This is a genomic window from Salipiger sp. 1_MG-2023 (assembly GCF_030547555.1).
Taxonomy (GTDB): Bacteria; Pseudomonadota; Alphaproteobacteria; order Rhodobacterales; family Rhodobacteraceae; genus Salipiger.
On the sequence record NZ_JAUOQN010000040.1, the window covers coordinates 1 to 45,698 of the forward strand.

At 65.9% G+C, this 45,698-nt stretch carries 45 protein-coding genes and 1 riboswitch; of the genes, 17 read left to right on the plus strand and 28 right to left on the minus strand.

The features are described from left to right. Nucleotides 1-797 precede the first annotated feature (797 nt). From Q4543_RS16880 to Q4543_RS16895, 4 genes are read left to right on the plus strand one after another with little or no spacing between them, the layout of a single operon-like run. Nucleotides 798-3,575, plus strand: a complete 2,778-nt coding sequence (locus tag Q4543_RS16880; protein WP_303440150.1) for a xanthine dehydrogenase family protein molybdopterin-binding subunit — start codon at nucleotides 798-800, stop codon at nucleotides 3,573-3,575. Next, nucleotides 3,572-4,093 (plus strand): (2Fe-2S)-binding protein, encoded by a 522-nt coding sequence (locus Q4543_RS16885; protein ID WP_303440153.1) that lies wholly within the window; start codon nucleotides 3,572-3,574, stop codon nucleotides 4,091-4,093. Before Q4543_RS16880 ends, Q4543_RS16885 begins: the two co-directional genes overlap by 4 nt. Further along, a complete protein-coding gene (locus Q4543_RS16890) occupies nucleotides 4,090-5,097 on the plus strand; it encodes a hypothetical protein (RefSeq protein ID WP_303440156.1) in 1,008 nt (335 codons plus the stop codon). The genes Q4543_RS16885 and Q4543_RS16890 overlap by 4 nt, the downstream gene beginning before the upstream one ends. After that, nucleotides 5,094-5,768, plus strand: a complete 675-nt coding sequence (locus Q4543_RS16895) for a Crp/Fnr family transcriptional regulator (RefSeq protein ID WP_303440159.1) — start codon at nucleotides 5,094-5,096, stop codon at nucleotides 5,766-5,768. Before Q4543_RS16890 ends, Q4543_RS16895 begins: the two co-directional genes overlap by 4 nt. A gap of 12 nt (nucleotides 5,769-5,780) precedes the next feature. Here the strand turns inward: Q4543_RS16895 and Q4543_RS16900 are convergent, their stop codons facing one another. Beyond that, nucleotides 5,781-6,716, minus strand: a complete 936-nt coding sequence (locus Q4543_RS16900; protein WP_303440162.1) for a LysR family transcriptional regulator — start codon at nucleotides 6,714-6,716, stop codon at nucleotides 5,781-5,783. A gap of 134 nt (nucleotides 6,717-6,850) precedes the next feature. Here Q4543_RS16900 and uraD point away from each other — a divergent pair, with 134 nt between their 5' ends. The 4 genes from uraD to Q4543_RS16920 are packed head-to-tail and all read left to right on the plus strand — an operon-like array spanning nucleotide 6,851 to nucleotide 10,149. Continuing rightward, complete coding sequence (gene uraD / locus Q4543_RS16905; protein ID WP_303440165.1) at nucleotides 6,851-7,399, plus strand: 2-oxo-4-hydroxy-4-carboxy-5-ureidoimidazoline decarboxylase; 549 nt, start codon at nucleotides 6,851-6,853, stop codon at nucleotides 7,397-7,399. Beyond that, a complete protein-coding gene (locus Q4543_RS16910; protein ID WP_303440167.1) occupies nucleotides 7,396-8,385 on the plus strand; it encodes a TRAP transporter substrate-binding protein in 990 nt (329 codons plus the stop codon). Before uraD ends, Q4543_RS16910 begins: the two co-directional genes overlap by 4 nt. Before the next feature lies 1 nt (nucleotide 8,386). Further along, nucleotides 8,387-8,872 (plus strand): TRAP transporter small permease, encoded by a 486-nt coding sequence (locus Q4543_RS16915; RefSeq protein WP_303440170.1) that lies wholly within the window; start codon nucleotides 8,387-8,389, stop codon nucleotides 8,870-8,872. Continuing rightward, nucleotides 8,869-10,149 (plus strand): TRAP transporter large permease, encoded by a 1,281-nt coding sequence (locus tag Q4543_RS16920; RefSeq protein WP_303440174.1) that lies wholly within the window; start codon nucleotides 8,869-8,871, stop codon nucleotides 10,147-10,149. Before Q4543_RS16915 ends, Q4543_RS16920 begins: the two co-directional genes overlap by 4 nt. Before the next feature lie 49 nt (nucleotides 10,150-10,198). Here Q4543_RS16920 and Q4543_RS16925 read toward each other — a convergent pair whose 3' ends face one another. From Q4543_RS16925 to Q4543_RS16980, 12 genes are all read right to left on the minus strand, one after another. After that, nucleotides 10,199-10,930, minus strand: a complete 732-nt coding sequence (locus tag Q4543_RS16925; RefSeq protein WP_303440177.1) for an ABC transporter permease — start codon at nucleotides 10,928-10,930, stop codon at nucleotides 10,199-10,201. After that, nucleotides 10,927-11,649 (minus strand): ABC transporter ATP-binding protein, encoded by a 723-nt coding sequence (locus Q4543_RS16930; RefSeq protein WP_303440180.1) that lies wholly within the window; start codon nucleotides 11,647-11,649, stop codon nucleotides 10,927-10,929. The genes Q4543_RS16925 and Q4543_RS16930 overlap by 4 nt, the downstream gene beginning before the upstream one ends. Further along, on the minus strand, nucleotides 11,646-12,578 hold the full coding sequence (locus tag Q4543_RS16935; RefSeq protein WP_303440267.1) for an ABC transporter substrate-binding protein: 933 nt from the start codon (nucleotides 12,576-12,578) through the stop codon (nucleotides 11,646-11,648). Before Q4543_RS16935 ends, Q4543_RS16930 begins: the two co-directional genes overlap by 4 nt. 8 nt (nucleotides 12,579-12,586) lie before the next feature. Further along, nucleotides 12,587-13,570, minus strand: a complete 984-nt coding sequence (locus Q4543_RS16940) for a HesA/MoeB/ThiF family protein (RefSeq protein ID WP_303440182.1) — start codon at nucleotides 13,568-13,570, stop codon at nucleotides 12,587-12,589. Beyond that, on the minus strand, nucleotides 13,567-14,163 hold the full coding sequence (locus Q4543_RS16945; RefSeq protein ID WP_216002476.1) for a thiamine phosphate synthase: 597 nt from the start codon (nucleotides 14,161-14,163) through the stop codon (nucleotides 13,567-13,569). The genes Q4543_RS16940 and Q4543_RS16945 overlap by 4 nt, the downstream gene beginning before the upstream one ends. Continuing rightward, nucleotides 14,160-14,930, minus strand: coding sequence for a thiazole synthase (locus Q4543_RS16950; protein ID WP_303440188.1), 771 nt, complete (start codon nucleotides 14,928-14,930; stop codon nucleotides 14,160-14,162). Before Q4543_RS16950 ends, Q4543_RS16945 begins: the two co-directional genes overlap by 4 nt. A 2-nt stretch (nucleotides 14,931-14,932) precedes the next feature. After that, nucleotides 14,933-15,130: a sulfur carrier protein ThiS gene (thiS, locus tag Q4543_RS16955; RefSeq protein ID WP_303440190.1), complete on the minus strand. Its 198-nt coding sequence runs from the start codon at nucleotides 15,128-15,130 to the stop codon at nucleotides 14,933-14,935. Beyond that, the gene (locus tag Q4543_RS16960) at nucleotides 15,114-16,094 is read right to left on the minus strand and encodes an FAD-dependent oxidoreductase (RefSeq protein ID WP_303440192.1); all 981 of its coding nucleotides are present in this window, start codon (nucleotides 16,092-16,094) and stop codon (nucleotides 15,114-15,116) included. Before Q4543_RS16960 ends, thiS begins: the two co-directional genes overlap by 17 nt. A 139-nt stretch (nucleotides 16,095-16,233) precedes the next feature. Then, nucleotides 16,234-16,334: riboswitch (TPP riboswitch) on the minus strand. A gap of 96 nt (nucleotides 16,335-16,430) precedes the next feature. Continuing rightward, complete coding sequence (locus Q4543_RS16965) at nucleotides 16,431-17,675, minus strand: FAD-binding oxidoreductase (RefSeq protein ID WP_303440195.1); 1,245 nt, start codon at nucleotides 17,673-17,675, stop codon at nucleotides 16,431-16,433. A 32-nt stretch (nucleotides 17,676-17,707) separates the two neighbouring features. Then, on the minus strand, nucleotides 17,708-18,043 hold the full coding sequence (locus tag Q4543_RS16970; protein WP_303440198.1) for a RidA family protein: 336 nt from the start codon (nucleotides 18,041-18,043) through the stop codon (nucleotides 17,708-17,710). A 157-nt stretch (nucleotides 18,044-18,200) separates the two neighbouring features. Beyond that, nucleotides 18,201-18,425: a hypothetical protein gene (locus Q4543_RS16975; RefSeq protein WP_303440202.1), complete on the minus strand. Its 225-nt coding sequence runs from the start codon at nucleotides 18,423-18,425 to the stop codon at nucleotides 18,201-18,203. A gap of 134 nt (nucleotides 18,426-18,559) precedes the next feature. Continuing rightward, entirely contained in the window at nucleotides 18,560-19,006 is a 447-nt protein-coding gene (locus Q4543_RS16980) for a TetR/AcrR family transcriptional regulator (RefSeq protein WP_303440205.1), read from the minus strand. Nucleotides 19,007-19,300: 294 nt separating this feature from the next. Here Q4543_RS16980 and Q4543_RS16985 point away from each other — a divergent pair, with 294 nt between their 5' ends. Further along, the gene (locus Q4543_RS16985) at nucleotides 19,301-19,528 is read left to right on the plus strand and encodes an AbrB/MazE/SpoVT family DNA-binding domain-containing protein (protein WP_303440208.1); all 228 of its coding nucleotides are present in this window, start codon (nucleotides 19,301-19,303) and stop codon (nucleotides 19,526-19,528) included. Then, on the plus strand, nucleotides 19,518-19,913 hold the full coding sequence (locus tag Q4543_RS16990; RefSeq protein ID WP_303440211.1) for a PIN domain-containing protein: 396 nt from the start codon (nucleotides 19,518-19,520) through the stop codon (nucleotides 19,911-19,913). Before Q4543_RS16985 ends, Q4543_RS16990 begins: the two co-directional genes overlap by 11 nt. On the opposite strand, the gene Q4543_RS16995 is transcribed toward Q4543_RS16990, so the two are convergent. The 3 genes from Q4543_RS16995 to Q4543_RS17005 form a co-directional block, all read right to left on the minus strand. Further along, nucleotides 19,914-22,199, minus strand: coding sequence for an arginine/lysine/ornithine decarboxylase (locus Q4543_RS16995; RefSeq protein ID WP_216002466.1), 2,286 nt, complete (start codon nucleotides 22,197-22,199; stop codon nucleotides 19,914-19,916). Nucleotides 22,200-22,642: 443 nt separating this feature from the next. Continuing rightward, nucleotides 22,643-23,452 (minus strand): SDR family oxidoreductase, encoded by an 810-nt coding sequence (locus Q4543_RS17000; protein ID WP_303440215.1) that lies wholly within the window; start codon nucleotides 23,450-23,452, stop codon nucleotides 22,643-22,645. 12 nt (nucleotides 23,453-23,464) lie between these two features. Next, the gene (locus Q4543_RS17005; protein ID WP_303440218.1) at nucleotides 23,465-24,262 is read right to left on the minus strand and encodes an SDR family NAD(P)-dependent oxidoreductase; all 798 of its coding nucleotides are present in this window, start codon (nucleotides 24,260-24,262) and stop codon (nucleotides 23,465-23,467) included. Between the two features lie 162 nt (nucleotides 24,263-24,424). Between Q4543_RS17005 and Q4543_RS17010 the strand changes: the two genes are divergently transcribed. Both Q4543_RS17010 and Q4543_RS17015 read left to right on the plus strand, forming a co-directional pair. Further along, on the plus strand, nucleotides 24,425-25,279 hold the full coding sequence (locus Q4543_RS17010) for an alpha/beta hydrolase (protein WP_303440221.1): 855 nt from the start codon (nucleotides 24,425-24,427) through the stop codon (nucleotides 25,277-25,279). A 20-nt stretch (nucleotides 25,280-25,299) separates the two neighbouring features. Beyond that, entirely contained in the window at nucleotides 25,300-26,193 is an 894-nt protein-coding gene (locus Q4543_RS17015; RefSeq protein WP_303440223.1) for a YihY/virulence factor BrkB family protein, read from the plus strand. A 301-nt stretch (nucleotides 26,194-26,494) separates the two neighbouring features. Here the strand turns inward: Q4543_RS17015 and Q4543_RS17020 are convergent, their stop codons facing one another. Continuing rightward, nucleotides 26,495-27,571 (minus strand): N-acetylglucosamine-6-phosphate deacetylase, encoded by a 1,077-nt coding sequence (locus Q4543_RS17020; RefSeq protein ID WP_303440226.1) that lies wholly within the window; start codon nucleotides 27,569-27,571, stop codon nucleotides 26,495-26,497. Nucleotides 27,572-27,724: 153 nt separating this feature from the next. On the opposite strand from Q4543_RS17020, the gene Q4543_RS17025 reads away from it, so the two are divergent. Next, nucleotides 27,725-28,906 carry a PQQ-dependent sugar dehydrogenase gene (locus tag Q4543_RS17025; RefSeq protein ID WP_303440229.1) on the plus strand — a complete coding sequence of 394 codons (1,182 nt, stop codon included), beginning with the start codon at nucleotides 27,725-27,727 and terminating at the stop codon, nucleotides 28,904-28,906. Nucleotides 28,907-28,965: 59 nt separating this feature from the next. Here the strand turns inward: Q4543_RS17025 and repC are convergent, their stop codons facing one another. From repC to Q4543_RS17075, 10 genes are all read right to left on the minus strand, one after another. After that, nucleotides 28,966-30,102 (minus strand): plasmid replication protein RepC, encoded by a 1,137-nt coding sequence (repC, locus tag Q4543_RS17030; RefSeq protein ID WP_303440232.1) that lies wholly within the window; start codon nucleotides 30,100-30,102, stop codon nucleotides 28,966-28,968. Nucleotides 30,103-30,315: 213 nt separating this feature from the next. After that, complete coding sequence (locus tag Q4543_RS17035) at nucleotides 30,316-31,218, minus strand: ParB/RepB/Spo0J family partition protein (protein ID WP_303440234.1); 903 nt, start codon at nucleotides 31,216-31,218, stop codon at nucleotides 30,316-30,318. Further along, nucleotides 31,218-32,396, minus strand: a complete 1,179-nt coding sequence (gene repA / locus Q4543_RS17040) for a plasmid partitioning protein RepA (RefSeq protein ID WP_216002457.1) — start codon at nucleotides 32,394-32,396, stop codon at nucleotides 31,218-31,220. Before repA ends, Q4543_RS17035 begins: the two co-directional genes overlap by 1 nt. Before the next feature lie 230 nt (nucleotides 32,397-32,626). Then, nucleotides 32,627-33,991 (minus strand): FGGY-family carbohydrate kinase, encoded by a 1,365-nt coding sequence (locus tag Q4543_RS17045; RefSeq protein ID WP_303440237.1) that lies wholly within the window; start codon nucleotides 33,989-33,991, stop codon nucleotides 32,627-32,629. Next, on the minus strand, nucleotides 33,988-34,302 hold the full coding sequence (gene rhaM / locus Q4543_RS17050) for an L-rhamnose mutarotase (protein ID WP_303440239.1): 315 nt from the start codon (nucleotides 34,300-34,302) through the stop codon (nucleotides 33,988-33,990). The genes Q4543_RS17045 and rhaM overlap by 4 nt, the downstream gene beginning before the upstream one ends. A 4-nt stretch (nucleotides 34,303-34,306) precedes the next feature. Next, nucleotides 34,307-35,293, minus strand: coding sequence for an ABC transporter permease (locus Q4543_RS17055; RefSeq protein WP_303440241.1), 987 nt, complete (start codon nucleotides 35,291-35,293; stop codon nucleotides 34,307-34,309). Then, nucleotides 35,290-36,267 carry an ABC transporter permease gene (locus Q4543_RS17060; RefSeq protein WP_303440243.1) on the minus strand — a complete coding sequence of 326 codons (978 nt, stop codon included), beginning with the start codon at nucleotides 36,265-36,267 and terminating at the stop codon, nucleotides 35,290-35,292. The genes Q4543_RS17055 and Q4543_RS17060 overlap by 4 nt, the downstream gene beginning before the upstream one ends. Further along, complete coding sequence (locus Q4543_RS17065; protein WP_303440269.1) at nucleotides 36,264-37,829, minus strand: sugar ABC transporter ATP-binding protein; 1,566 nt, start codon at nucleotides 37,827-37,829, stop codon at nucleotides 36,264-36,266. Before Q4543_RS17065 ends, Q4543_RS17060 begins: the two co-directional genes overlap by 4 nt. A gap of 60 nt (nucleotides 37,830-37,889) precedes the next feature. Further along, on the minus strand, nucleotides 37,890-38,885 hold the full coding sequence (rhaS, locus tag Q4543_RS17070) for a rhamnose ABC transporter substrate-binding protein (RefSeq protein ID WP_303440245.1): 996 nt from the start codon (nucleotides 38,883-38,885) through the stop codon (nucleotides 37,890-37,892). A 35-nt stretch (nucleotides 38,886-38,920) separates the two neighbouring features. Then, entirely contained in the window at nucleotides 38,921-39,727 is an 807-nt protein-coding gene (locus Q4543_RS17075; RefSeq protein WP_303440248.1) for a DeoR/GlpR family DNA-binding transcription regulator, read from the minus strand. 190 nt (nucleotides 39,728-39,917) lie between these two features. Here Q4543_RS17075 and Q4543_RS17080 point away from each other — a divergent pair, with 190 nt between their 5' ends. Genes Q4543_RS17080 through rhaD form a run of 3 tightly spaced genes read left to right on the plus strand, consistent with a single transcriptional unit; the run spans nucleotide 39,918 to nucleotide 44,123 of the window. Then, complete coding sequence (locus Q4543_RS17080) at nucleotides 39,918-42,020, plus strand: bifunctional rhamnulose-1-phosphate aldolase/short-chain dehydrogenase (RefSeq protein ID WP_303440251.1); 2,103 nt, start codon at nucleotides 39,918-39,920, stop codon at nucleotides 42,018-42,020. Between the two features lie 16 nt (nucleotides 42,021-42,036). Continuing rightward, nucleotides 42,037-43,278, plus strand: a complete 1,242-nt coding sequence (locus Q4543_RS17085) for an L-rhamnose isomerase (protein WP_303440255.1) — start codon at nucleotides 42,037-42,039, stop codon at nucleotides 43,276-43,278. A 5-nt stretch (nucleotides 43,279-43,283) separates the two neighbouring features. Continuing rightward, nucleotides 43,284-44,123, plus strand: a complete 840-nt coding sequence (gene rhaD / locus Q4543_RS17090; RefSeq protein WP_303440258.1) for a rhamnulose-1-phosphate aldolase — start codon at nucleotides 43,284-43,286, stop codon at nucleotides 44,121-44,123. 10 nt (nucleotides 44,124-44,133) lie between these two features. Here rhaD and Q4543_RS17095 read toward each other — a convergent pair whose 3' ends face one another. Continuing rightward, nucleotides 44,134-45,096: a class 1 fructose-bisphosphatase gene (locus Q4543_RS17095; RefSeq protein ID WP_303440261.1), complete on the minus strand. Its 963-nt coding sequence runs from the start codon at nucleotides 45,094-45,096 to the stop codon at nucleotides 44,134-44,136. 330 nt (nucleotides 45,097-45,426) lie between these two features. On the opposite strand from Q4543_RS17095, the gene Q4543_RS17100 reads away from it, so the two are divergent. Beyond that, nucleotides 45,427-45,698, plus strand: a 272-nt coding sequence (locus tag Q4543_RS17100; protein WP_303440264.1) for a transposase, incomplete at its 3' end; no start/stop codon positions are given.

A 45,698-nucleotide genomic window follows, 5' to 3' on the forward strand; every position in this document is an offset into this window, starting at 1 on the left:
CGGTCTGCTCATCCCCTCCAGTTATCGCACTGGATTCGCAAGGTGAATCCCTCACAGGCTTTGTGCAACAGAGCCCTCTGTGCCTTAAAATATGGTCGAATTTTGCTTCGCGTCCTACCCTCGCAGGCAATGGGAGCCGCGTTGAGGTAGGGCAAACAGCGGCAGATGCCAGTCAATGATGTCAGCGGCCTGTGTTGCACAAGGCCGCTCCCTGTCCAGACGCTTGGCTGGCTCGGTGCAAATCGCATGCAAACACCGGCATGTGTCAAACGCGCGACTTCTTCCCGAGATTCGACGTTTGGGAATCGCATGTCGCATGTCACCTTTCCCTACGTAAGTTGTTTCAGTTGGAAGGTTCGATATTTCCTTCACTTGTTTTCAGAAAGCCCTTTGAAGGTGGCGTCGTGGTTATGGGCGCTTTGCCCGCCGCGGTGTCACCTTATTACTAAGCTCGCTCTTCGGTGCCGCAGATTTCTGGCGGCAGCCGGGTGGTTTTTCGCCACTTTACCGGAGGGTCTCGATGTACCGGTCTGACAATTTGGTACAGGTGTTTGGTTGTGTTCAGGGCCGTCGTGGCCCTTGGGTCCGGACGCAGGCTCCCCGTCGGTGTCCGGACCCAGTACCCCCCCCGTGCAACCTGCTGCGCCACAGGGCAATCCAGCTTTTTCGATCCCGCCTGTTCCGACAAGGCTATTGACGGTCAGTCGGCCCACAGCGAGGCTATGGTGAAGCGAACGAAGCAGGATGTTTCCGCCGGTTTCCGAATGTCGCGGCGCGCCAGTTGATAGGGGAAGTACGTGCCAAACCGGCCTGACATCGACAAGACGCGGATGTCGCGCCGCAGCTTCCTGTATACCGCCACCGGCACCGTCGGCCTCAGCATCCTCGGCCTGCCGGGCGCTTCTGGCCAATCCGCAAACCCTGTGCCGCAGCCCAGCCCCCTGCCGGGGGTCGCGACGCAGCGCATCGAAGGGCTCGCCAAGGTCACCGGGCAAAAGATCTTTGCCCGCGACTTTCGTGCCAGAGACATGGACGGCTGGCCCGACCGGGAATGGCACGCAATGTATCTGCGCGCCCGCACTACTCAGCAGGCGTTTCTAGGCGTCGATCTGGCGCCCCTGCCGCCCGAGGCGCAGCCGGCGCGACTGGTGCTGGGCAGCGATCTCGACCCGGCGTTTTTCGACGCCCCGCTGCTGTTCCGGCGCGATCTGCACGTGGATGCGCGGCTGACAGCGCATCAGGCCAAGGCCGACGGCAGTTTCAACCAGCCTGACGGTCTGAACTTCGATCTGCTGGTGATGCCCGGCACGACGCCGAATTTCCTTGGGCAGGCGGTGGCCTTGCTGCTGTTCGACAGCCTTGCGGCCTATCGCGCCGCGCGCCGGTTTCTGGCAGGCGATGATGGCACCGTGCAGCGCTACGGCCCCGGCGATGGCCCGCAGGGCGCGCCCGCACCCGGCGCGCCGTTCCAGAGCCCGACGCTCTACGTCAAGGATGCGCAGTTCGACTACGCCAGCACCGACGCCGACAGCTACGAGCGCGAAGCACCGCAGGTGCAGCGCCGCATTCGCGCCGCGCTGGAGGCGGCCCCCGGCCTGCTCCGCCAGCCGATCCGCACCCGGATGCGCGCCATGGACCCGATGTTCATGGAACCCGAATCCGGGCTGGCCTGGATCGACCCGGCCAGCAACGCCTTGCAACTGGTGCTGGGCACCCAGTCACCCGACGGCGATCTGCACAATATCGCCGCGATGTTCGCCAGCAAAGGCTCTCCGGTGCCAAGGCTCGACGAGGTGACGCTGCACAGCTGCTATCCCGGTGGCGGTTTTGGCGGGCGCGACAGCTCGCCGTTTTCGCTGATGCTGGCGCTGGCGGTGGCCTTTGCCGATGGCAACCCGGTTCGGCTTGCCTATGACCGGTTCGAACAGTTTCGCGTCGGGCTCAAGCGTCACGCCGCCAGCGTCGAGGGCACGCTTTACGCCCACCCCGACATGACACTGGAAGCGATCCGGCTGGACATGGTGTTCGACGGCGGCGGGCGGCGCAACCTGTCGCCCTATGTCGCCTCGCTGGGCGCGCTTTGTGCCGGGGGCAGCTACCGCCTGCCCCTCGCCGACATCAACGCGCAGGCGCTGCACAGCGAAAACGTCTCGGGCGGCTCGCAGCGCGGCTTTGGCGGCCCGCAGGCCTATTTCGCCATCGAAACCGCGCTGGACGATCTGGCCGCCGCGCAGGGCTGGGACCCGGTGGCGCTGCGCCGCGCCAACCTCATCGAATTGGGCGACATCACGGTCACCGGCGGGCCGATCGAACAATCGCTGAGCCTGCCCGAGATGCTGGACATCGCCGAGGCCCATCCGCTCTGGCGCGAGCGCGCCGTGATCAAGGCCGCACATGCGGCGCAGGGGCGCAGCTATGGCACCGGGCTGGCGATGTCGATGCAGGCCTATGGCACCTCGGGCGATGGCATGGTGGCGGCGGTGCATCTGGCGCGCGACGGCAGCTTGCGGGTGGTGTCCGATGCCATCGACATGGGCAATGGCTCGGCCACCACGCTGGGGGTGGTGATCGGGCCGATCCTTGGCGCCAACGCTTCCGAGGTGAAAATGGGCGGGTACAGCCTGTTCGGCCAGACCGGGCTGAGCGATGATGGCGCCAATCCCGCGGGCTGGGACGATCCGATGTGGACGCAAAAGGGCACCGGGTCATCCTCGGCCTGCCTCACGGCGCTGCATCAGGTCGGCACGCTGCAGCAGACGGCGCAGGCGCTGCTGCGCGGTTCGGTGCTGGTGGCCGCCGCCGATCTGTGGGGCGCGCCTGCGGGCGATGCGCAGTGGCAGGGCGGCCGCCTGAGCGCGCCGGGGCGCAGGCCGCTGCCGCTGGCAGCGCTGGCGGCGCGGGTGCACGAGCTGGGCCTGCCGACCGGCGCGCTCGGGCATGGATATTTCCAGAACACATGGGCCGAGGCCGATTACGACACCCCCGGCGGCACAATGCGGCTGCAACTCGACGGGCTGGCCTATTATCATGGCGACAGCGCCACGCCGATCCCGCGCCGGAACGGGCGCTATCCCGCGCCCGAAACCGCCCGCTATGCGCGCTATGTCTGGGCACCCTGCATCAACGTGGTGGGGCTGACCGTCGATCACGGCACCGGCGCGGTGCGGATCGAAAACGTGCTGAGCGTGCTCAACGCCGGGCATATCCACGTGCCGCAGCTGGTGTCCGGGCAAAGCCAGGGCGGCGTGGCCATGGCCATCGGCTATACCCTCCTTGAAGACATGCCTCCCGGCATGGCCGGCCCGGCGGATGGCACATGGAACCTTCACCGCTACCACGTGGCGCGCGCCAACGACGTGCCGCTGGGCGGGCGCTATGCACCCGGCGGCCGGGCGCAAGAGCTGATCACGCTCGATCCGCCGCCGGGCAGCGCGCGCACCGGGCGGGGCATCGCCGAAGCGGTGATGTGCTCTGTGCCGCCGGCGATCTCCAACGCGCTGAGGGATGCGACGGGGGTGCGCTTTGCCGCGCTGCCGATCACGCCCGACAAGATCCTTGCGGGGTTGACGCCATGACCATCCGCCTGCGCGTCAACGGCACGCTGCACGATCTGCCCGATGCCCGCGGCACCGAGACGCTGCTGGATTTCCTGCATGACGATCTGAACCTGACCGGCACCAAACTGTGCTGCGGCATCGGCGTATGCCGGGCCTGCACCGTGCAGGTGGTCAAGCCACCAAGCCCTGCGCCGACGCCAATCATCAGCTGTTCGACCGCGCTGGCAACGCTGGATGGCGCGCAGGTCTCGACCATCGAATCCGTGGCGCGGGATGGCGTGCCGGACCCGGTGCAGCAGGCGTTCCTTGACCATTTCGCCTTTCAATGCGGCTATTGCGCCCCCGGCTTCGTGATGGCGGCGCGGATCTTTCTGCACGGGCTGGAAGCGCAGCCCATCCCGCCGGAGCAGATCGAAGACGCCATGCGCGCCGCCATCGGCACGCATATCTGCCGCTGCACCGGCTATGTGCGCTATTTTGAAGCCCTGCGCGCGCTTGCCATCGCGGCCAACGGCCAAGGGGCACCGCAGCGATGAAACATATCCTGAGCGCGATCATCGCCTTTGCGCTGGGGTTGGCCACGGTGCTGACCCTCGCCAACGAACAGACACCATCGGCAGTTTACGGGCAGGCCTGCAGCGCCGCCATCGGACCGATCCCCAGCTTTGATTGCGCCGAAGGCGTCGCCGTGCCGATCACAGTGAACGGGGTCGAGATCACCGACCACGTGCCGCAGAGCTGCGACCGCCCCGCCTTGCTTGACAATGGTCACGGGCCGGATGGGCAATGCGTGCCCTTCTCGCGCATCCTCAACCTGTCGACCAAGACGGCGCAGGTGTCGGTGATGTGCCGCCAGAAGGTGTTTCGCGGCGCAACCTCGACCGATTATGACGAGATCGATGTCATCGCCCACAACCCCGCCACCGGGGAGACCTGCTGGTTTCAGGCCAAGGGCGAGAGCGCGCCGGTCAGCGGCACCGCCGTGCCCTCGCCAACCGAGGCAAGCAGCGCCGCGTTCTGGGCCGCGCCGGAAACCGTGCTCGCCGATGGCTGCGGCACCTGCCACGACAATGATCCGTTCATGTATTCGCCCTTTGTCGGGCAAGTCTGGGACCACGTGCCGACCAATCCGCTGGGGCCTTATGCCCATGTCGACGCGGGGCTTGGCTTTGCGCGCTGGCCGACGCATCAGATGTCGCCGCGCGACAACACCTGCCTTGGATGCCACCGCATCGGCACCGGCGCGCTGACAGCGATGGATGGCGCCGCGCCGATGGACGATTTCGGCGGCAAGCCCGGAAGCTGCGGGCAGCTCGCGGCATGGATGACCGGCGCGCCCTTTCCCGGTGCCAACGCGGCGGCGCGCTCATGGCCGCTCAGCCATGCCATGCCGCCCGACATCGGCCTGAGCGAAGCAGCGTGGCGCGAGATCTACGGCGAGGCAATTGCGCAGGTTCAGACTTGCTGTGCCGAGCCGTCGCAGGCACAGTGCGTGGTAAGCAAGATATTGTCTTACCAGAAGGTTCCCGCCAGTCCATGAAGAATTCCGTGGCCTTTCCGCATTTGCAGAAAGCCAAGATGCTCACCGATCTGTCGCAGGACGACAAGGCAGATTTTCTCAACCGGTGCACCTCCCGCACCTACGAGTCCCCCGAGATCCTGTTGCATCAGGGCGCGCAATCTCCGGGGATCTTCCTCGTAGCGCATGGCCGGATCGACGTTCTGATGACCGGCCCACAAGGCGAGCAGACCTTGCTGGCCCATCTTGGCACCGGCGATACTGCCGGAGAGATCGAATGCATCTCGGGCGAGACCTGCATCGCGACGTGCCGGGCGCAGGCGCTGGCCACGGTGCTGTTCTGCCCGACTCAGGTGGTGTTCGAATTCCTGCGCGCGCCGCTGTTCATCCGCAACGTCGCCTCGGTGTTTCGCAGCCGCATGGCCGCCGACAACGCGGTCAAGGCGCTTGATCAGCACGGCTCGCTCGACCAGCGGCTGTTCCTGCGGCTGCGCACCCTGTGCGACGGCCGCGACCGGGTGCGGGCCAATCAGGCCCATCTGGCGGCCATTCTCGGCTGTTCGCGCCAGAGCGTGAACAAGGCGTTGGGCCGCCTGCGCGCCGACGGCATCATCGACGTGGCCAAGGGCGAGGTGCGTATCCTCAAGCCCGACTCGCTGCACGACACCCTCGCCGATCTGTCCGGCGACTGAGCCCGGCGTGGATCACCCGGCGGGGCGGCTGCGCAGGCTGTGCAGCAGCGCCTCGGCCTCCTGAATCAAAACCTCCGACAGGACAGAGGCGATGCGCGGCAGGCTGTGGCGCGCGTTGATCGCAAGCGAGATGGTCTGCGCGGCGGTGTTGCTGCCCGCCACCGGGATCGCGCGCATCTGCCCTGACAGCAGCTCTGGCGCCGCATCCATTTCCGAGGTCAGCGCCACATGCGCGCCCCCGATGACCAGTTGCTTGAGCAGTTGCAGCGAATTGGTCACCACCGGCGGCGGGCCGTCCTCGAACATCCACGAATGGCGCGCCTCGAGCATCCGGCGGATCGCCAGCGCCCGGCTTTGCACCGCGATGGGATAGGCGCGCACCTGCGCCAAGGTCACGCTGGGCTGCTGCGCCAGCGGATGCCCCGGCGCGAGCACGCAATACAGCGGCAGCCCCGCGCTCCACAGCACATGGATGTCGCGGCTCGGGCGCAGGTTGAAACACAGCGCCAGATCGCACTGACCGCTGTCCAGCAGTTCGGCCGCGCCGTCCGGGGTCGCGATCTCGACATCGACGCGCACCCTCGGGTACTCCCGCGCCACCGCCTTGAGAAAGCGCGGCACCAGCCCGTTGACCAGACTGTCCATCGCCACCAGCCGGACATGGCCGAAATCCACCCCCTGCATCTGCCGGATGTCCGACAGCAGGCGGGTTTCGTCTTCTTGCCAGCGCCGCGCGAGCAGAACGAACATTTCCCCGGCAGAGGTCAGCGTCATGCCGGTGGTCTGTCGGTCGAATAATTGCGTGCCAAGCCGATCTTCGATCAGCTTGATCTGCCGGTCGATGGCCGAGGCGGAAATCCGGATCGCCCGCGCGGCCGACTGGATCGCGCCATGTTCGGCCACCGCTTCGATATACAGCAACGATTTAGGAACCAGATACAGCGACATGGCGCCCCCCCGTCACCGCCGTGGCGGCCCATTCTAATTTATAGAACGCATGATTGCCCCTTATATCATGGATTGCAACGACAACCGCCCGCTATGGTCAAGCCAGATACCGCGACCAAGCCTATGGAATGTTTATGACACACCCTCTCGACATCCTGAACCACGCGCATCGCGACGACGCACTTGCGTTGCTTGCGCCGCTGGTCGAACGCTCTGCATGGGTCGCGCAGGACAGTCTGAGCGCGCGGCCTTTCGCCGACGACGCGGCAGTGGCGCAGGCGCTGGTCGAAACCATCCTGCTGTCGGGGGCCGAGCGCCGCCTTGCCATGTTCCGCGTTCACCCCGAGCTGGCCGGGCGCGAAGCGCTGGCCGGCGACATGACCCCCGCATCGACCGGCGAGCAGGCCCGCCTTGGCCTGATGTCGCTGGACCGGCGCGATGCACAGCGCCTGACCCGGCTGAATGCCGCCTATGGCGCGCGCTTTGGTCACCCGTTCATCATCGCGCTGCACCGGGTGCCCGATCTGGCCACGCTGTTCGACCTGTTCGAGCGCCGCGTGACTGCCTCGCCTATCGAAGAACACGTCTCAACCCTCGCCGAGATTGCCTCGGTGATCCGCGCCCGCGCCGCAGCGGCGTTTGCGCCCCTCCCCCACCACCGTCCTCAGGAGCACGCCCAATGAGCTTTGCACGCCCCCTTCTTACCGCCTCGGTCATCGCCCTGACCGCCAGTGTCGCCCACGCCGAAAAGATCCGCGTCGCGGGCAATTTCGCCACCGAACATTCCTCGTCGCTTGCCATGGTCAAGTTCGAGGAAGAGCTCGAGCGCCTGTCCGGCGGCGAGATCGAGGTCGATATCTTCCCCGCCCAGCAGCTTGGCGGCGCGGCCGAGAACGTTCAGGCCGTCAAGGTCGGCGCGATCGAACTGATGTGGGTCGGCACCGCCTACCTGACCCGCACCGTGCCCGAGCTCGAGATCATCGGCCTGCCCTTCCAGTTCCCCGACCGCGAGACGGCGTTCGAGATCGTCGATGGCCCGGTCGGCGCGGCGCTTGACGAAAAGATGGCCGAGGCCGGCATGACCTCGATGGGCTACATGGAGCTGGGCTTTCGCCAGCTGACCAACAACGCCCGCGCCATCGAGACGGTCGAGGATATCGAAGGCCTCAAGATCCGCCTTCAGCCCAACGAGACCCATCTTGCCACCTTCCGCGCCCTTGGGGCCAACCCGGTGGCGATGGATGTCAAAGAGCTGTATTCCGCGCTGGAACAGGGCGTGATCGACGGGCAGGAAAACCCGTTTGCGATCATCAACGTGGCCGGGTACGCCGAGGTGCAGAAATACGTCTCGAACACCGGGCATTTCTTTGATTTCATCTCGGTGGTCGGCAACAAGAAATGGGCCGACGGGCTGGATGACGACACCCGCGCGATGGTCTCCGAGGCCATGAATACCGCCATCGCCTATCAGCGCGAGCTTGCCGCCGAGCAGGACGCCGCCGGCCTGGCGATCCTTGAGGAAAAAGGCATGACCTATACGCCGGTCTCGGCCGCGCTGGCCGCCGAGCTTCGCGCAAAGACCGCTGGCGTTGCCGCCGACACCAAAGCCCGTCTCGACCCGGAGCTGGTGCAGCTTCTGGACACCGAGACCGCCAAAAGCGGCATGTAGCATGAGCGCAGATCGCATTCTGACCGCGATCCTCACGCGCGCCGACACCGGCGCGCGTGTTGCCGTCATGGCCGGGGCAGCGGCGATGGTCGCCGTCGTGTCGGCGCAGGTGGTGATGCGCTACGTCTTCAACGGCTCCTTTGACTGGGCCGACGAGGTCAGCCGCATCGCCTTCGTCTGGACCATGTTTCTGGCCATTCCGCTGGGCGTCCGCGACGGCACCCACGTCGGCATCGACCTTGTGGTCAAACTCTTGCCTGTGCCGCAGCGCCGCATGCTGGCCCGCATCATGAGCGCCCTTGCGGCGACGATGATGCTGGTGGTGCTCGTCACGTCGGTCTGGGTTGCGCTGTCCACATGGTCCGAACGGCTGGGATCGATCGACATGACCTCATCGGTGTTCTTCTTTCCGGTGATCCTTGGCGCGCTTCACGGGGCGCTGCACCTTGCCCATCTCACCCTCGTTCCGGCGGAGATCAAACCATGAGCCTGTTCGTCATTGTCAGCTTTCTGGTGCTGGCCTTTCTGGGCATGCCGCTTGCCTTTGCGCTGGGGGTGGCGGCGATCGCGGGGCTGTGGATGGCCGGGATCGACCTGCTGATGCTGCCGCCCCGGCTGATGAACGCGGTGAATTCCTTTCCGCTGATGTCGATTCCCCTGTTCATGATCGCCGGAGAGCTGATGCTCAAGGGCGGCATCATGGACCGTCTGGTCGATTTCGCCAACGCCTTCATCGGGCGGATGCGCGGCGGGCTGGCGCAGGTGGCCATCGTGTCGGGGGCCGGGTTGGCATCGGTGTCGGGGGCGGCGGTTGCCGATGCCTCGGCCCTGTCCTCGACGCTGGTGCCATCGCTGCGCAAGCAATACGGGCTGGGGTTTTCAACCGGCGTGGTGGCGGCGGCGGCCAACCTCGGGCCGATCATCCCGCCATCGGGGGCGATGATCGTCTATGCCTTCATGGCGGGATCGTCGGTCAGCGTTGGCGGCATGTTCATGTCGGGCGTGGTGCCGGGGCTGATCCTGTTCGCGACCTTCATGGTGCTGTGCTGGCTGATCGCGTGGAAACGCAACTACCCGCTGGCGGGCGCGCCGTTTTCGCTGGCCCATGTGGCGCGGGAATTGCGCCGCAGCATCATCGTGTTCCTGATGCCGGTGGTGGTGATCGGCGGCATCGTGGCCGGTGCGTTCACCCCCACCGAAGGCGCCGCCATCGGGGTGTGTTACGCGCTGTTCCTCGGCTTTTTCGTGACGCGCAAGCTGCGCATCGCCGATCTGCCCGAGGTGCTGCTGACCGCCGCCAAGACCTCGGCGCTGGTGGCGGCGATGATCGCCTTTGCCTCGACGGTGACCTTCCTGTTCACCATCGACATGCTGCCGTTCAAGCTGGCGGCGCTGCTTCAGGGCGTGACGGACAGCCCGTTCGTGTTCCTCTGCCTCGTGGCCCTGATGCTGCTGGTGGTCGGCATGTTTCTGGAATCCAACGCCGCCTACATCATGCTGGTGCCGCTGTTCCATCCCATCGCGATCACCTACGGCATCGATCCGCTGCACTTTGGCTTTCTGTTCGTGCTGAACCTCGTCATCGGAATGCTGACGCCCCCGGTCGGCGTGGTGCTGTTCGTGGTGACCGGCATCACCGGGGTAAAGATGGGAGAGCTGGTGCGGGAAAGCTGGCCCTTCATCGCCGCCATGTACGCGGTGCTGCTGCTGTGCATGCTGGTCCCCGGCGTGGTGACATGGCTGCCGGACCGGATGGGGTATTGATGCGGCCTGCGCTGCCGCCAAGGGATGCCGGGCACTAACCTGCCCGGCATCAGATCCGCCAGACCCTCCGGCACAGCGCGTCGATGCCAGCGTGAAGCGCCAGCGTCAGCACCGCCAGAACGATGAGCGCGGCGAACATCAGGTCGATCTTGGCACGCCCGTTGGCGAGCAGCATCAGATAGCCCAGCCCCTGCGACGCCCCGACCCATTCGCCGATGATCGCCCCGATCGGCGCATAGACCGCCGCCAGCCGCAGCCCCGAGCCAAAGCCCGGCAGCGCCGCCGGAACCCGGATGCGCCAAAGCGTGCGCAGCGGCGAGGCGCCCATCACCCGCGCCAGTTCCAGCCAGCCCGGCGGCGTGCGGATCAGCGCGTCGAAGAAGGCCGAGGTCACGGGGAAATAGATGATCAGCAGCGCCATGGCGATCTTTGACACCATGCCATAGCCCAGCCACAGCGTCAGGATCGGCGCCAGCGCGAACACCGGGATTGCCTGACTGAACACCAGCATCGGGCGCAGCACCGCCCGCGCCGCCGCCGAACCGGCCAGAACGATTGCGGTGACAAATCCCGCCGCGGCGCCAAGGCCAAGGCCGATCAGCACTTCGGCCAGCGTGACCAGCGCATGATGGGCAATCAGCGCCCAGCTGTGCCACAGCGTCGAGAACACCAGCAGCGGGCCGGGCAGGATGAACCGTGGCAGATCGCCCAGCTGAACCAGCGCCTGCCAGACAAGGCACCCCAGCACGATCAGCGCCGCAATGCGCAAAACCCGGCTCATGCGGGCATCATCAGCAAGCGCTGCAAATGGCCCTGAAACACCAGCGTTTCGCAGGCATCATGTGGCCGTGGCGCCGGGGCGGCGGGGGGCGCGATGCTGCGCATGCCCTGCTCTGTCATCAGCAATACCTGCTCGCCAAGCCGCGCCGCCTCGAGCGTGTCATGGGTGACATGCAGCACGGTGCGCCCGGCCAGAAGCGCCGCCGCGAGATCCTGCATCTGCGCCCGCGCGCGGGCGTCCAGCGCCGAAAACGGCTCGTCCAAAAGCACCACCGGGCGGTCTTCCATCAGCGTGCGGGCCAGCGCCACGCGCTGGCGTTGCCCGCCCGACAGCGCATCGGGACGCTTGCTGGTATGCGCGGCCAGCCCGACGCGGCGCAACAGCTCTGCCGCGCGCATCTTGTCGGCAGGCGCGCCGCGCAGCCGCGCACCAAGCGTGACATTGCCAACAAGATCGAGCCATGGCAGCAGCAGATCGCCCTGCGCCATCAGCGCGACCCGCCCCGTCAGCGGCTGCCCGTCATCGGCACCAAGCCTGCCGTCGAACACCACGCCCTCGCCCAGCCCCGCCAGCAAGCGCAGGATGCTCGATTTGCCCACCCCCGAGGGGCCAAGCAGACAGGTCCATGCCCCCGCCGGCGCATCAAGCGTTACCGGCCCGAACAGCCTTGCCGCGCCGATATGCGCGCTGCCCGACAGGTGCAGGCCGGTGATGCTCATGGCGCGCCCGGATCAATCGCAAGGCGCGACACCGGGCGGGTGCCCTCGACCAGCCCCGCCTCTGCCAGAAACGCCTCGAACCGCGTATAGCGCCCAGCGTCCAGCGCCTCGGGGCGCAGCGCAAAGCGCGGCACGGTGTCGGCCCAGGCAAGTTCGTTCAGCTGGTCCTGAAGTTCTGCCGAAGTGGCGGCAAAGATCTCCCAGCCTTGCTGCGGGTGGTTGACGATATACTGCGTTGCCTTTTCGGTCGCGGCCAGAAAGCGGCGGATCATGTTTTTGTCCATGTGCTCTGGGTTGGCGACGTAGATCAATTCGTCATAGGTCGGCACGCCCTCTTCCTCGGGGTAGAAACAGCGCCCGGCGATCCCTTCGATCTGCATCTGGTTCAGCTCGAAATTGCGGAAGGCCCCGATGACCGCATCGACCTGCCCCGACATCAGCGCCGGCGACAGCGACCAGTTCACGTTGACCAGCTCGACATCGTCCAGCGTCAGCCCCTCCTGCCCCAGCATCGCCGAAAGCAACGCCTCTTCGACGCCGGCCACCGAAAAGCCGATCTTGCGGTCCCTGAGGTCGGACAGGGCGTCGATCGGGCCATCCTCGAGCACCAGCAGGCAGTTCAGCGGCGTGGCCACCAGCGTGCCGACGCGGATCAACGGCATGCCCTCGGCAACTTGCAGGTGCAGCTGCGGCTGGTAGGAAATCGCAAGATCGGCCTGCCCGGCGGCCACCATCTTGGGCGGGTCGGACGGATCGGCGGGGGCGATCACCTCGACCTCCAGCCCCTGTTCGGCGAAATAGCCGTTTTCCTGCGCGATGATGATCGGGCCATGGTCGGGGTTCACGAACCAGTCGAGCATGACGGTCATGTGGTCCTGCGCGGCGGCGGGCGTGGCAAGCAGCGCCAGCGCCGCAAGCGCCGGTTTCAGTCGGTTGATCATGCGGGGTCTCCATCGGATGTGCCAAGGGCAACAAGGGTGATGTCTCCGTCCCAGATGCGGGACAGGCGGTCGGCGGCCTGCCAAGCGCGCAGGCCAGAGCGGCAGCACAGCACGGCGCGCTGGCCGGGGGCCGGCACCGGGCCATCCGGGCCGAATGCCTCCACCGTCAGGCGCCGGGCAAATGGGCGCAGCAGCGGCGCCTCGCCTTCGGCGCGCAGGTCGATCAGGAAATCCCCCGGGGTGATCTGCGCGGGCGCGATAAAGCGCGGGCCATGCGCTGGCTCCGGCGCACCGGCAAAGCCAAAGCCGCCAAAGCGCAGGCCAAGCGCTTCGAACGTCACCAGTTGCCCCAGCGGCGAGGGCACCAGCCCGGCGATCACCGCCAGCGCCATCTGCGCCTGCAGCGCGCCGATGACGCCGACAGCCGGGCCAAGCACCCCGTCTTCGGCGCAAGATCCGCCGCGCTGTGGCAAATCGGGAAACACCGCCCGCAAGCTGGGCGCGCCGCCGCAAAAGCCGCCGACATGTCCGGTGGTGCCCACCACCGAGGCGCTGATCAGCGGCAGGCCAAGATCGCGGCAGGTGTCGGACAGGATGTAGCTGACCGCAAAGCTGTCGGCGCAATCCAGCACCACCGTCATGCCCGCGCAAAGCGCCACCGCGTTCTGCGGCCCCAAGGCGCCGACAATCGGCTCGGCGGCGCAATCGGGGTTGAGCCCGCGCACCGCCCCTGCGGCGACCTCGGCCTTGGGCTGGCCTATGTCCGCCTCGCGGAACAGGGTCTGGCGGTGCAGGTTGCTTTGCTCGACGCGGTCGGGGTCGATCAGCCGCAGCTGCCCCGCCCCTGCCCCGGCAAGATATTGCAGCACCGGCGCCGCAAGCCCGCCTGCGCCGACCACCAGCACCCGCGCGCCGCGCAGCCGCGCCTGCCCCTGTGGCCCCAGCTCGGGCACCGCGATCTGGCGCGCATAGCGGCTCATCGCGTCACCTCGAGCCATTGGCCGATCCGTGCCTCGGGATCGTCGCACAGCGTGATGTCGGTCACCGCCGAGACGATATCGGCCCCCGCGGCAAACGCCCCCGGCGCGCGCGCCACGCTCATCCCGCCGATGGCGACAAGCGGCACCGCGCCGACAAGACGCTTCCATTCGGTCAAGCGGTCCAGCCCCTGCTGCTGCCATTTCATCTGCTTGAGGATCGTCGGATAGACCGGGCCGAGCGCCACGTAATCCGGGGCCAAGGCAAGCGCCCGGTCAAGTTCGCTGTGGTCATGGGTGCTGATCCCCAGCCGCAGCCCCGCCCGGCGGATCGCCGAAAGATCGGCGGTGTCGAGATCTTCCTGCCCAAGATGTAGCCAGTCGCAGCCAGCCTCGATCGCCGCGCGCCAGTGATCGTTGACCACCAGCACCGCGCCATGCTGTCGGCACAGCGCCTGCGCCTTGCTCACCAGCGGCAAAAGCGCGGCCTCGCTTTGATCCTTGACGCGCAGCTGCACCAGCTTGACCCCAAGCGGCAGCGCCCGTTCCAGCCACTCGAGGCTGTCGAAGATCGGATAGAACCTGTCCAGCGTCATGACAGGAACGCCTTGCCGATCAGCGGAGTCGAGGGGGCAGCCATGTCGCGCGGCTCCATCGGGTCGGCCTCATGGGCCAGCCGTCCGGCCTGCACCGCGCGGGCAAAGGCATCGGCCATGCCCGCCGGGTCGCCCGCACGCGCCACGGCGGTGTTGAGCAGGACAGCGTCAAAGCCCATTTCCATCGCCATCGCCGCCTGACTGGGCAGGCCCAGCCCCGCATCGACCACCATCGGCACATCGGGAAACTGCGCGCGCAGGCAGCGCAGCCCGTAGATATTGGTCAGCCCAAGCCCAGAGCCGATGGGCGCGCCCCATGGCATCAGCACCTCGCATCCCGCGTTCAACAGCCGGTCGGCGAGCACCAGATCCTCGGTGGTGTAGGGGAACACCTTGAAGCCGTCGTCGCACAGGATGCGCGCCGCCTCGAGCAGCGCAAAGGGATCGGGCTGCAAGGTGTCGGCATGGCCGATGACCTCGAGCTTGATCCACGACGTGTCGAACAGCTCGCGCGCCATATGCGCCGTGGTCACCGCCTCGCGTGCCGAATGGCAGCCCGCCGTATTGGGCAGCAAGGCCACGCCCAGATCGCGCACCAGATCCCAGAACGCCGCGCCAGCCCGCTCGCCCCCCGCCTCGCGGCGCACCGAGACCGTGGCGATGCCCGCGCCAGAGCGCCGGAACGCCTCGGCCAGCACGCTGGGCGAGGGATATTGCGCCGTGCCCAGCATCAGGCGCGAGGCGATGTCGGTTCCGTAAAGCTGCATGTTCAGCCTCCCTGCCGGGGGGTGACGATCTCGATCCGGTCGCCCTCGGACAGCGTGGTGCTGGCGCGGGACGCCGCCGGAACGAAGGTCTCGTTCAGCGCGGTGGCGAGCTTTGCCTCGCCATAGCCAAGCTCGTCGAGCGCGGTGGCAAGCGTGGTCGATGCCAGCGTGGTGGCGGTGCCGTTAATCATGACTTTCATCCATGAACTCCGTTTTCTGACCGTCCAGCGCGGCGGCCACCGCCATCCGCGCCAAGGCGGGGGCAAGCAGAAAGCCGTGACGAAACAGCCCGTTAAGATAAAAGGTCTGCCCCCGCCGGCGCAGGCGGGGAAGGTTTCCGGGAAAGGCGGGGCGCGCATCGGCGCCGATTTCGACCAGCTCTGCCTCGCCAAAAGCCGGGTGCAGCGCATAGGCCGCCGACAACAGTTCGAACACCGAGCGCACGCTGCGCCGGTGACGCTCGTCGCTTTCGATCTGCGTGGCGCCCAGCATAAAGATCCCGTCGGCGCGCGGCACCACATACAGCGGATAGCGCGGGTGCAGCAGGCGCACCGGGCGGGCCAGCGCGATGTCGGCGCTGCGCAGGATCACCATCTCGCCTTTGACGCCGCGCAGGTCCGGCAGCGCATCTCGCGCGCTCAGCCCGCGACAATCAAAGGTCAGCCCCTCGGGCGTGGCCTCTCGCGGCTCAAAGCGCACGCCAGAGCGCTCCAGCCGGGCGCGCAGGGTCTGCAGGGCCGCGCGCGGGTCCAGATGCGCCTCGCTGGACATGTGCAGGGCGCGGCCAAAGCGCCCGGCAAGATCGGGCTCTAGCGCCGCAATCCCCGCGTCATCCAGCGCCACATGCCCGCTGGTGCGGCGGGCAAAACGGTCAAGCTCGCGCCGGTCGCGCCCGAGGGTCAGCACCAGCGTGCCCTTGCGGGTGACCGTGGCGCCCTGCCCTTCCCACCAGTCGGCGGATAGCTGGCCCAGCCGCACCACCGGTTCTTCGGCGGTTTCGCCTTCGCAGAACGGCGCCAGCATGCCGCCCGCCCACCACGAACAGCCATGCGGGCCGGGATCGGGCTGCGGATCGCAGAGTGTCACCTCGCAGCCCCGCGCCAGCAGTTCGCTCGCGGTGCAAAGCCCGGCCACGCCGCCGCCGATCACCATGGCGCGGGTCATGGCCGCGCTCCGGCGCATGGCGCGCTGCCCGTTCCGGCAGCGGCAATGCAAGCTGGTTGTGGCCTCATCTTTGGTCCTCCATCGGCGCGGGCGGTCGGCGCGGAAAGGAGGAGGGGGGCGCAGGGGCAATATCGCCGGGGTCTGCGCTCTCTCCGTTCCCTACGCCGGTATTGCCCGGATCAGGTTCGATGGGTTGGCACATGCCTCTCAGCCCCTGACGGGGCACCCCAACGGATTTCGCAAAGGCTAGCCGCTTCGCGCGCGGCCTACAAGGGCCGTCGCGGGGGATCGCGTCTGGATTGATGAACAGCCTCTGCCGCAGAGCGCCAAGACGGGTCAGCGGATGACAGCCGCCCGCCCCGCCGGAGACAGCGCCTCGATCAGATCAGAGCCCATCCCCGCCATCGCGTCGGCCAGCAGGCTCCCCGTCGTCGGCCCCAGCGTGAAGCCCTGATGCCCATGGCCGAAATTGAGCCACAGCCCGGCATGGCGCGGCGCCTTTCCGACAAGCGGCAGCATGTCCGGCAGGCAGGGGCGATGCCCGTACCACGGCTGATCCTCGACCACGCGGCCAAGGTCGATCTCGCGGCGCATCACCCGCTCGCCAAAGATCAGCTGCGCGCGATCGACCGGATCGGTCTGCCCCACCAGCGCCGCGCCGGTGGCCATGCGCAGACCTTGGGTCATCGGCGACAGCACGAGCCCGTGTTCGGAATCGACACAGGGGCGCTGAAGCGGCGCCGAGCCGGTGAAATGCTGGTGATAGCCGCGCTTCCACACCATGTTGACGCGATAGCCAAACGGTTTCAGAACTTCGGGCGACCAAGGGCCAAGGCAGATCACAGCATGTTCGCCGCTCAGCGGCCCAGCCTCGCCCTGCACTGTCCAGCCGCTGCCCTGCTGCGTCAGGCTTGCTGCGTCACCGCGCGCCAGCCTGCCGCCCCGAGCCACGAAGAGATCGGCATAGGCCCCGGTCAGCCGGCCGGGGCTGGCGCAGGTCCAGCTGCCGGTCCAGTGCAGCGCCCCGGCATAGCGGGTTTGAAACGATGGCTCTTCGCGGGCAAAGGCCGCGCCGTCGAGCGCGCGGAACGGCACGCCGAATTCCGCCTCCATGCGGTGGGCGTATTGCGCCTGCGCGTCAAAGGCGGCGGCGCTGCGATAGAATTCGAAAAAACCGGCCTGCCGGATCAGGTTGCCCTGCCCGGCCGCGTCGATCAGCGGGCCATGATCATCGACGGAGCGGCGCGTCAGCTGCGCATAGATCCGCGACGCGCTGGCATGGCGCTGCGGCGCCGAATTGGCCCAGTAGGACAGTAAGCCCGCCGCCATCTGCAGTACCGGCAGCGGCGACAGGCGCAGCTGATTGCTGCGCCCCGACAGGAATTTCAGCAATGTCGCGGCATCGCGGGGAAAGGCATAGGGCTCCGCCGCTTCGGACTGGATGATCCCGGCGTTGCCGTAGCTGGTTTCCTCGCCCGGCGCGCGCCGGTCGATCAGGGTGACCGCATGACCGCGCGCCTGCAACGCAAGCGCGCTGCCAACGCCGACCATGCCCGCCCCCAGCACCATGACCTCTGACATTTGCGTCCCTTTGCTGTCGCGCCGCGCGTGGCTCAGATGACCGCGATGACCGTGATCTCGAGCTTTGCCTCGATCACCAGCTCTGCGATGACCGTGGTGCGCACTGGGCGTGGCTCGGGGAAATAGCTGGCGTAAACCGCGTTGAAGGCGGCGAAATCCGCCTTGTCGGTCAGATGGCAGGTGGCCGAGACCACATCCGTCAGCGCCAGACCTTCGCCCTTGAGCGTCTCGCGGATGCGCGACAGGCAATTGTGAGTCTGCGCCTCGATGCCCTCGGGCATGCCGCCGGTCTCGTCAAAGCCAAGCTCGCCGGACAGATAAACGGTATTGCCGACGCGGCGGACCTTGGAAAGCGGGATATCGGACATGTGTCACCTCTGGTGTGTTCTATTCTTCATGGCGTTGCTGCCATGGCTGCAAGCCATTGAGCAGTGAACAACAAACGTCAACCACCGGGGGCGCTTGCCTGCCATTGCGCCATGACGATGGGTCGCTGTGCCTCGAGCGCAGGCAGCAGCCCGTCGATCAGCGCGTCAAAGCCGCTGTGAAAGGGAACCTCGGTGCCAGTGGACCAGCGCGCACAAAGGCGCGGGTCTTCATCTGCGGCATCGCCCGCACGCATTCGGGAAACTGCTCGGGCGGCAGCGCATTGAGCGCGCTGTCGAACGCCTGCCCCCAATTGGTCGAGGCGGGGCGGCCATCCGGTGCAAGTTCCATGGTGATAAAGCCGTAGACGCCGCCGATCGGCATGTTCATCGCCTCGATCAGCGGCGGGCCGTCATAGCCCGCGCGGCGCAGCGCCCCAAGGATATCTCGACCATCCCCATATGCGAGGGGCCATTGGCCAGCAGGTTCGCGCCGATCATGTTGGCAAGGTGAGGATGCTACAAAGAGGCTGTTCTGTAACGGTAAAGCAGCTCTTTGATGGTCCAGCGCCAATCCTCGCGCACCTCGCCCGGGTCCATCAGATCGGTGGTGATGCGCGAGGCCAGCTCGGCGAAGAGATCGTGTTTCGAGCCGCCAAGATGGTGGTAGATCGCCGCCGGAGACACCCCGAGCCGCCGCGCCAGTTCGCGCACCGAAAACCCGGCCACGCCGGTTTCGTTCATCAGGCGCAGCGCCGCATCGACCACCGCTTCGCGGGTCAGCCCGACGGCTGCGGCGCGGCCGATCTGCGCGAGGTCAGCGGCCGCTGCAGGCTTTCTCCGGCGCGGGGGATCGAACCCTGCGTGCCGCACGCCGCGGAAGCAGGCAGGCTGTGACGGCGATATCTTGCGGTTAAACCCGCAAAACATCACCGACAGGTCGAGCTTTGCGCAGATGAACGCCATCTCCGAGAGGGGACGTACCCTGCTGGTGGGGGGCGCGCGCGGTGAATTTTGATGGGGTGCTCGATGCGACGGTGCGGCCCGGCGCGCGGGGGGAAACGACGCTGATGCACCCGGCCGAAGGCCACGTTGCGGCGCTTTGGCCGGTGAGCGCGCAGCAAGCTGCTCTGAGCGCAGCGCGGCGAAACGTGCCAGAGGCCGGGGTGCTGCCGTCGAAGGGCGCGCGCGGAGCGGGCAGGATTGCGGGAGCGGACAGAATGATATACAATTTTCAAAGTATATCCAGACGAGGCCGCCATGCAGATCGCAAAATGGGGAAATTCTCTGGCGGTGCGTCTGCCCGCCGAGCTTGTGCGCAAGCTGAACCTGCGCGAGGGCGATCAGATCGAGCTGGTGCCCGGCGAGGCCGGGCTTGCGGTGAGCCGCCAGCCCCGCCCTCAGGAGGTGCTGGACGAGCTGCGCCGCTTTCGTGGCCGGCTGGCCCCCGAAGACAGGCTGAGCCGCGACGCCGCGCATGAGCGCTGAGTTTCTCGACACCAACGTGGTGCTTTACCTTCTGGCGGGCGGCGCCAAGGCCGACCGCGCCGAGGCATTGCTGCTGGCGCGCCCGGTGATCAGCGTGCAGGTGCTTAACGAGGCGCTGGTGAATTGCCGCCGCAAGGCCGGGATGAGCTGGGCCGAAGCCGGGGCGTTTCTTGGCGGCATCGAGCGGCTGTGCCGCGTCGAGCCGTTGAGCGCGCAGACCCACGCCGTGGGCCGCGCGCTGGCCGAACGCTATCAGCTGAGCGTGTATGATGCGATGATCGCCGCCGCCGCCCTGATCGCGGGCTGCGAGACCTTATATACCGAAGACATGCACGCCGGTCTTCTCATCGAAGACCGGCTGCGTCTGGTCAACCCGTTCGCCTGACTATTGCGCCACGCAATCGGCGTAATAGCGCATCACGCCGGTGTCGTCCTTTTCCACCACGAGGCCGTGGATGTCGGTCTCGAATCCGGGGCATTCGCGGGCGAATTCACGGTTGAAGCGCAGGTAATCGACGATCTTGGCGTTGAACACCTCGCCGGGGATCAGCAGCGGGATGCCCGGCGGATAGGGCGTGACCAGCGACGTTGTCACCCGGCCTTCGAGATGGTCGATCTCGACCCGCTCGGTCTTGCGGCGGGCGATATTGGCAAAGGCCGCCGAGGGGGTCATCGCCGGGTGGTGATCGCTGAGGTAGATCTCGGTCGACAGCCGCGCCACGTCGTATTTGGCATAAAGCGCATGCACATGCTGGCACAGCTCATTCAGCCCCATCTTTTCATAGCGCGGCTGCTTGGCGATGAATTCCGGCATCACCTTCCACAGCGGGTTGTTCCTGTCATAATCATCCTTGAACTGCTGAAGCGAGGCCAGAAGCGTGTTCCAGCGGCCCTTGGTGATGCCAATGGTGAACATGATGAAAAAGCTGTAGAGCCCGGTCTTTTCCACCACCACGCCATGCTCGGCGAGGTATTTCGACACGATCGACGCCGGAATGCCGGTTTCGGCAAAGAAGCCATCGATGTTCAGGCCCGGCGTGATGATCGTCGCCTTGATCGGGTCAAGCATGTTGAAGCCGGGCGCCATGTCGCCAAAGCCGTGCCAGCTGTCTTCGCCGCCGGTCTCGACGCCTTCGCTGTCGGTCTTCTTGAGTTCCCAGTCGCGGGTGCGCCCAATGCCTTCTTCGGCAAGCTCTTCCGGGCCCCAGACCTGAAACCACCAGTCATTGCCGTATTGCTCGTCGACCTGCCGCATGGCGCGGCGGAAATCCAGCGCCTCGTCGAGCGATTCCTCGACCAGCGCGGTGCCGCCCGGCGGCTCCATCATCGCCGCCGCCACATCGCAGGACGCAATGATGCTGTACTGGGGCGAGGTCGAGGTGTGCATCAGGTAGGATTCATTGAACAGGTGCCGGTCCAGCGGCACCTCTTCGGCGTCCTGCACCAGAACATGGCTGGCCTGGCTGATCCCCGCCAGCAGCTTGTGCACCGATTGCGTGGCGTAGGTGACGGATTTCTTGGTGCGGCCCCGCTTGCGGCCCATCGAATGGTACTGGCCATAGAACGAATGGAAGGCGGCGTGCGGCAGCCATGCCTCGTCGAAATGCAGGTTCTCGACATAGCCATCGAGCAGGCCCTTGATCACCTCGGTGTTGTAGAGCACGCCGTCATAGGTCGATTGCGTCAGGGTCATGATGCGCGGCTTGATCGCATCAAGATCATAGCCTTCGAGCAGCGGGTTGGCGGCGATCTTGGCCTTGATCGTCTCTGGCTCGAATTCGCTGCGCTGGATCGGGCCGATGATGCCGAAATGATTGCGCGTCGGTTTCAGGAACACCGGAATCGCGCCGGTCATGATGATCGCGTGCAGGATCGACTTGTGACAGTTGCGGTCGACCACCACCACATCGCCGGGGGCGACGGTGTGATGCCAGACCATCTTGTTGGAGGTCGAGGTGCCGTTGGTGACAAAGAAACAGTGATCGGCGTTGAAGATCCGCGCGGCATTGCGTTCCGACGCCCCGATGGCGCCGTTGTGGTCCAGCAGCTGGCCAAGTTCCTCGACCGCATTGCAGACATCGGCGCGCAGCATGTTTTCGCCGTAGAACTGATGATACATCTGCCCGATGGGCGATTTCAGGAAGGCCACGCCGCCCGAATGGCCGGGGCAATGCCACGAATAAGACCCATCCTCGGCGTAATCCAGCAGCTCCTTGAAGAACGGCGGCTGGATGCCTTCGAGGTAGCTTTTCGCCTCGCGGATGATGTGGCGGGCGACGAATTCCGGCGTATCCTCGAACATGTGGATGAAGCCGTGCAGCTCGCGCAGGATATCGTTGGGCAGATGGCGCGAGGTCTTGGTTTCACCGTAAACGTAGATCGGCACGTCGGCGTTCTTCCAGCGCACTTCCTCGATGAACTGGCGCAGGTGCAGCACGGCGGGGTCGAGATCGGGGCCGGGGCTGAATTCTTCGTCGTCGATCGACAGCACAAAGGCCGAGGCGCGGCTTTGCTGCTGGGCGAATTGCGACAGATCGCCATAAGAGGTCACACCGAGCACTTCGAACCCTTCGGTTTCGATGGCGTCGGCAAGGGCGCGGATGCCAAGGCCCGAGGTGTTCTCGGACCGGAAATCCTCGTCGATGATGACGATGGGAAAGCGGAATTTCATGGGCGTCTCCTGTTGGCGCGCCGGGAATTGGCCCCGTTGTTTCGACACGGCCGGGATACGTCAAGGGGGGCAGAAGCGCACGAACCTTCGGGGGTTCAGCGGCGGCAGTGGCCAGATCGCGCCCACGAGGCCCGGACGATTTGAGAAAAAACTCGACCTTGGTCGCATCAAGGGCCAAGGGCATTGCGGCACCAACTTGCCCTGCGACCTGCAGCATATTGAAAACATGACAAATTAAGACCTTTTTAACGCTGCCATGCAAACGATGCATTTCGGAATTGCACCTGCGGCAATTGTGCTGCGGCGCAGCAGCCCCTAAATAGGGTCCCAAGACGCCAAGGCGTACACAAGTTTCCTGGGGCCTTCTCCTCCTCCCTTGGCCCCGGAAATTGGCGGCAACTCTCTCTCCTCCTCCCTGAGAGTTGCCGCCGTCCCTTTCTTTTTCAGCCGTTGCAGATCATTCCGCCGTTGACGTGAATCGTCTGTCCGGTGACGAAAGATCCGTCGCGGCTGGCGAGAAACACGTAGGCAGGCGCAACCTCGCGCGGATGGCCCATGCGCCCCATCGGCGCGGCCATGTTGCGCAGCTTGTCCTCGTCGAAATCGGCAAAGGCGTCCTGTATGTCGGTGATGATTGGCCCCGGCGCGACTTCGTTCACCCGGATCTTGCCAAGCTGCTGCTTCGCGAGAGCGCGGGTAAAGCTGACGATGGCCCCCTTGGTGGCGGTGTAGGGCAGCAGCGTCTCATTCCCGATGAAGGCGTTGATCGAGCTGGTGTTGATGATGCTGGCGCCCTCGGGCATATGCGGCAGCGCGGCGCGCGACAGGTAGAATATCCCGTCCATGTTCACCGCAAAATGGCTGTGCCAATCGTCGTCGCTGACCTCGGTCAGATCGTGATGGGCCTTTTGCATCCCGGCGTTGTTGACCAGCACGTCGATGCCGCCCCACGCCTGCACCACCGCGCTGACCGCTGCCTCGCAATCGCCGCGCTCGGCGGCATTGGCCTGCATCACCAGCACCTCGGCCCCCTCGGCCTCCAGCGCGCGGCGGGTTTCCTCGGCCTTGTCCTCGGCGCTGTGGTAGAGGATCGCCACCTTCGCCCCCTCGCGGGCGAAATGCAGCGCCACGGCGCGGCCAATGCCGCTGTCACCGCCCGAGATCAGCGTGCGCTTGCCGGTCAGCTTGCCAGCGCCGTTGTAGGCGTCGTCGATGTATTCGGGTTCGGGGAAAAACTGGCTCAGTTCGCTCATGTTGGTCTCCGTTCAAGTGTTGATCGCGGCAACCGCGCCGCCGTCGACCCGCCAGGCCGACCCGTTGGTAAAGCTCGCCACGCCCGAGCACAGCATCGCCGCCGCCGCCGCGACCTCTTCGGGCTTGCCGCGCCGTTTCAGCGACAGGTAGGGGCGCTCTTCGTCGAGAAAGCTTGCGATGGCCTCGTCCATCGACACGCCAAGCGCGTCGGCGCGTTTTTCCATCATGCCGTCGGTCATCGGGCTCTCTATGAAGGCGGGCATGACGGCATTCACCAGCACCCCCTTGGGGCCGTAGGGCAGGCTCAGCGCCTTGACGAAGCTAAGCAGCGCTGCCTTCGAGGCATTGTAGACCGCCTCGTCGGGATAAGGCTGCACGGCGTTTTCCGACACGGTGAACACCACCCTGCCCCAACCCTGCTGCGCCATATGCGGCACGAATGCCTTGGCCATGCGCACGCCAGACATGAAGTTGGTGTTCCAGCAGTCGAACCAGTCATCCGTGCTCATGTCGAGCGGGTCGCCCTTGGCGCCGGTGATCCCGGCCATGTGCACGAGGATATCCGCCCCGCCCTTGGCTTCGACATCCGCTTTCAGCGCTTCGATGTCGCTGTCGCTGGTAAGATCGGCAGCGCGAGTGCCGATCACCGCATCGCCCAGATCGGCAGCGGCGGCGTCAAGCGCCCCAGCGCTGACATCGGTGAGAAACAGCTTTGCGCCTTCGGCGGCAAGCGCCTGTGCGGTGGCCTTGGCAATGCCGCCGGCGGCGCCGGTGATCACGGCGATCCGCCCTGAAATCTGCAAATCCATGCGCTGGTGTCCTTTCCTGAGATCAAGGCCCCGCCATGCGGGGGTCAGAGCCGAAACGGGCGCCACCACCCTGCGGTTCCGATGGCGCGGCGCGCTCGCGCAGCCGTGATCGGGCGAATTGCGCGCTACCGCGTTGGGAAGCATGACGCAAAGGACAGCCCCATGACCCACCGCCCCCGCAGCGAAGCCGAGCTGCGCGCCCATATCGCCCGCGTGGCGATGGATGGCGACATTGCCGCCCGCCGCGATGGCTTTGCCCGGTTGGCCGGGCCTCAACCTGTGGGCGAACCCCTTGAGCTTGGCGGTGTGCCCTGCCGCGCCATCGGAACCGGGCCTGACCTGCTGTGGTTGCACGGCGGCGGCTATGTGTTCGGCAGCGCGCAAACCCATCTGATGCTGGCTGCCGCGCTGGCCAAAACGGGGCTGCGGGTGATCCTGCCCGACTACCGGCTTGCGCCAGAGCACCCGTGGCCCGCGATGCTGGAGGATGCGCTGGCGGTGCTGGGCGCGCTGGGGCCGGTATGTGTGGGTGGAGACAGCGCGGGCGGGCATCTGGCGCTTGCCCTCGCGCGGCGCCAGCCCTGCCTCGGGCTGGCGCTGATCTCGCCCAACACCGACCGCACCGGGCGCTGCACCACGCGGCAACGCGGCAGCGACGCGATGAACGATGACGCCACCGATGCATGGCTGGGGCGCATCGCCCTGCCCGGCCTGCCGCCGGACGATCCTGACGTCTCGCCGCTGGGCAGCGATCTGTCGGGCCTGCCGCCGCTGCATCTGGAACTGGCCGGGGCCGAGATCCTGCTGGATGACGGCCTGCTGCTGGCGCGCGCGGCGGCGCTTCAGGGCGTGGATGTCTCGCTGCACGTGACGCCGGGGCTGTTTCACCTGTTCCCGCTATGGCCCGACGCGGTTGCGCAAGGCGCCGCGGCGCTGGGGCGTATTGCGGCCTTTGCCCGCGCCGCCAGCGAGCGCAATGTTGGTTCGGCGGGAACCCGCTCGCCCCTGCCGGGTTAACCCCGAGACAGGAGCCGACCATGACCTCAGATCCCGACACCACTTGGGCCGCCCGCCCCGCCGAGTTGCAGCGCCGCCACTGGATCAGCGCCGCCAAGGATGTCTGGACCGGCATCTCCCGCGACCGGCTGAGCCTCATCGCCGCCGGGATCGCCTTTTTCGGCCTGCTGGCGCTGTTTCCCGCGATCACCGCCCTGATGGCCATCGCCGGGCTGTTCCTGACCCCCGGTGACGTGACCGCTCAAATCCAGCAGATCTCGGCGATGATGCCGCCAAGTGCCGCAGACATCGTCATCGAACAGGCGAAGAGCGTTGCCGGCAGCGATCAGGGCGGGCTGGGCCTTGCCGCCGCGCTGGGTGTGATCATTGCGCTCTATTCGGCGTCGGCGGGGGTGTCGAACCTGATCGCTGGGCTGAACGTCTGCTACGGCGTGCGCGAGTCGCGCAATTTCATCAAGCTAAAGGCCGTCACCATGGTGATGACACTGTTGCTGATCGTGGCCTTCCTGATGTCGCTGTCGGTGGTGCTGGTTCTGCCGGGGGTGCTGTCGTTGCTGCAACTTGGCGCGACGGTCGAGATCACCGTGTCGATCCTGCGCTGGATCCTGCTGCTTGGCTTTACCGTGACCGGGATCGCGCTGATCTATCATTTCGGCCCGGACCGCCGCCCGGCGCGCTGGCGCTGGGTGACACCCGGCGCATTGATCGCCTGCCTGCTGTGGATCGTCGCCTCGTTCGGCTTTTCGCTCTATGCTGAAAATTTCGGCAGCTATCAGGAGACCTTTGGCTCGCTCGCCGGGGTAGTGCTGCTGCTGTTCTGGCTGTGGATCTCGGCGTTCATCGTGCTGCTGGGCGCACGGATCAATGCGGCACTCGAAGACCAGACCCGCGCGCCGACGCAACAGGCGGACTGACGTTCAGGTTTCGAAACGCCGGCCGATCATCATCACGGTCGAACCGGTCCTGCGACAAGGCCCGGCACCGAAAGACAGGGGCAGCGCTGTTGCCCCCCCTGCCCCGGCAAAGGGTGGCGACGTGGATGTGAAGGTCCGGAGGATATCGCCCAGTATCTGATCAGGCTGGCCTCGGACCGCAGGGTCGCGCTTTGCAAAGAAAGCCCGGTCTGAAACCGCGCCATCGGCGGTATTTACATGCCAATTTTCGAATATATCAGAACGCCAAGCTCTCTTGGGACAAGCGGTTGCGCCCCTGTTTCTACGCCCCGCGCTCGAGGATGAGCAGATCGCGCGCTGGCATGCCCACCGCAATGTTGCGCGGGGCCAGCCCCATCAGCCGGCGCGGAACGTCGGTGACCATGGGGATGGCCTCGGCGGGTGGCAACCCGACATGCTGCATCAGGTTCACGAGGCAGTCGCGCAGGCTGACATGAGCGCCCGCCAATGCGCCTTCGGCATTGATCAGCCGCCCGTCCTGCACCTGTATCTGCGCCCCGTACAGCATGAAATGATCCGGCCCGCCCACCGTTGCCATGGCATCGCTGACGGCAAAGCACAGCCCCGCACGCGGCCGTGCCCGCAGCGCGATGCGCAGCATCGGCCACGAGACATGGATGCCGTCGCAAATCAGCCCGCAGGCGACCTCTGACTCGATCGCCGCCCCCAGCAGTCCCGGCGCGCGCGAGGTCATCGGATCCATCGCGTTGAACAGATGCGTGACGCAGGAAACGCCGCGGGCAAACGCCGCCTGTGCCTCGTCATAGCTGGCGGCGCTGTGACCCGCCGACACCACCGCGCCGCACGCGACCAGCGCCGCCAGCAGCGCCGGGTCGGCCAGTTCGGGCGCGAGGGTGATCATCACCGCGACCCCCTGCCCCCGTAACCGCTCGACCAGCGCCACGCTGCGGCGATCAAGCGGGCGCAGAAACCGCGCCGCATGGGTGCCGCGCCGCGCCGGGGCAAGATGCGGCCCTTCGATGTGCAACCCCAGAATGCCAGTGTCGCCATGGCAGGCCAGAACCGCATCGGCGGCGGCCTCGGCAACTTCGGGCGCGTCGGTGATCACGGTGGGAAGGATATCGCCGGTGCCCAGCTTGCGATGTGCCGCCGCGATGGCGCGCAGCCCATGTGGCGTCGGTGTGTCGTTCACCATCACGCCGCCGCCGCCGTTCACCTGAAGATCGCTCAGCAGCGGGGTGATCAGCGCCACCTCGCGGGCGGGCGCATCGCTGCGGGGGCGGATGGCGACAAGCCGGTCGCCCTCGATCACCAGCTCTTGCCCGCCGTGCAACCGACCGTCGCGCCACAGCCCTGTCGGGGCGATCACCTGCCGCATATCCTGTCTCCTTCGTACTGAGCCGAGCGATGACCGCCGATGCGGCGCAGGTCAAGGGCATGATATCCGCGAGCATGGGGTTTCACCGGCGCGCCCGCATCCCCAGATCAAGAGGACGACTCGCCATTTGACCCCGAACACCGGAGCGTTGCCATGACGACCAGATTGCTTGCCGCCCTTTGTGCCCTTGCCTTGCCGCTGCCCGCGCTGGCGCAGGATTTCAACGCCGCGCCGCCCAACGCGCCGGATCAGCGCCCGGCCTTTGCCGGACAGACCCGCGCGCCGGTGATCGACGATGACACCGCGCTGCGCAGCACCGTCATCGCCAGCGGGCTGCGCAATCCCTGGGGGATGGACCAGCTGCCCGACGGGCGTTGGCTGGTCACCGAGCGCATTGGCCGTTTGCGCCTGATCACGCCGGAGGGCAAGGTCAGCACGGTGCGCGGCTTGCCCGAGGTTGATGATCGCCGTCAGGGCGGTTTGCTCGACGTCGCCGTGGCGCCGGATTTTGCCCAGACCCGCCGCGTCTGGTGGAGCTATGCCGAACCGCGCGGCGGTGGGCGCAACGGCACATCTGTCGCCACCGGGGTGCTGTCTGACGACGAGGCGCAGATGCAGAATGTGCGTGTGATCTTTCGCCAGCAACCGGCGTGGGACTCGACGGCGCATTTCGGCTCGCGGCTTGTCTTCGACTGGCAAGGTGCGCTGTTCGTCACCACCGGGGACCGCAGCCTGCCAGAGCCGCGCGCCTTGGCACAGGACGTGACCACGCATCTTGGCAAAGTGCTGCGGATCTCGCCCGCGGGCGGCGCGGCCTCTGGCATCCCCTCAATACCGGGAGCACAGCCCGAGATCTGGTCACTGGGCCATCGTAACCTTCAGGCCGCAACGCTGGGCCCTGATGGTGCGCTTTGGACAGTTGAACACGGGCCGCGCGGCGGCGATGAGTTGAACCGCCCGGAGGCCGGCAAGAATTATGGCTGGCCGGTGATCACCTATGGCGAAGATTACAGCGGCGACCCGATTGGCGCGGGCCTGACCTCGAAGCCGGGGCTGGAGCAGCCGCTGTATTACTGGGACCCGGTGATCGCACCCTCGGGGATGGTGTTCTATGACGGCGCGCTGTTCCCCAATTGGCAGGGCAGCCTGTTGATCGGTGCGCTGGCCGGGCAGGCGCTGGTGCGTCTTGAACTGGATGGCCGCACCGTGAGCGGAGAGGCGCGCTATCTTCAGGGGCAGGGCCGGGTGCGCGATGTTGACGTTGCCAGTGATGGCGCGGTGATGATGCTGACCGATGCGCGCAACGGATCTCTGATCCGTCTCGTACCGCAATAGGCGCGAATATTAACAGCTGTTAAGCTGCGTACGGTTGGCTCATTGGGCCTTAACAGCTGTTAAGGCAGCAGACAGGCCCGGCGTTTCGCAAGGGCAGCGATCATGCCCGCGCCATCGAACCTGCCTTCCATTGCACGTTTTGCAAGGGCTCTCAGATATGCGCCCGGCGAGCGAATTTCAGAGAAGCGCTCCAGCATCGACACCACCGCAACAGAGGCATGGGTGGCGCCCATGCGTTGGCGCGCCTCTTCCCAGGCTGGCCTGTCGATGCCCATGGACGCGCACAGCCGATCCGCTGCGGCGTGCAGATCGGGCCAGCTTTGGATCGGTTCAGGGTTGAAGGTTTCGAGGCTTGGGCAGTTCTCTGTCAGGCAAAGCAATGTGCAATCCTGCGCGGGATTTTCGGCGATCTGCTGAACAGGAACAGAATGATCTATTTCTGTCCTCTGTTGGTGCTGCTCATTCTGGGCGTCAGAGCTGCCGGAATCCGCTGCAATCACAGGGCCGAGCTTGCGCTGAATCCCGTCGATCGCGGCGGTCAGCTCCGCCTGAATCTCATCCAGCTTTTCGGTCGTCAGCTTGCGTCGAAGCGCCCTTGCAGTCAGCAGGCACAGATCCGCCAGCGGCGCGTCGGGCACACCATGCGCTTCGGCCAGCGCCAGCAGCGCGGCCAGATCGCGGCGCATCAGGCTGACGGTTTCGCGCTGCGCGCGCAGCGCACGCTCGGCCTCGCGGGCGGCATTTGCGGCGCTGAGAATCCGCGCCGACATCCGGGGCAGGGGGGAGAGATCGAAGCCAAAGGCGGTCGGCACCGCCGCGCCCCGGCGCACGTAGCGTTTGCCGTTCGGGCTGTCGCGGCGGATCAGCAGCCCGGCCTCGACCAGCCGGGAAAGGTGGCGACGCATGGTCGAACAGGCCATGCCGTTCAGCCGCTCGCAGATCGCACGGTTCGACGGGAACACTACCATCGGGCCGCGCCCCAGCGTCGCCGAGGGATGAAAGCTGAGCAGCGCCTGCAACACCGTCAACTCGCGGCTGCTCACGCCAAAGGCGTCGCGGGCCACCGTCAATTCGCGAAACAGCGCCCATTTGTCGAGTTCAGGCATCGGTTCGGGCAACGATTCAGGCCCGGCGGCATCGGTCAGATGCGCGCAGGTGAGCGGCCGTTGAAACGGCGAAATCGGGGTGTAGTCCATGTCGATGTCACGAAGGCAAAGATAGTGCGGCCCGCGAATCGCTTTGCGCTTGCGGGATCAAGACGGGGCCGCTATCTTCAGAGGTGCGAAAACTGAGTTTCAGCGGGCCATGTCTCGTACGAAACCCATCAAGGTCTCGTGAAGCTTGCTTCTCGGGGCCTTTTTTATTGTCTTGCCTCTGCTCGTGCCTCCTTTTTCAGTGTTGCTCGATGGTCAGTCTTCCGGCGCCTGTTTCCAGCGCGCGTGAAGCTCTTGCAGCAGCGTGGGGGCCTGTGCCTCCAGCCAGCGTGCGAAATCCTTGTCCTCTGCCCGCAACTCCAGCCGCAGCGAGCGGCCGAGCGCGGTGCGCAGCGTGCCGATGCCGTCCAGCGCAAGGCCTGCGTTCGCGGCCGGCGCGGCCTTCACTGCGGTCAGCACCGCCAGAAACGCCGCGTCCGAGCCATGATCGCGCGCTTGCAGCGCCACCGCTACCAGAGCGGGCGGCGAGGGGGCGTCGAGCCGTTTCTTCAGCTCCTCCCAGCGCGGGCGGCCGATGCCGGGGGCCGCGCCGATGGCGGCAATCAACTCGGGGCCAACCGCGCGCACCACGCCGAGCAGCTGCGACACTGCCGCCTCGGTCAGGCCCAGCACCTCGGCGACGCCGCGACCGCTGCGCAGATCGGGGCCAAGTTGATCGCTGTCGAGCAGCTGCGCTGCCACCAGCGCGCGTTCGATGAAGCTGAGATCGCGGCGAGCCTGATTCTCCAGCAGCTGGTCCTTGAGCGCCTGATCGTCATCGAGATCGGCGACGATGGCCCGCACCGGCAGCCCCAGCGCCTCGCAGGCGGCAAGGCGGCGGCGGCCATAGATCAGCTGGTAACGCCCGCCATCGCCGGGCCGCACCAGGATCGGCACACGCTGACCGCCTGCCGCGATCGAGGCTTGCAGCTCGGCGAGGTCCAGCGACAACCGATCCTCGAGTCGCCCGTCGGTGTCGATCTGGCTGACCGGGATCTCGGTGATGCCCTCGCGCAGGCGGGCGCTTTGCTCGGCCTCGCGCGCAAGACGGCCTTCCTGCGCGTCGGGTGCATTGCGCAAGGTCTGAAGCGGCAGGCCGAGTTTGGGTTTGCGAGCCATCAGCGCCCCCATGTCTTTTGCAACAGCGCCGCGATCTCGTCGTTCACGGCATTCATCGAATCGATCGCGCGGTCAAAGGTGGCGCGGGTGAAATCCTTGCGTTCGGCCTCGTAAAGCGTCTGCTTGGTGAGGCCCGCATCGGAAATGGCAGTGGATTCGACCATCTGGTTGACCAGCACCGCGCGCCCGAATAGCCCGCGGATAAAGGCGATCACCTCGGTCTGCGGAGCATCGCCCACTTTGTAGCGGGTCGGCAGGAAGCGCAGCCAGTCAAACCGCAGATCGGCCCCGGCGTCGCGGATCACCGACAAAAGGTCCGAGGTCATGCGCAGGAATTGCGACATCGACATCAGGTCGAGCATCTGCGGATGCACCGTTACCAGCACCCCGGTCGAGGCGCTGAGCGCGCTCATGGTCAAAAAGCCCAGCTGAGGCGGACAGTCGATGACCACCACGTCGTAATCGGCCTCGACCTCATCGAGCGCATCGCGCACCCGGGCAAAGAACGCCCGTGCCCCGCCGCGCGCAATCGCCGCCGGGGTCTCATGTTCGAATTCCATCAGCTCAAGATTGCCAGGAATCAGGTCAAGCCCGCGCATGTAGGTCTTGCGGATGACATCGCGGATCGGCATCGGCGCATCGTAGCGCACCGCGTCATACAGCGTGCCACCATCGGCGAGGTCGACTTCCGGCTGGATGCCATGCAGCGCCGACAGCGAGGCCTGCGGGTCAAGATCCACCGCCAGCACCCGGTAGCCGGTCAGCGCGAGGCGCTGCGCCAGATGTGCGGAGGTGGTGGTCTTGCCGGACCCGCCTTTGAAATTGACCACCGAGATCACCTGAAGCGGGTCATCCCCGCGCCGCCCGGGCAGATAGGTTCCGGGCTTTTTCGCCTTTGATTCAAGCGCTTCGCGGATCTGCCACAGATCGTCGAGCGTGTAGCGGCGGTGGTTCCCGGCGGTCATCTCGACCTCGGGGATCTTGCCTTCGCGGTGCAGCTTGCGCAGGTAGGTGTGATCGACATGCAGCAATTCGGCGGCTTCGCCACTGGTCAGGCTGCGCATCTGTTTGCGCGCGTCAGGCGGGAAATGCGCCTCGCGCTGCGCTTGCAGATTGGCAGCGAGCAGCTCGGCATATTGGCCGATTGCCGTATCGAGGTCCAGATCACTGTCGTTCATCGCCTGCCCGCCTCGCCCGGCCATATGCCCCTGTTCAAGGTCACTGGCATTTTCGTGGGCGCGTTTTTTGTCGAATACATCGGTATTTTTCGAGACTATTGCGCGCTACACCGGATTCGTGCAAGCGGTTTTTGTGGCGCGCGGTGCGGGGCGAGCGGTTTGTCCCGATTTTATCCACAGAGTTGTACGGCGATCCGGGCGGGTGGGCCAGCCCGGATTGGCGGTTCAGATCAGGTCTCTGCCAGCGCCAGCGCGTTTTGCCAGTCGCGGGCATGGGCGCGCAGCGCCTCGGCGTTGGCGGGCAGCGGATGGGCCTGGGTGCCGGCCCGCATGTCTGGCGCAAACAGCAGCGCCGCCCCGATCGAGGTGCCGGTGGCAGAGCTGGCAATCTCGACCCCGCCGGGGCGCAGCGCGGCCAGCATGTCGAGCAGCGCAGCATTGCGCGCCGCCGGCCCTTCGACAATCACCGGTCCCTCTGCGCCGATCAGCGAAAGGCAGGCGTCGCTCATCAGGGCCATGTACCATGCCAGCGCGCAGAGCCGCGCGCCGTCGTTTGTGGGCGGTACCGTCCAGCGGTGCTGACGGTCGGGGAATGGCCCGCATCCCGGCACCACGGCGGGCAACAGGTGTATGCGGCTGGCGAGCACCTCGGCGGGGCAGGGGGGCGCGCGGCGTCCCTCGCTGATCAGCGCGTGTTCGCGCCCGCCCATGAACCGCGCCGAGGGCACCGGCGCGCCAAAGGCGTTGACGTTCATCAGCGTGTCGCGGGCCGGGTCAAGCGTGGTCTGCGCGCCGCCCACCGCCATGGCAATGACCCATGTGCCGGTCGAGACCACCGAAAACGGCCCCGACCGCCCGAGCAGATGCGGCAGCAAGGATGCATTGCTGTCGTGGATGCCGCAGGCGACGGGGGTGTGCGGAGCCAGCCCGGTCTGCGCGGCGATCTGCGGCGTGATGGTTCCCAGAACATCCGAGGCCTTGCGCGGCGGGGCCAGCCTGCCGCCAAGACCGAGCCTGCCGAGCAGCGCCGAGGCGCGCGCCTCGCGCGGCAGCCACAGATCGGTATGGCAGCCAAGCGAGGACATGTCGCTGGCGAGCGCCCCGGTCAGCCGGAACCCCCAATATTGCGGATAGGTCACGATCTGCGCGACGCGCTGCGCCAGCGTGGGGTCTTGCGCCAGTTGCCAGTGCAGCTGCGCGCCAAGGTTCAGCCCCAGTGGCAGGCGCGGGCTGCCGGTTTCGGCAAAGGACGGGCGAAGCGCGTCATAACCGGCGGCACTCTGCTCTGGCCCGTCATGTTCGTAATCCAGCATCGGCGCGGCCAGAGCGCCCTGCGCATCCAGCAGCACCGCCGCCGCGCCATGGGTGGTGACGGAAATCGCATCCACGTCATGTTCGGCGTGAAAGGCGGCAAGGTGATGCAGGAAGAACGCCCAATGCCCGTCAAGATCGAAGCTTGGCCAGGGCGGGCCGGGGATCACCGTATTGGGGCGGGTCACCACGGCGATTTCCTCGAGCCGGTCCAGATCGACCAGCGCCAGCTTGGCGTTGGTCTTGCCGACGTCGATCACGGCGATATGGCGCGGCGCAGTCATGGCAGGTGGAACACGGTTTGCAGCGGCACCTCGACGGGGCTGTCATCGGCATTGGTGGCCATGATGTCGGCCATCATCGCCCACCAGCGCCGCACCGCCGGATGTTGCGGCAGTGCGTCCATGCCATGATCTTCGCGCCGCCAGAGCACGGCGAAAAGCGCATTGGTGTCAGGGTCGTGGTGGATGGAATAATCCTCGACCCCGGCCGCGCGCAGCGCGTCGACCAGCTCGGGCCAGATGGCGTCATGGCGGCGCTTGTATTCCGCCAGCTGGCCGGGGTGCAGCGTCATGCGAAAGGCGATCTTTTGCATCGGCCTATGCCCCCCATCGCAGCATCGACCAGAGCCGGGGCAGGGCAATCACCCCGATCAGCAGCGCGCCGATGACGATCGACATCACGATCCCCGGCACGTTCAAAAGCCCCAGCCCAAAGGTCACCAGCCCCATCACAAATGCGGCGATCACCACACCGGGGATCGACCCCGCCCCGCCAAGGATGCTGACCCCGCCGAGCACCACCATGGTGACGATCTCCAGCTCCCACCCCATCGCGATGCTGGGCCGGGTGGACCCCAGACGCGAGGTTAGGCAGATCGCCGCGATGCCCGACATTAGCCCGGTGAGCAGGAACAGGATAAAGCGCACCCGCTGCACCCGGGTGCCGGAAAACAGCGCGCCGGTGGCGTTGTTGCCAATGGCAAACACCGAGCGGCCAAAATTGGTCTTGTGCAGCAGCACGCCAAAGGCCACCGCCAGCAGCGCAAACAGCACGAATTCGAACGAGACCACCCAGAACACATAGCCTTGGCCGAAAAATGCAAAGCTGTCGGGATAGCCCCGGTAGGCCTGATCGCCCAGCACGATATAGGCGATGCCGCGATACAGGCTCATGGTGCCAATGGTCACCACGATCGACGGCAAGGCCAGCCGCGTCACCAGCGCCCCGTTGAAGGCCCCCGCCGCCAGCCCGGTGCCCAGCCCAATGGCCACCAGACCCGGCGTGCCGACCCCGGCCTGCACCGCCGCCCCCATCGCAGTGGAACACAGCGCAATGATCGAGGCCACCGACAGGTCGATATCCCCCGCGATCACAAGCAGCGCCATGGCAAAGGCGATCATTGCCTTTTCGGTGAAGTTGAACGTCGCATCGCTAAGGTTCCACGCGTCGAGGAAATACGGCGAGGCAAAGCAATTGGCGACAAAGATCGCCACGGCGACCAGCAGCAGCAGGCTTTCCCAGCTTTTCAGACGGCGCGCCAGCGGCGATTGCAGCCGGTCGGGAATGGGGTGAGAGAGGCTCATGCTGCTGTCTCCGCCTTGCGCAGGATGATCCTGCCTTTTGTCTTGCCTGCCTTGGCGTTGAACGCCACGGCAAGGATGATCGCCGCGCCGGATATCGCCAGCTGCCAGAAGGGCGAGATGCCCACCACCGGCAGCGCGTTCTTGATGACGCCAAGGAACAGCGCGCCGAGCACCGCGCCCGCGACCGAGCCGATGCCGCCGGCGATGCTGACGCCGCCGATCACCGCCGCCGCTACGGTATCAAGCTCGAAGCCGCCCGCGATGTCGACATAGGCGACCGCATAGCGCGACACCCACAGATAGCCGGTCAGCCCCGCCAGCGCGCCCGAGATGGTATAGGCGGCAAAGCGCGTGCGCCCCACGTCGATGCCGGTGTAGACGGCGGCATTGGGATTGCCGCCCACCGCATAGACCGCCCGGCCAAGCGCGGTGCGCGTCATCAGCAAGAAGAACGCCGCAACGGTAACGATGGCGATCCAGCTCAGCATCGGCAGGCCCAGCAGCTCGGCGCGGGGAAAGGCCTTGAACGCGTCTGACATCTCGTGGCTGTTCACCCATTTTCCTTCTGAAATCAGGAAGATGATGCCGCGAAAGATGGTCATGGTGCCCAGCGTCACCACGATCGACGGGATATCCAGTTTCCACACCAGCAGCCCGTTGATCATGCCCATCACCGTGCCAAGCGCCACCGCGATCAGCAGCAGGGCCGCCACCGGCAGCCCCGGAAAGGCGATGTTCAGCATCGCCGTGCACATGCCGGTCAGCGCCAGATTTGCCGCAACCGATAAATCGATGCATTTGGTCAGGATCACCACCATCTGCCCCAGCGCCAGCAGGATCAGCGGCGAGGTGTCGTTGAACACCGCCGCAAGATTGCCGGGGCTGACAAAGGCCGGAAAGCGCGTGGCGATCAGCAGCAGCAGCGCCAGAATGGCACCCGCAAGAATGGTCTCGCGCGCCTTGAGAATGCTCATGTGCGGGTCTCCGTGTGGGCTTGGGTGATGCCGGCGGCGTGGCGGACAAGGGTTTCGGGGGTCATCTCGTCGCCGCTCAGCTCGGCGGCCATACGCCCTTCGCGCATGACGATGATGCGGTCTGACATGCCCAACACCTCGGGGATTTCTGAGCTGACCATGATCACCGCCAGCCCCTGCGCCGCCAGTTCCGCCATGAAGTCATGCACCGCCGCCTTGGAGCCGATGTCGATGCCCTTTGTCGGCTCGTCGAGGATGATGATGCGGGGCTGCGTCGCCAGCCATTTCGCGATGACCACCTTTTGCTGGTTGCCCCCCGACAGCGTGCCCAGCTCGGTATCAAGCGAGGCCGCCCGCAGTTCCAGCCGTTCGCAATATTGCCGGGCCAGCGCGAATTCCTCGGCCAGCCGCAGGAAACCGCGCCGTGACGTGCGCCCCAGCGAGGGCAGCGTGACGTTCTGAAAAATCGGCAGCGCGGTGATTGCGCCCTGATGGCCGCGATCTTCGGGAACATAGACAATGCCCGCGGCGATGGCCTCGGCGGGAGAGCGGATCTGCTGCGCGGCGCCGTCGATGCGGATCGCCCCGCCAGAGGGCCGGGTGATGCCGAACAACGATTGCATCACCTCAGAGCGGCCAGCGCCGACAAGGCCGTAAAAGCCGAGGATCTCGCCTTGCTTCAGGCTGAACGAGATGTCCTCGAATTCGGTCGGGTGGCTGTAATCGGTCACCGACAGCACGTCGTCGCCGTGGCTCGGGCTGCGCTTTGGAAAGACATGCGCCACCTCGCGGCCCACCATCATCTGCACCAGCGCGTCATTGTCGGTGTCTTCGATGCGCCCCTCGCCGATGAACTGGCCATCGCGGAAGACGGTGTAATTGTCGGCGATGCGGAAGATCTCGTCGAACTTGTGGCTGATGAACAGGATCGCCTTGCCCTGCGCCTTCAGGGTGTCGACCAGATCGTACAACTCGTGGATTTCCTTGTGCGACAGCGCCGCGGTAGGTTCATCCATGATCACCACGCGGGCGTCGATCGACAGGGCGCGGGCAATCGCCACCATGTGTTTCGATGCAATGCCCAGATCGCGCAGCCGCGCCGTGGGGGCAAGGTCGGAGCCGATGCCCTGCAGGATCTCGCGGGCGCGGGCATGGGTCTGCGCCCAGTCGATCAGGCCGAACCGGCCACGGGGGGCGTGGCCCAGAAAGATGTTCTCGGCGACGGAGAGCTCATCGAACAGCACGGTTTCCTGATGGATCGCGGTGATTCCGGCATCGGCCGCCGCCTGGGCGCTGGCAAAGCGGATTTCCTTGCCGTCGAGCAGGATGCGCCCCGCGCTTGGCTGATAGATGCCGGTCAGCGTCTTGACCACGGTCGATTTGCCCGCGCCGTTTTCGCCCACCAGCGCCGTCACCTCGCCCGCATACAGCTTCAGCGTGACGTTCGACAGGGCGCGCACGCCGGGAAAGGTCTTGGTGATGCCGTCCAGCGCCAGCACCGGGGTCGGGCGGGCCATGACGGCAGGATCGGGGCGCGTATCGGCCCGCGTGTCGGTCTGCATCAGCATCTTGAAGTCACCTGTGAAGGGCCCCGGCGCAGCCGCCGGGGCGATGGACAAGGATCAGAAGATCGACTTGAACTCTTCGACGTTGCTGGCGTCGTAGACGAAGGGATCGGCCATCGCGCCGACGGTGTCGTCATCCAGCGTCACGGCGCCCATGCGGCCCATGGGGATTTCGCCGCCCGGCTCGGCGGTGGCCTCGCTGCTGGCCAGCGCATAGGCGATCATCGTTGCGGAATAGCCAAGATCGATCGGATTCCAGATCGCAAAGCTTTTCGACGCGCCGGACTCCACCGCGCCCGCCATTTCCGACGGCAACCCAAGGCCGGTGACATTCACCTGCCCGATCTTGCCCGCATCCGCCACCGCCTGCGCGGCTGCCACGATGCCCACCGAGGTCGGCGCGATGATTGCATCCAGATCCGGGTAGGACGCCATCAGCCCCTGTGCCTCGCGGTAGGATTTATCGGCAAGATCATCGCCGTAGACCGTGGCAACCAGCTCGATCCCGGCATAGTCGGGCAGCACCTTCTTCATCTCGTCGATCCAGATGTTCTGGTTCGTCGCGGTGGCCGAAGCCGACAAAAGCGCCACCTCGCCGCCATCGGGCATGTTGTCGGCGGCCAGCTTGAGGATCATGTTGCCGATCAGCTCGTTGGACGAGGGGTTGAGATGCATCATCCGTCCCTCGGGGGCCACGCCGCTATCCCAGGAGATCACCGTGATGCCGCGCTGCATCGCCTTTTTCAGCGCGGGCACCAGTGCGTCGTAATCATTGGCTGACACGGCAATAGCATCGACCCGCTGGGCGATCAGCGAATTGATCACCTCGATCTGGCCTTCGGCGGTGGTGTCGGTGGGGCCGGTGTAGATGATTTCCGTGTCGCCCAGCTCGGCGGCGGCTTCCTCGGCGCCCTTGGCGGCGGCCTCGAAAAAGCCGATCCCCAGCGCCTTGACCACCAGCGCGATGCGCATGTCCTCGGCCTGTGCGGCGCTCGCGCCCAACATGGTCGCGGCCATCGCCACCCCTGTCATCAGTGTCTTTATCGCGCTCATCTCTTTTCCTCCCTGAGCAAGCGTTGTGTGTTCCGTCACCCTGCGGTGCCGTCCTCCTCCTGCGCCGCGTCCAGCGATGCGACGATCAGTTCCACCCCGGCCGTGTCCAGCATCTCTCGCGCGCGCGGGCTGATGCCGTCATCGGTGATCACGGTGTGAATGCGTTCGAGCGGGCACAGCACCAGCGACGAGCGCGCCTCGAATTTCGTGCTGTCGACCAGCACAACCAGCTCGTCCGCCTGCCCGATCAGCTTGTGTTCGGCCTGGATCAGCAGCGGGTCGGCCTCCATCAGACCCAGCGGGCCAAGGCCCTGCGCCCCCATGAACATGCGCCGCGCATAGAAATTATGGGTGACGTCGTTTTCAAACGGGCTGAGCACGATCTGCTGTTCGCGGTAGATCACCCCGCCCGGCAGCATCACCGTGTTCTTGGAATGCTTGAGCAGATGTTCGGCGATGGGGAATGAATTGGTGAAGACCTGCAAGCGGCGGCTGGCCAGCGGGTGCACCATCTGAAACGTCGTGGTGCCGCCGTTGATGATGATCGGCTCGCCGTCGGACACCAGATCGACCGCCGCCCGCGCGATGGCCTGTTTCTGCCGCGTGCGCAGGGTTTCGTTGACCGCAAAGGTGCGGCCCGCAAGGCCGACGAACTGCGGCGGCGCGAGGGCCTCGGCCCCGCCGCGCACCCGGCGCAGTTTCTTTTGCATGTGAAGGGTGGCGATGTCGCGGCGGATGGTTGCCTCGGACACGCCGGTCAGCGCCACGAAATCCGGCACCGTCACGACGGGGCGGTCCTGAACGGCGGACAGGATCAGCCTGTGGCGTTCTGACTCGTGCATACGTTCCTCCCTCTTCCGGCGCTTACATTGCAGAGCGGTTCGCGCATAGTCAATCACAAACGCGCATGTGTTCGCATTAAATTCGCGAATGATGATTGAAAATGATTGTTTGTGATTGACAATGCGCGGAGCGCAGCGCAGCTTTTAGGCAGGAGAAGACACGGGCCATGCGCCCATCTGGGAGAAAATCATGCTTCAGACCATCCCCGCACCGCGGCTTGAAAGCCTGTGGGACGATGCCCGCGCCAAGACCATGAGCGAGCCGGAAAAGCTGCTGTACCGCTCGAACCTGCTGGGCTCTGACAAGCGCATCACCAATTACGGCGGCGGCAACACCTCGGCCAAGGTCGACATGCCCGATCCGCTGACCGGCGAGACGGCGCAGGTGCTCTGGGTCAAGGGCTCGGGCGGCGATGTCGGCTCGATGGCGCTTGACGGGTTCGCGACGCTGTACATGGACAAGCTGCGGGCGCTCAAGGGCAAGTACCGCGGGCTTGCCCATGAGGACGAGATGGTCGGCTACCTGCCGCATTGCACCTTCAACCTGAACCCGCGCGCGGCCTCCATCGACACGCCGCTGCATGCCTATGTTCCCAAGGCGCATGTCGATCACATGCACCCTGACGCGATCATCGCCATTGCCGCTTCGTCCGACAGCCGGGCGCTGACCGAAGAGATTTTTGGCGGCACCATCGGCTGGCTGCCGTGGAAAAAGCCGGGTTACGAGCTGGGCCTGTGGCTGGAAAAATACTGCCTCGAAAACCCCGACGCCAAGGGGGTGGTGCTGGAATCGCACGGGCTGTTCACCTGGGCGGATGATGCCAAAGACTGCTATCTGCTGACGCTGGAGATCATCAACACCGCCATCGCATGGTTTGCGCAAAAGACTCGCGACGGCGATGCGTTTGGCGGCCCGCTCCATCGCGCGCTGCCCGAACCCGACCGCCGCGCCATTGCGGCGCAGCTGATGCCGGCGATCCGCAGGCATGTGTCGGGCAAACAGCACATGGTCGGCCATTTCGATGACAGCGACGCGGTGCTGGAATTTGTCAACGCGCACGACATGGCGGCTCTGGCGGCGCTCGGCACCTCTTGCCCGGATCATTTCCTGCGCACCAAGATCCGCCCGCTGGTGGTGGATTTCGACCCCGCACAGGGCAATACAGACGCGGTGCTGGAAGGCTTGCCCGCCCAGATCAAAGCCTATCGCGATGATTACGCCGCCTATTACGAGCGCTGCAAACACCCCGACAGCCCGGCGCTGCGCGACCCCAACGCGGTGGTCCATCTGGTGCCCGGCGTTGGCATGATCACCTTTGCCAAGGACAAGGCGACGGCGCGGATTTCGGCGGAATTCTACGTCAACGCGATCAACGTCATGCGCGGCGCCTCGATGGTCAGCAGCTATTGCGGCCTGCCCGAACAGGAAGCCTTCGACATCGAATACTGGCTGCTCGAAGAGGCCAAGCTGCAGCGCATGCCAAAGCCCAAATCGCTGGCCGGGCGGGTGGCGCTGGTCACCGGCGGGGCAGGGGGTATCGGCGCCGCCACCGCCGAGCGTTATCTGCGCGAAGGCGCCTGCGTGGTGCTGGCCGATATTTCCGAAGACGGGCTGGCGCGGGCCTCGGAGGCGCTGGTCCAGACATACGGGCGCGACATGGTGCGCACGCTGCTGATGAATGTCACCGACGAGGGGGCGGTGGACCGGTCTTTTGCCGAGGCTTGCGTCGAATACGGGGGCCTCGATATTCTGGTGTCGAACGCCGGGATCGCCTCGTCGGCGCCGATCGAGGACACCTCGCTGGCGCTCTGGCAGCAGAACATGGACATCCTGTCGACCGGCTATTTCCTTGTCAGCCGCGCGGCGTTCCGCCTGATGCGCCGTCAGGCCATCGGCGGTGCGGTGGTGTTCGTCGCCTCGAAAAACGGGCTGGCGGCATCGCCCAATGCCTCGGCCTATTGCACCGCCAAGGCGTCGGAAATTCACCTTGCCCGCTGCCTCGCGCTCGAAGGCGCCGAGGCGGGCATCCGCGTCAATGTGGTCAACCCCGACGCGGTGCTGCGCGGCTCGAAGATCTGGGAGGGCGACTGGCTGAGCCAGCGCGCCGCGACCTATGGCACCGACAAGGACGGGCTCGAAGAGATGTATCGCAACCGGTCCATGCTCAAGCGCTCGGTGCTGCCCGAGGATATCGCCGAGGCCGCCTATTTCCTCGCCTCGGATCTGTCGGCGAAATCCACCGGCAACATCCTCAACGTGGATGCGGGCAACAAAGAAGCATTCACCCGCTAAGGGGAAGGGCAAGACCATGACAGCATATGACAACGCAAAACAGGCCTTCGCCGATTGGGGCGTCGACACCGAAAACGCGCTGAGCGCGCTGCAGGGCATCGCCATTTCCATCCACTGCTGGCAGGGCGATGACGTGGTAGGGTTCGAAACCCGGCGCGGCAGTTCCGGCGGCGGCATTCAGGCCACTGGCAACCATCCGGGCCGGGCGCGCACCCCGGACGAGCTGCGCGCCGATCTGGAGTTTTCCTGCGCGCAGATCCCCGGCAAGCACCGGCTGAACCTGCACGCCTGCTACATGGATACGTCCGAGGCCCCGGATCGCGACGCCATCGAATATCGCCATTTCGAACCATGGGTCGATTGGGCGAAAGCGCAGGGCATGGGGCTGGATTTCAACCCCACCTTCTTTGCCCATGAAAAGGCCGACGACAACCTGACCCTGTCGCACCCCGACGCGGGCATCCGCGATTTCTGGATCGAACACGGCAAGCGCTCACGCGAGATCGCGGCGCGGATGGGCGATGCGCTTGGCACGGCGGCGGTGAACAACATCTGGGTGCCGGACGGCTCCAAGGACAACCCGGTTGGCCGCATCGAGGCGCGCCGGCGGCTCGAAGCCTCGCTGGATGCGATCTGCGGCGACCCGCTCGACAAGACGCGGATGCTGGATGCGGTGGAAAGCAAGCTGTTCGGCATCGGGGTCGAGGCGATGACCGTGGGCAGCCACGAGTTTTACCTTGGCTATGCGATCCGCCGGCAAATTGCGCTGTGCCTCGACATGGGGCATTTCCACCCGACCGAAAACATCGCCGACAAGCTTAGCGCCGTGGCACTGTCGGTCGATGACATCCTGCTGCATGTTTCGCGCCCGATGCGCTGGGACAGCGATCATGTCATCCTGCTCGACGACAGCATCCTTGCCATGGCGCAAGAGCTGGTCTTTGGCGAACTGCTCGGGCGCACCCGGATCGGGCTGGATTTCTTCGATGCCACCATCAGCCGCACCGCGGCTTGGGTGATCGGTGTGCGCAACATGCAAAAGGCGCTGCTGCGGGCGCTGCTGTTGCCGCAGGCCCGGCTGAAGGCCGCCGAAGATAAGTTGGATTACACCACGCGCCTTGTCCTGACCGAAGAGCTGAAAGATCTGCCCTACGCGACCGTCTGGGCCGAATTCTGCGCCCGCTGCGAGGTGCCCGAAGGCGCCAAGCTTGTCTCGGCGCTGGCGCAGTATCAATCCTCGGTCGCGGGTCGGGGCTAGCCACGATGAATTCGTTCACCCATCCAATTTCCTTCGTCAAAGAGGCGGCGCCACTGGCGCATATGTGCTGGAGCATGGGCTGGAACGAGGCCAATGGCGGCAATTTCTCGTGGCGCTTGCCGCGCGACGAGATCAGCGCCATTCTTGCCCGTCACTACCCCGATCTGGCCGCGGCCGACCCGGTGGCAATGCCCATCGACGCGCCGGATCTGGAGGGCGAGATCTTTCTCGTCACCGGCTCGGGGCAGTTCTTTCGCCATGCGCTGGAAAAGCCCAATCAGGTGTTCGGCATCGTGCAGATCGTGCAGGGCGGCACCGCGTGGCGCAAGCTGTGGGGGTTTTCGTCGGGGGCGCAGCCGACGTCGGAATTCGCCACCCATCTTGCCGCCCATGCCATCCGCAAGCGGGTCAGCGGCGGGCGCGAACGGATGATCCTGCATTGCCACCCGCCGGAGTTCATCGCGCTCAGCTTCGTAATGCCGCTGGAATCGCGCGCGCTCACCTGCGCCCTGTGGAAAATGATGCCCGAATGCATCGTGATTTTTCCCGACGGGGTGCGGGTGGTGCCGCTGTTGCTGCCCGGAACGGTCGAGATCGCCGAAGCCTCGGCGGCAGAGCTGGAGCGCAGCCGGGTGATCTCGTGGAGCCATCACGGCATCTTTGCCTCGGAGGAAAACCCCGACAAGATCTTTGCCCTTGTCGAAACGGTCGAAAAGGCATCTGCGATCCATCGCCGGGTGCTCTCGGCGGGCGGGGCGCGGCAGGTCATCGATACCAAGATACTGCGCCAGCTGACCGAGAAATTCGGCGCGCTGATGGTGGCGAAGCCGGAGTTTCTAGAATAGCGCCTTGCGTCTAGCGCGCGAGATAGCGCGCGATTGTCTCAACCTCTTCGGACGCGCCGAACACCAGCGCCACATTCTCATGCGCGGTTTGCGGCACCAGATCGAGAATGCGGCGGGTGCCATCGGTGGCGCGGCCCCCGGCGGCCTCGATCAGCAGGGCGATGGGCACCGCCTCGTAGGCAAGGCGCAGCCGGCCCTGCTCATAGCCCTTGCGGCGGTCGGCGGGATACAGGAACACGCCGCCTTTCAGCAAGATGCGGTGCAGCTCACCCACCGCCGCCGCCAGCCAGCGCATGTTGAAATCGCGGCCCCTTGGCCCCTCGGCGCCAAGGCGCAGATCGCGGGCCCAGTCCTGCAAGCCCTTGGGCCAATGCCGTTCGTTTGACGCATTATAGGCGATGGTCGATGCGGCAGGCTTCAGCCGCACGTCGCTGGCGGCGATGCGAAACGCCGCGCCATCCCATGTCGCGATCTGCACACCATCGCCCAGCGTGAACCCGACATCCAGCGAATGCCCGAACGAGGCATAGCCCGCCGCGACCGCCTCGGAGCCGGGGCGCAGGAAATCGCCCCGGCCCGCCGGGTAGATCGCAAACAACAGGCCCAGCGGTGCGCCGATGCCGATGGAGCCAGAGCCGTCGATCGGGTCGATTGCCACATCCCAGCCGCCCTCGGGGTCGAGCCGTTCGACCGCCTCGGCCTCTTCGGACAGCATGTGGCGCACCGATGCCGTGCTCAGCGCTGCCAGCAGGTGATCATGCGCGCCAAGGTCCAGCGCCTTTTGCGCATCGCCGCTTTCGTTGGTGCCGGCAATGGCCGCCGGATCGCCGGGCAGCTTGCCCGCCGCCAGCCGGGCGGCCAGCGCCGGCAGCGCCTGCGCGATGGCGGCGACGATACGGGCGGGCCCGGACGCGGGCAGCGCCTCGGCAAGGGTCGCGGCGGTGCTGGGGCAATCGTTGGGCAGGTGCAGCATGGCGGGCTCCGTTTGGCGTTGCGGGGCTGCTAGCACCGGGCGCGCCCGAATGCAAAAGCCCCGGCATCTCGCGGCGGATCGCGCTTACCAAAAAGACGCTCGGGCTGCGCCCGTTCCGCCATGCAGGGCTGGCGATGCGCCACCGCCTGCGCGGACCTCTCTCAGCCTTCGGCATGGGGCGAGCGTGGCTTGGCGGCGGCCACTAAGACCTGCAAAAGCTTCCTCTTTCGAGAATTTTGGTATTTGACCTTACGCTTCGGGGTCGGAGAGGTGGTCGCGAGATTTCGGACCAGTTGCTAAGCTGTAGCGACTGACGAAGGAACGACCCAGATGACGAAGCGGAAACGCTATTCGGCCGAGTTCAAGGCGAAGGTGGCGTTGGAGGCCATCCGCGAGGAGCTGACAACGGCGGAGCTGGCCAAGAAGTACGGCGTCCACCCCACAATGATCAGCGGTTGGAAGAGAACGGCGATCGAGAACATGGCATCGGCGTTTGGCGGTGCCGCATCGGCCGAGCCGGCGATTTCCGAGAAGGATGTCGAGAAGCTGCACGCCAAGATCGGCCAGCTGGTCGTGGAACGGGATTTTTTATCGGAAGCCTC

Bases quoted from the DNA above. Each gene is read 5' to 3' on its own strand.
- Q4543_RS16885 (WP_303440153.1), top strand. From the start codon at position 3,572: ATGACCATCCGCCTGCGCGTCAACGGCACGCTGCACGATCTGCCCGAT.
- Q4543_RS16890 (WP_303440156.1), top strand. From the start codon at position 4,090: ATGAAACATATCCTGAGCGCGATCATCGCCTTTGCGCTGGGGTTGGCC.
- Q4543_RS16895 (WP_303440159.1), top strand. From the start codon at position 5,094: ATGAAGAATTCCGTGGCCTTTCCGCATTTGCAGAAAGCCAAGATGCTC.
- Q4543_RS16900 (WP_303440162.1), bottom strand. From the start codon at position 6,716: ATGTCGCTGTATCTGGTTCCTAAATCGTTGCTGTATATCGAAGCGGTG.
- uraD (WP_303440165.1), top strand. From the start codon at position 6,851: ATGACACACCCTCTCGACATCCTGAACCACGCGCATCGCGACGACGCA.
- Q4543_RS16910 (WP_303440167.1), top strand. From the start codon at position 7,396: ATGAGCTTTGCACGCCCCCTTCTTACCGCCTCGGTCATCGCCCTGACC.
- Q4543_RS16915 (WP_303440170.1), top strand. From the start codon at position 8,387: ATGAGCGCAGATCGCATTCTGACCGCGATCCTCACGCGCGCCGACACC.
- Q4543_RS16920 (WP_303440174.1), top strand. From the start codon at position 8,869: ATGAGCCTGTTCGTCATTGTCAGCTTTCTGGTGCTGGCCTTTCTGGGC.
- Q4543_RS16925 (WP_303440177.1), bottom strand. From the start codon at position 10,930: ATGAGCCGGGTTTTGCGCATTGCGGCGCTGATCGTGCTGGGGTGCCTT.
- Q4543_RS16930 (WP_303440180.1), bottom strand. From the start codon at position 11,649: ATGAGCATCACCGGCCTGCACCTGTCGGGCAGCGCGCATATCGGCGCG.
- Q4543_RS16940 (WP_303440182.1), bottom strand. From the start codon at position 13,570: ATGAGCCGCTATGCGCGCCAGATCGCGGTGCCCGAGCTGGGGCCACAG.
- Q4543_RS16945 (WP_216002476.1), bottom strand. From the start codon at position 14,163: ATGACGCTGGACAGGTTCTATCCGATCTTCGACAGCCTCGAGTGGCTG.
- Q4543_RS16950 (WP_303440188.1), bottom strand. From the start codon at position 14,930: ATGCAGCTTTACGGAACCGACATCGCCTCGCGCCTGATGCTGGGCACG.
- thiS (WP_303440190.1), bottom strand. From the start codon at position 15,130: ATGAAAGTCATGATTAACGGCACCGCCACCACGCTGGCATCGACCACG.
- Q4543_RS16960 (WP_303440192.1), bottom strand. From the start codon at position 16,094: ATGACCCGCGCCATGGTGATCGGCGGCGGCGTGGCCGGGCTTTGCACC.
- Q4543_RS16965 (WP_303440195.1), bottom strand. From the start codon at position 17,675: ATGTCAGAGGTCATGGTGCTGGGGGCGGGCATGGTCGGCGTTGGCAGC.
- Q4543_RS16970 (WP_303440198.1), bottom strand. From the start codon at position 18,043: ATGTCCGATATCCCGCTTTCCAAGGTCCGCCGCGTCGGCAATACCGTT.
- Q4543_RS16975 (WP_303440202.1), bottom strand. From the start codon at position 18,425: ATGCCGATCGGCGGCGTCTACGGCTTTATCACCATGGAACTTGCACCG.
- Q4543_RS16980 (WP_303440205.1), bottom strand. From the start codon at position 19,006: ATGGCGTTCATCTGCGCAAAGCTCGACCTGTCGGTGATGTTTTGCGGG.
- Q4543_RS16985 (WP_303440208.1), top strand. From the start codon at position 19,301: ATGCAGATCGCAAAATGGGGAAATTCTCTGGCGGTGCGTCTGCCCGCC.
- Q4543_RS16990 (WP_303440211.1), top strand. From the start codon at position 19,518: ATGAGCGCTGAGTTTCTCGACACCAACGTGGTGCTTTACCTTCTGGCG.
- Q4543_RS16995 (WP_216002466.1), bottom strand. From the start codon at position 22,199: ATGAAATTCCGCTTTCCCATCGTCATCATCGACGAGGATTTCCGGTCC.
- Q4543_RS17000 (WP_303440215.1), bottom strand. From the start codon at position 23,452: ATGAGCGAACTGAGCCAGTTTTTCCCCGAACCCGAATACATCGACGAC.
- Q4543_RS17005 (WP_303440218.1), bottom strand. From the start codon at position 24,262: ATGGATTTGCAGATTTCAGGGCGGATCGCCGTGATCACCGGCGCCGCC.
- Q4543_RS17010 (WP_303440221.1), top strand. From the start codon at position 24,425: ATGACCCACCGCCCCCGCAGCGAAGCCGAGCTGCGCGCCCATATCGCC.
- Q4543_RS17015 (WP_303440223.1), top strand. From the start codon at position 25,300: ATGACCTCAGATCCCGACACCACTTGGGCCGCCCGCCCCGCCGAGTTG.
- Q4543_RS17020 (WP_303440226.1), bottom strand. From the start codon at position 27,571: ATGCGGCAGGTGATCGCCCCGACAGGGCTGTGGCGCGACGGTCGGTTG.
- Q4543_RS17025 (WP_303440229.1), top strand. From the start codon at position 27,725: ATGACGACCAGATTGCTTGCCGCCCTTTGTGCCCTTGCCTTGCCGCTG.
- repC (WP_303440232.1), bottom strand. From the start codon at position 30,102: ATGGACTACACCCCGATTTCGCCGTTTCAACGGCCGCTCACCTGCGCG.
- Q4543_RS17035 (WP_303440234.1), bottom strand. From the start codon at position 31,218: ATGGCTCGCAAACCCAAACTCGGCCTGCCGCTTCAGACCTTGCGCAAT.
- repA (WP_216002457.1), bottom strand. From the start codon at position 32,396: ATGAACGACAGTGATCTGGACCTCGATACGGCAATCGGCCAATATGCC.
- Q4543_RS17045 (WP_303440237.1), bottom strand. From the start codon at position 33,991: ATGACTGCGCCGCGCCATATCGCCGTGATCGACGTCGGCAAGACCAAC.
- rhaM (WP_303440239.1), bottom strand. From the start codon at position 34,302: ATGCAAAAGATCGCCTTTCGCATGACGCTGCACCCCGGCCAGCTGGCG.
- Q4543_RS17055 (WP_303440241.1), bottom strand. From the start codon at position 35,293: ATGAGCCTCTCTCACCCCATTCCCGACCGGCTGCAATCGCCGCTGGCG.
- Q4543_RS17060 (WP_303440243.1), bottom strand. From the start codon at position 36,267: ATGAGCATTCTCAAGGCGCGCGAGACCATTCTTGCGGGTGCCATTCTG.
- Q4543_RS17065 (WP_303440269.1), bottom strand. From the start codon at position 37,829: ATGCAGACCGACACGCGGGCCGATACGCGCCCCGATCCTGCCGTCATG.
- rhaS (WP_303440245.1), bottom strand. From the start codon at position 38,885: ATGAGCGCGATAAAGACACTGATGACAGGGGTGGCGATGGCCGCGACC.
- Q4543_RS17075 (WP_303440248.1), bottom strand. From the start codon at position 39,727: ATGCACGAGTCAGAACGCCACAGGCTGATCCTGTCCGCCGTTCAGGAC.
- Q4543_RS17080 (WP_303440251.1), top strand. From the start codon at position 39,918: ATGCTTCAGACCATCCCCGCACCGCGGCTTGAAAGCCTGTGGGACGAT.
- Q4543_RS17085 (WP_303440255.1), top strand. From the start codon at position 42,037: ATGACAGCATATGACAACGCAAAACAGGCCTTCGCCGATTGGGGCGTC.
- rhaD (WP_303440258.1), top strand. From the start codon at position 43,284: ATGAATTCGTTCACCCATCCAATTTCCTTCGTCAAAGAGGCGGCGCCA.
- Q4543_RS17095 (WP_303440261.1), bottom strand. From the start codon at position 45,096: ATGCTGCACCTGCCCAACGATTGCCCCAGCACCGCCGCGACCCTTGCC.